The following is a 55027-nucleotide window of genomic DNA, read 5'->3' as shown; positions in this document are numbered from 1 at the left end:
CGCATTGAGATCATGTTCGGACGCCTGAAGGATTGGCGGCGCGTCGCCACCCGATATGACAGATGCCCAAAGGTATTCCTCTCGGCCATCGCTCTCGCTGCTACAGTCCTATTCTGGCTGTAAATCAATGAGTCTGGAGCCTAAGCGGTTGCGGATCTGTATGGCCTGATCACAGGCCGCGTTCTTGACAAACATGACCTGTGGGCCTTACGAGGTCCACAGGTTCGGGTCCCCTGCCGCTCGCGGCCCTTGGGCTTTGGTGAAACCCGATACGACATCATCTGTTGCCACTTTCCGGCGCAGTGACGACAGTGCGAGCCTCGTCTTTTCAGATGCGCCCGTTGCAGGAAACGAGGCAAGAAATGACTGACAACAACATCGCTTCACTTGATGAGCTGAAGGCACAGGCCAAGCGCCTGCGAGAAAGCTTGCGCGAGGCCGGGACACCCTTGTCGCATAGCCAGACACTGGAGCTTGTCGCCCGTCAACATGGCGCGCGTGATTGGAACACGCTTTGCGCGCTGGCGGGCAATCGTCTGAAATTGCGGGTCGGTGACAGGGTTCAGGGGCACTATCTGGGCCAGCCCTTCGTCGCCGAAATTCGCGGACTGACTGTTATCGGCGATGGCGGGCATCGCCGGATCACACTGCATTTCGATGAACCGGTCGACGTGGTGCGTTTTGACACCTTCTCGTCCTACAGGCAGCGTGTCAGCGGCGAAATCGGATGGGACGGGCGTTCAACCCGGCGGACCTCTGATGGCCAGCCACAACTGGTGGTGCGCCCGGCTTGAACGTCTAAGGGAAAGGCTGGCCAAGGCGGACTTAACCGCCTTGGTCGGCTTCACATGGTCATTCGGCAGTCCAGCCGCTGACTGCTTTCACCTCGAGGAAATCCTCAATCCCGAACACGCCGCCCTCGCGCCCGTTGCCTGACATCTTCATGCCGCCAAAGGGCGACCCGGCGGCGCGGGACTGGCCGTTCATCTCGACCATGCCCGAGCGCAGCAGACGCGCCATCCGGTTGGCGCGTTCCGGGTTGCTGGTTTGCACGTAGTTGGTCAGCCCATAGGGCGTGTCATTGGCAATCTCGACCGCTTCTTCTTCGGTGTCGAAGGGGATCATGGTCAGGACCGGGCCAAAGATTTCCTCGCGTGCGATAGTCATCTGGTTGTTGGCATCGGCGAACACCGTTGGTTTGACATAGAACCCCTTGTTGAACCCTTCGGGCCGCCCGGTCCCGCCCGCGACCAGCCGCGCGCCTTCGTCGATGCCGGTCTGGATCAGGTCTTGGATCTTGCTCCATTGCACCTGATTGACCACCGGCCCGATATGGCGGCCCTCGTCCGATGCGCTGCCAACGGTGACTTTCGCCGCGACCTCAACGGCTGTTTCAACCGCCTGATCATAGACACCGCGCTGCACCAGCATACGACCGGGCGCGTTACAGCTCTGGCCGGTGTTGTTCATCATATGCAGCACGCCGCGTTTGACCGCCTTTTCATCGGCATCGTCAAACACCAGATTGGCGCCTTTGCCACCCAGTTCCAGATGTACTTTCTTGAGCGTATCGGCTGCGTTTTTCGATATCGCCACACCAGCCCGTGCCGACCCGGTGAAGGACACCATATCCACATCCGGATGTCCGGAAAGCTGTGTGCCGACCCCCGGGCCATCCCCATTGACCAGATTGAACACGCCGGGTGGGAACCCGGCCTCATCCATCATCTCGGCAAAGATCATCGCGTTCAGCGGGCTTTCTTCCGAGGGTTTCAGCACCATGGTGCAGCCAGCAACCGCTGCGGCGCCAACCTTGAGCGTCACCTGGTTCATCGGCCAGTTCCAGGGCGTGATCAGGGCCGCCACGCCCACAGCCTCGCGGATAATCCGGTCATTGGGCGCGTGATCTCCCAAGGGACTGTCGAACGAGAAGGCCTTGGCCGCGTGCACGAAATTTTTCAGATGCCAGATACCGGCGCCGACCTGCTGGGTCCGCGCCATGTCGATCGGCGCACCCATCTCATGGGACATGGCCTGGGCCAGGTCTTCGCTGCGGGACTGGTAAATCTCTGCCAGTTTCTCGACCAATGCGATTCGTTCAGTGGCCGGCGTGGCCATCCAGCCCGGAAGTGCGGCCTTGGCTGCGGCAACGGCCGCATCCGTATCCGTCTGTGCGCCCAGCGAAATCACGGCGCAGGGCTCCTCGGTCGAGGGGTCGATCACGTGATGATCCTGCGGTTTGGCCGGGGCAACCCAGGCCCCGTTGATGTAAAAATCGCGCTTTTCCAGCATGTCTGTTCCTCCGAGGTGCATAACCCGACCAATCGGTCGGATATTTGTGCGCACACTGGCACGCGAACCTGCGCGGGGCAAGGCTCTTGGTAGATCGCAGGGATTTGTGCCGTTTTGCGCAATGATATGGGATGTACTCACCGCGCAGAGGGGCTAGGCTCTGCGGTGACCGCGAGTCGTCTTTTCAACCCAATGGGAGGCTAGAATGGGTTTACGCATTAACGATACCGTTCCGAATTTCACCGCCGAAACCGATCAGGGCACTGTCCAGTTCCATGATTGGATCGGCGATAGCTGGGCCATTCTGTTTTCGCATCCGAAGGATTTCACACCCGTCTGCACCACCGAATTCTCCGCAGTGGCGCAGCTGAACGACGAATGGGCGGCGCGCAATACCAAGGTGATGGGTGTCTCGGTCGACGGTGTTGAGGATCACAAGAAGTGGAAGAAGGATATCGAGGCCTATGGCAACGCCAATCCCGGCTTCCCGATCATCGCTGATGACGGTCTGGAAGTGTCGAAAGCGTTCGACATGCTGCCCGCAGAAGCCTATCTGCCCGATGGCCGCACGCCTGCTGACAGCGCCACGGTGCGCTCGGTCTTTATCATCGGGCCGGACAAGCAGTTGAAACTGTCGATGACCTATCCGATGACCGTGGGCCGCAACTTTGCCGAGATCCTGCGCGCGCTGGACGGGCTGCAAATGTCCGCCAAGGGCGTGGCAACTCCCGCGAACTGGGTGCCGGGTGAAGACGTGATCATTCCGCCGGCGGTGAGCAACGACGAAGCTAAGGAGAAGTTCGGCGAGTTCGAGACGATCTTTCCCTATCTGCGCAAGACCAAAGCGCCGCAATAAGGTGACCGGGCAGGGGGTAGTCTGCCCCCTCTTGGCCTGTAGTCTATTCACCCCGAGGATGTTTTCAGCCAGGTGAAGCGGCGGATCGCTGTGGGCGCAGGTGCAGTTTCGCGCGATAGGCAGCGCGTTTGATCTCGCGCGCGAGCTTTTCACCGGCGGGCACCTTTTTCTGAATGGTCGACCCGCCTATCTGGGCGGCGACCTCCTGATTGCCGGTACCCATCAGCGCATGCACGGGTTGGCCGGTGATCCAATGCATCTGCAGGAATGTATCAACTGGGCGGTCGATCTCCTGCGTGGCGGCCAGCAGTCGTTTGGCGGCGTTGAGGCCGACAAACTGGCACTGGCATTGCAGCGAGATCACCTTGGGCAGGATCAGGCGGAGCCCGTCGCGTTCGATCAGGGTTTCGGCAGCCACTTCGCGCTGTTTCACCGGCAGGCGAATATAGTGATCAGGCGTCGCGACCGCGTTCAGTATCTCCAGCGCGGTTGCGAATCTGTCCGGGTCGATCTGTAGATCGTCTTCGCAGGTGAGCGCTCCGTCGATCCCTTCATCCACCATCTTCTGCCAGATGCGCCGATGGCTTTCAAAGACGCCGATTTCGGTCGGCAGCAGGGAAAACGGATAATGCGGCCGGTGCAGATTGCCCTTGTGGCATGCCACATGAGCGATCTGGGCCGGGTCACGGCCCTTTACCGCCTCGATCCATTCCGCCTGCGGCAACTGGGTGCGCAGCAGTTCTGCATTGGGGCGGCGCGCTGTGCTGGAAGACATATGGATGATGAAACTGCGCATGCCTGGCGGGGTCTTTCCGGGGCGTTTGCATCGGGTCCCCTGTATTTGATTTTGGTATAGGCAGAAAGTGGGCGTGGTTCAATTCATCCACCTCTCCGGTCGAATATCGGTCGGCGCGTGGCGGGGTGTTGGCATGTCCAAGGGTGATTTTTCGCCGCTTGAGCGGGATTTTTCAGAATAAGATCGACAGGTTGCGGCGCAGATGTATCATTGCTCACGAGAACGTGTTCTCGCCCGGCGCCTTCAGAGCCGGGATTTCAGAATTAACAAATAAAGGATTCAACCGATGAAACTGAAAGCTGCTTTGATCGGCTCATTCGTTCTGGCCCTGGCCGCCTGTTCGCAGCCCGAGCCGGAACCGGTCTATGTTCAGCCCACCTTTGACAAGGCTGGGAATGCCAGTTGCCCGGGCGGCTATCAGCTTGCCACAACCGAAGCAGGCGCGACGGTCTGCTCGCCGATTACCCAGTAATCTATCCTGCGGGTGGCCGTCTCAGGCCACCTGCACCCGCGATGCGATCTGCCCCTCGCGCCTCGCGTGAGGCTGCGCTATGACAGCGCCATGTCACAGATTGAATCGCTCTTCGTCACCCGCCTGTATCGTGCCGCCCTGTCCGAATTCGCCCCTCGAATCGATGCGGGCGAGCTGGAATCCTCCTGCCTCGTCATCGCCGAGGATGACGAGGCCGGGCAGGACTGGTGTGAGGCAAACGGCTATCCCGGCTATACCTCCTACGCGTCACTGACCGATCTGCCCTGGCGGTTCCCGATCTTCGCTGATCTGGTCAAGGTGCTGGATGCCCATGTGGCGGCATTTGCGCAGGATCTGGAGTTCGACCTGGATGATCGGGCGCTGAAGCTGGAAGATCTGTGGATCAATATCCTGCCCGAGGGCGGGATGCATGCCAGCCATATTCACCCGCACAGCGTGATCTCGGGCACGACTTACGTGGCGATGCCCAAGGGTGCCAGCGCGCTTAAGCTGGAAGATCCCCGCTCGGCCCGGATGATGGCCTCCCCGGTGCGCCGCAAGGAGGCGCGGCGCGAGTTGCAGCCTTTCATCTATATGAAGCCCGACGTGGGTGACGTCCTGCTGTGGGAAAGCTGGCTGCGCCACGAAGTGCCGATGAACATGGCCGAAGAAGAGCGGATCAGCGTCAGTTTCAATTATCGCTGGGATTGAGCCAGCTTGCTGCAGCGGTTCGACTCGTACGTTTGCGGTAATGCAGCGGACTGATAGCTTCGTTCGATTGCTCTGATGAAAGCACGCGTTTTCGAATGCCCCAGACCGTGCGCAATTTCGCAAACAGAGGCGCTCAAAAGATTCAGTTTTTTCAATTCCCTGATTACGCAATTCTCTGTAAGAAGTGTTTTTGCGACGGAATATTCGAACGGATGTATTCAGTTTTTCAGCTACGGATTCGGCGATCAGATTCGACTGACTCAGCTGAAATGTAAGAATTAATTTGATCGTCTAGGTAATACTTCAAAATGCGAACGGCTGCTCGATCAAAAAGATGAGCCTTATGACGTAGCTCCGCCAAAGGCTTTGCATCCTCGCCCAGAGCGGAGAGTTGCAGGATTTCGGGACCGAAAATGATCCGGTCCACAAGAACATCCCCGCCATCAACACAGCCATCGGGATGCATGATCCAATATGTCTGCGAACAGCGTCCAAAGCGTGAGGGACAACCTGAAATGCCGCCGCAGGCCTATCTGGGTGAGAGAAATCTGGCAGTGATTGCGGGTGACATCCTGCATGAGTTCGCAAGTAGCTGAGCCCTGGCGCGCGCGTCTGCGCCCCACCTGTTCCACTCTTTTCCGCCCCGGTTTGACGCTACGGAACTCTACTGCTGACGCTATTTTTTCTTGAAATGCAAGAAAGCATGCTGGCCTAAGATCGGGATGGGCGCAATACCCGCAACACGGCGAGCCAGGCACGAAAGAACATGCTATTAACTCTAAGTGCAGACGGCGTTTGCCACCGGGTTTCCGGGCTGTCCGGCAATTCGGCATCAAAGTTTCAGCTGTCTGTGTGACCAACCCCTCGTGTTCAAAGTCACCATCCAGCAGCGCCAATAAGGAGGAGAACCGAAATGAAAAACTGGTTGAAAACATACGACCCTGGTGTACCCGCAGAAATCAACCCGGATCAGTATTCCTCAATCGTGGCGTTGTTCGAAGAGGCCGCTGAAAAATACGCTGACAATGTCGCCTTTGAGTGTTTTGGCCAGAAAATAACCTATGCGCAGGTCGAGGCAGAATCCCGTGCCATTGCCGCATATCTCCAGAACAAGCTGGGCGTGGAACGCGGTGATCGTGTTGCCTTGATGTGTCCCAACATTTTCGGTTTCCCGGTGGCGATGCTGGGTATCCTTCGCGCCGGTGCCGTGCAGGTCAATGTCAATCCGCTCTATACTCCGCGCGAGCTTGAGCATCAGTTGAACGATGCTGGTGCCAAGAAGATCTTTATCTTCGCAGGTTCGACGCAGGTGCTTGCGGAAATCGTCGATAACACACCGATCGAAACCGTAATCACCATTGATCTCGGCGATGGTGCCGGGTTGTCGATCCCAACACCGCCTGTGGATCAGCGCCTGAGCACCGCCATCAAGCTGGCTGATGTGCTGGAAGAGGGTACCCAACTGGAATATCGGACCGTTGGCCTGACCGGGGATGACAATCTGTTCTTCCAGTACACTGGCGGCACTACCGGCCCGTCCAAAGGGGCGGTTCTGACCCACCGCAACGTCGTGGCCAACCTTGAGCAATACAAAGCCTTCCTACCGGAAGCGTCCGTTCCGGAAGAAGAGGTCATGGTCGCGGCCCTGCCGCTCTACCATATCTTTGGTCTTACCATATCACTGGCCTATCTGTCCGTAGGTTGCCGGGTCATCCTGATCCCCAATCCGCGCGATATCGACGCCTTCCACGCGGCGATCAAGAATGCTGGTGTTACGGTATTCCCAGGCGTCAACACCCTGTTTGCGGGTTTGGCAATGCATCCGGGGACCAAGGAGGTCGATTTCTCGAAGCTGAAAGCGTCCATCGGTGGCGGTGCGGCAGTGATCGAGACCACATCGGATAACTGGAAAGCGCTGACCGGAACCCACATCACCGAAGGCTACGGTCTTTCCGAGACATCGCCTTTGCTGTCGGTTGTGCCAATGCGCGTCAGCACCTTTACCGGGTCCTGCGGATTGCCGGTCTCCTCGACGGATATCAAGCTGCTGGATGAAAATGATCAGGAAGCGGCCCTGGGCGAGCGCGGCGAGATTTGCGCGAAAGGCCCTCAGGTCATGTCCGGATACTGGAACAATGATGAAGCCAACAGCAACGCGTTCACCAAGGATGGGTATTTCCGTACGGGCGATATCGGGGTCTTTGACGAGGCCGGGTATCTGCGCATCGTAGACCGCAAGAAAGACATGATCATCGTGTCCGGCTTCAACGTGTTTCCCAACGAAATCGAAGCTGTCGTCACCGCCTGCGACGGTGTTGCGGAATGTGCCTGCATCGGCGAGCCCGACGAGAAAACCGGCGAGTTGGTCAGCGTCTTTGTGGTCAAGGAACCCGGCGTCGAGGTCACCGAGGAGCAGATTGTCGCGCATTGCCGCCACGAGATGACGGCCTACAAGACTCCGCGCAAGATCACGTTTCTCGATGAATTGCCGAAATCCAATGTCGGCAAAATCCTGCGTCGTGAGCTGCGCGGCTGACAGATTGCCGACCCGTCTCAAATCCAATTGGGTGCGCCCGCTTCTTCAAGGCGGCGGGCGCGACCGTGTTATCCGCATTCCGACAATCGGACGCGGCCTCTGCTCAGGATTTGCCGCCAGAGGTAAACGCGGTCATCAAGCCCCGCAGCAGGTCGGCATTTCCGGAAGCGCCGGCAATCCAGCTGTTCAGGATTTTTTCGGGCGAGAAGCTGTCGGCATCGCCGAGAATCCCGGTTTCGACCTTTTTCAGCCATTCTTCCTGGAGTTTCTGAATATTCGGCAGCCCGAGAAGTTCACGCGCTTCGGCCGGGGTAAGATCGACGGTAACATTGATCTGCATAGAGGGTCCCTGTTGCTGTTTATTCGGAATCCAAAGATCCCATTGGCCGGTTTGGCCGTGCGTTCATCATGCAATGAAATCCGTCTTATGCGAAGGCGATTTGACCTGCCGACCGGTCCAATAGCGAGGTTTCTAACGTTGTTCCGTAACGGCATTTGCAAGAATGCTCTACGTCACAATTCAACCTGCCAAACTGTTTCGCAATAGCGTTCCCATGAAGGCCGAGGTTAGATTGGTCTAGCACCCACCAACACACAAAGTCGACGCCGTACCTCAAATCGAATATTTCAGGAGTACCCCAAATGACTGCACCTGCGAACTACTCAACACAAACTCTTGCCGATGCGGTTGGGCACGACTTTGGCCTGTCCGACCCGATCGAAATCACCCAGGAGATGATCAACAGTTTTGCCGATGTCACCGGGGATCATCAGTGGATTCACGTCGATGTCGAAAAGGCAACCAAGTTCGGCCCCTTTGGCGGACCCATCGCGCACGGGTTTCTGACCCTGTCGCTTTTGGCTGCCGCTACGGAAAGTTCGGGTGTGGTACCGTCGAATGCAAAAGCCGTGCTAAATTATGGTTCGGGCAAAGTACGATTCCTGGCTCCGGTTCCTGCCGGATCGTCGGTGCAGTCGCGCTTCAAGCTGGTCGGTGTCGAGGACAAGGGCGATGGCAAGCAGCTCATGAAGATGGAAGCGACGCTGCAGGCTGTCGGATCTGACACTCCGGCTGTGGTCGCCGAACTGCTGGCCATGGTTATCGGATAGGAGACGCAAGATGCCCAAGAAAGCAATTGAAACCTCCGCTGACCTGTTCAAGGCGCTGGGGGATTTTTATAAAGCATCCCTGTCTCGTCCCGATCAGTTGATCGAAACCTATTTCGGCATGATGCAGGAAACCTTCGCCAGCGTGACAGGTGCGGCAACCATCGAGCCGGAACGTGGCGACAAGAGGTTTGCGGACCCGATCTGGTCGTCCAACCCTGCCTATAAGGCGATGATGCAGTCCTATCTGACATGGTCGCGCGGGATGACCGAATGGGTCGATGATCTGGATATGGAAGAGCGCAACAAGCTGCGCGCGAAACTGCTGATCTCGATGGTCACCGATACCCTGGCGCCGACCAATGCGCTGCTTGGCAATCCGACGGCAATGAAAACGACGCTGGAAAAAGGCGGCAAGAACCTGGTCGACGGTGCAAAGCACCTGATCGAGGATATGGTCAAGAACAATGGCCTGCCCTCGATGGTGGACACGTCGAAATTCGAGGTCGGCGGGAACCTTGGCATCAGCGAGGGTCAGGTTGTCTATCGCGAAGAGCATATGGAGCTGATCCAATACACGCCGACAACCGACAAGGTGTTCAAGCGCCCGATCTTCATCATCCCGCCGCAGATCAACAAGTTCTACGTCTGGGATCTGGCGCCGAAACGCTCGGTCATCGAATACCTGCTGGCAAAAGGCCACCAGATCTTCATCGTCAGCTGGCGCAACCCCACTGCCGAGCACGCGGAGTGGGACATGGGCAGCTATATCGAGGCGCTTGACCGTGCCTCCGAAGTGGCCTGCAAGATCAGCAAGTCAAAGGACTTGAACTTTGTTGGTGCCTGCTCGGGAGGCATTACCGCCGCGCTGCTGATGTCGCACTGGGCGACGAAAGGCGTCAAGCGGGCCAACTCGTTCACCCTGCTGGTTGCGATCCTGAAGTCGGAAGGCGCCGAGAACACGACCATGGGTCTGTTTGCAAATTTCGAGACGCTGGAACTGGCCCGCATGTTCTCGCGCTCGCAAGGTGTCCTTTCGGGCAAGGACCTGCAAAAGGCATTTGCCTGGCTGCGTCCCAACGATCTGATCTGGGCCTATTGGGTGAACAACTATCTGCTGGGCAACGAGCCGCCGGTCTTTGACGTTCTGTTCTGGAACAACGACACGACCAACCTGCCGGCAGCGCTGCACCAGGATCTGCTGGACATGCTTGCCAAGGGCGGTGCCACCCAGGATAGTGATGTCGAGGTCCTGGGCACCAAGGTCGATCTGAACGCCGTCACCTGTGACAAGTTCGTCGTTGGCGGTACCACCGACCACATCACCCCATGGGAAGGCTGCTACAGCTCGATGCAGGCGTTCGGAGGGGATAACGAGTTCGTCCTCAGCCAATCGGGTCACATTCAGGCGATCATCAACCCTCCGGGCAACCCGCGGTCGCGCTTCCTGACCAACAAGGGCAAGCACACCACCGTCGAAGAGTTCCAGGCCGGTGCCACCCTCAATGAGGGAACCTGGTGGGATTACTGGTCGGTCTGGCTGGAAGAGCGTGCCGGTAACAAGGTTAACGCGCCGAAATCCCTGGGATCGGATGACTATCCGCCGCTGGTGGCCGCACCGGGGACCTATGTCCACGAGTCGGTCTGATCAGAAACAAGAGAAGAGGGCAGTTGCATGGAAATAAAGTCGCAGATCATGACAGTGGGAGGACAGGATTGGAATGTTGCGGTTCTCGGCCCCGAGGATGCGACCCGGACCTTGTTGCTGTGCAACGGTATCGGGGCCAGTCTTGATACGATTGACCCCTTCGCCGCCCATTTCAAACGCACCAGACTGATTGCGTTTGACGTTCCGGGGGTTGGTGCGTCGCCTACCCCCTGGTCGCCCTACCGGTTCGCGAACCTGACGCGGATGCTGAATGAAATCCTCGACCGGCTGGGTGTCGGCATGGTGGATGTGTTCGGGGTATCCTGGGGCGGGGCGCTGGCGCAGCAATTTGCGCATGATTTCCAGAAGCGGTGCCACACCCTGACCCTCGCCGCGACGGCGGCGGGTCTGGTCATGGTGCCTGGCAATGTCAACGTGCTGCGCAAGATGGTGACCCACAAGCGGTACACGGACCCGGACTACATGATGAACGTCGCGACCGAGCTTTATGGTGGCGAAGTGGCCTTCAACAAGGAAATGCTGAAGAACCACACCATCGCGATGAAGGCGGGCGACAAGCGCGGCTATCTTTATCAACTGCTGGCCGGGCTGGGCTGGACCAGCTATCTGTGGCTGCCCCGCGTCAAGATCCCTGCGCTTGTTTTGATGGGTAAACAAGACCCGATCGTCCCGCCGGTCAACGGCAAGATTCTGGCGAGCCGATTGCCGAACGCAACGCTCGAACTTGTCGATTGCGGTCATATGTTTGTGCTGACACAAGCCGAGGCGGTCGCGGACCGGGTCGAGTTGTTCATCCATGAAGAGGCCATGGCGGAAACCTGATCCATTGCTATGATCGAGGCTGGCAACACGATCGATATCCAAAAAGCTGCGGCGATCCGAAAGGTTCGGCGCACGGCCACCGGTATCCTGGGTGGCCTGTCGCTGGTCTTTGCGGCCAGTTTCGCGGTATCGGAACCGCCCACATGGCTGCTGCTGATCCGCGCCATGGCCGAGGCGGGCATGGTCGGGGGTCTGGCGGATTGGTTCGCGGTCGAGGCGCTGTTCCGGCATCCGCTGGGGCTGCCGATTCCGCACACGGCCTTGCTGCCCAAGAACCAAAAGCGCGCGGCTGGCAATATCGCCCGTTTCATCGATGAGTATTTCCTGGCGCCCGAGCAGCTCTTGCGGCAATTGCAGCGAGCAAACCCGGCGCTGAAGGCCGCCAATTGGCTGGACAAATCGGAAAACGCCAAGGCGTTGAGCCGAACGTTGTCAGAGCTTCTGCATGGCATCCTGCAAAGCCAGCTGCGCAGCGGTATTGGTCCGGCCCCGACGACCTATCTGCGCACCCTGACGACAAGGCTCGTCGACTCGCCCACCCTGTCGCGGCAGATCACGGAGTTGCTGAAAGGCAGCGTGCACAGCCAGTTGCTGAACGACATCCTGCTGCAGGTGCGCGAGGTCCTGGACGAAAACCGCGACACGGTGATGGCGGTGGTGCAGGACCGAAGCCGCTGGTGGATCACCACTTCTGTCGACAAGCGCATTACCGGGGTTCTGGTCGACGGCGTCCTGTCGATCATTGACGAACTGTCAGACCCGAAATCGTCGCTGCGCAAGGACTTCGAGGCATCGATCACGATACTGATCGACCGTTTCCAGGAAACCGGGCGGATCGCGGAGAATATCGATGAAGGGTTCAAAGCCTTTACCGAGTCGGCGAAGTTTGACAAATCCCTGCAGCAGGTCATGGCGGCGGTTCTGAACGAAGTGGACAAGAGCCTGGTCGAACACCCGGACCGGGTCGCCGACCTCATGGCGCAGGCGCTGCGGGACTTTGCCCGGTCGGTCCAGAACTCCGATGATCTGCAGGAACAACTCAATGCGCGGTTCGCCAGCGGGTTTGAGGCAATACTGACCGAAATCCGACCCGCGATCGTCGACTATATCGCTCAGAGCATTGCCGACTGGGACAGCGACCAGCTTGTCGCACGCATGGAATCAGAGGTCGGGCGCGACCTTCAGTTCATTCGCATCAACGGCGCGGTCTTGGGTGCATTTGTTGGTGGCACTTTGTTTTTATTGACTCATTTTGTGTTCGGCGCCTGATCGGTAATAAAGTGACGCCGCGTTGCGGCATTAATATGTTGCACTGCAGCATTGGCGTCCCTATCTTTGTCTCATCACGATATTCTGGAGAGATACAATGGCTACCAAAGCAACTGCCGCCAAGACCAACGCTGCCGACACCGTTTCGAAAGCAACCACCTCGATCGCCAATGTTTCGAACACCGTTTCCTCGCTGTTCGGCGCTTACGTTACTTCGGGCCGCAAGGTTGTCGAAGGCGTCATCGAAGTTGACAAAACCCTGCTGGGTTATGCCAAGAACGCCGTTGACGGCTACGTTGCCCTGGGCAAAGACACCATGCAGGCAAAATGCCTGAACGACGTTATCGACCTGCAGGCCGCACACGCCCACGCGTCGATCGAAAACGGTGCAGCAAACGCACGCGAAGTGATCGAGCTGAGCCGCACCCGCGCGAAAGAAGCTTATGCACCGCTGAAAGAAATCATCGACACCTATCGTCCGGGCAACGCTGCCTGAACATCGGTATCAGATACCTGACAGTGCTGGGGCCGGCCTCACCCATTGTGGTGAGGATCGGCCCTTTCCTTTTTTAAGAGATCGGGATTTAAGGCGCCGCCATCCTGCGGCGTCTCAGCGGGCTGATCCTTTTTCGCGTATGAAGACCCCGACAAACGCGCCTGCCCGAACCAATGACCAAAAACATGAAAACCAAATCCGCAAACTCTCATTGCGGACGGGCAAGCCTTGGCAGGCAGGTCAATTGCTATGCCTTCAATGCATAACGGCCAGTCCCGATCATCGCTTGTTGACATGACCGAGGGCACCTAAATGCCCGTTATCGGTAACAGACCAGATAACTACTCAGGAAATTCGTCCTGATACACTGAAAGGAAAATGACATGACACATACACTGACACACGCATCCGCCCCTATCGGAATTTTCGCGCGCCTGAGCTCGTTTTTTCAAGAAGCGAAAGAGGCCCGCGCCCGCTACACGCTCTATGTCCAGACCGTCAAGGAACTGGAGCGGCTGACCGACCGTGAACTGGCCGATGTCGGCCTGTGCCGGAGCAACATCACCGAAACCGTGCACCGTCACGTTTACGGCAACTGATTTCGATTACACGGCCACTCGCAGGAAAGCGCCCTCGGTTCTCCGGGGGCGTTTTTCGTTTTGGCGAAGCGATTACCTCAGCCCGAGAGCAGGCGACGCTTTTCGGCCATCGCCTCGCGCTGAGAGCGTTCGATGCCGGTGCGAAACGAGTCCTCGACAAAGTCCAGATGCGCCAGCGCGGCCTTTTCGGCCCGTTCTTCATCGCCGTCGATCACGGCCTGTCCCAGGGCAAGATGCTGTTCAAGCAACCGCTTGCCGGTTCCGTCGATGGATTTGAGATATTCGCGGTTATAAAACACGCCCTGACGGGTCAGGTGATAGATCGAGGCCATGATGTGGATCAGCGTCGCGTTCTGGCTGGCATCGACAATCGCTGAATGCAGTTGGTAATCCGCCTCGCGCGAGCTGTCCTGGTCGTTTTCTTCCCAGGCGCGCTGCAGCCGGTCGAGGATTTCCGTGATCCGCTCCTTGTCAGCCGTGGTGGCGCGTTGCGCGGCCAGCCTTGCGGCAAAGCCCTCCTGTTCGCGGCGATATTCCAGATAGTCGAAGAACGCAGGTTCGTGGCGGCCGTAAAGGTCCAGCAGCGCGGGCATCATCGCCTGACCGGTCAGGGGCGCGATAAAGCTGCCCTCGCCATGGCGGGTGGTGACCAGTCCACGCTCTTCCAGCACCTGAAGCGCATCGCGCAGCTTGGGGCGCGAGACATTGAGCGTTTCGGCCAGATCCCGTTCAGAGGGCAGCTTGCGGCCCTGTTTCAGGATCCCGGCGGCGATCAGCGCCTCGATCTGAGAGATGACCGCTTCTGAAACCGATTCGTGATCAATCGGTTCAAACAGCGATGCTGGGGTCAGTTTGCTGGGCATGAGGCAGGCTCCGCGCTCCTTAGGTATGGTAAAGTATATTAACCTCATTGCTGTTCATTTCAACAAAAACCGAATTTGGCGCACAAATACATAACATTCTGATTAATAATCATTAAATTTCTTAACCCCCTAGGTTCAGTGAATCTTGGGAGAGGGAAAATTGCGCTCTTTCTGGGAGTTTTTACGAGTCCGAGGTTGTCAAGTGGTAAATAAAATTGTTGACCTAGCGCAGTGGTAAATTTAATAAACCACTACAAGGCGCAGGAGATACCGGCGTTCTGACCAAGGACGAAACCGTCCGTGACACTGTTGGAGGAGACATTATGAAAAACGTTCTGACCGGCCTGGCCTTTGCGACAAGCCTTTTGGCTGGCCCCGCCATCGCTGCCGATAAAATGCTGCTGAAAACCCCGATTGCATTCTCGACCGCGCTGCCGGGTCTGGGCTCGCCCATTCCGCGTGTGGCCGAGCAACTGGACCTGATGTCGGGCGGCACGCTGAAGATGAAGGTCTATGAGCCGGGCAAGCTGGTGCCGCCGTTTGAGATTCTCGATGCCGTGTCATCGGGCAAGATCAACTCGGGCTACACCACCGCAGGCTACTGGGCTGGCAAGATCCCGGCCGCACCGCTGTTTTCCGCCGTGCCCTTCGGTCCGGAAGCGGGCGAATACATGGCCTGGCTCTATTACGGCAATGGCATGAGCCTCTATCAGGAGATGTATGATCAGGCGGGTTTCAACGTCAAAGTCATTCCCTGCGCCGTCATCGCGCCCGAAACCTCGGGCTGGTTCGCCACCGAGATCAACTCTCCCGAGGACCTGAGCGGCCTCAAGATGCGTTTCTTCGGTCTGGGCGGAAAGGTGATGCAGAAACTCGGCGTCGCAACCTCGTTGCTGCCCGGTGGTGAGATTTTCCCGGCGCTGGAAAAGGGCGCGATCGACGCCACCGAATTCTCGATGCCCGCGATCGATGCTCGTCTCGGGTTCCACAAACTGGTCAAGTTCAATTACTTCCCCGGCTGGCACCAGCAGGCGACCGTGTTTGAACTGCTGATCAACAAGGATGCCTGGAACGAGGCCTCGGAACAGCATCAGGCCATCATCGAAAACGCCTGCAAGGCTTCGATGGCTGACAGTTTCGCCGAAGGCGAGGCGATCCAGCATGCGGCGCTGATCGACAATGTTGAAAACAACGGCGTCGAGATCAAGCAGTGGAATGACGACATGTTGGCAACCTTCCAAAGCACCTGGGAAGAGGTTGCTGCAGAAGAGGCCGCCAATGACGCCTTCTTTGCCAAGGTGCTGGGCGACATGACCGAATTCCGCGACGGCTATGCCGTCTGGAAGGAAAACGCGTTCCTCCCGCGCAAGTAATCGAACCTGCGCATACCGGGAGCGGCCGTTTCAATCCGGGCCGCTCCCACCCTGACTTTCAGAATTTTCCAGATCTGTTGGCCGCATTCCCGGTCTGATCCGTCATGTCCTGAGGAGGAGATCATGTCACAGAAACTGCACACGCCGGACGATCCGATCGAAGTCTATGAGACGCTATTGGAGCACCCGGATGTCGACAACCAGACTCTGGCAACCGGCATAGACAAGACCATCAAGGGCATCGGCAATGTGGTCATGTGGGCCAACCTGCTACTGGTGGCGGCGATCGTGTCTCAGGTGGCGATGCGCTATCTGTTGAATCAGAACTACCCCAAGCTGGACGAGATTCAGTGGCATTTCTACGGGCTGGTCACCATGATCGGCATCTCTTATGCGCTGGTCTCCGACAGCCATGTGCGCGTCGACGTGCTGCATATGCAGCTCAGCCGTCGCGCGCAGCGGATCATCGAGGTTGTGGGCATCCTGACCTTGCTGGCGCCGTTCATCTATTTGATGATCGATCAGGGCTATGACTATTTCTACGAAAGCTGGCGCGTGAATGAACGCTCCGACAGCCCAACCGGCCTGCCGGCCCGCTGGGCGCTCAAGGCGGTGATCCCGGTCAGCTTTGTCCTGTTGGCCTTTGCCGCGCTTGCACGGCTGATCCATGACGGCCATGCGCTGCTATTTGGTCCCGAGGCTGAGCGCACGGGGTCCGGCCTGCGGCTGATCTTCTGGGCGCTGTTCGGCTTCGCCGTGGCGGCAACGGCGCTGACCTTCCTGGTGGAGACCACCGAGGAAAAACTGGTCATCGTGATGTTCCTGACCTTCATCGCGCTGCTCTTCACCGGCTTCCCGGTGGCCTGGGCGCTGGCCGGGGTTGGCGTTGCCTTCTGTGGCCTCGCGTATCTGTTCGATAGCGGCATGATGAATTGGACCGGGATGGAGGAGACCCTGACCGGGCTCGACTACCTGACGCTGGGCGCGGTGGTAAACCGGGTCTATGCGACCATGTCGAACGCGGTTCTGGTGGCGCTGCCGATGTTCATCTTCATGGGGCTGATGCTGGACGAATCCGGTGTCGCCGAACGGCTGATGACCTCGATGCAGCGCCTTTTCGGGACGGTGCGCGGCGGGTTGGCGATCACGGTGACCCTGATCGGCATCATCCTCGCGGCTTCGACCGGCATCATCGGCGCTTCGGTCGTGTTGCTGGGCGTGCTGTCGCTGCCCTCGATGATGCAGCAGAAATACGCGCCGACGCTGGCGGCGGGTGTGGTCTCCGCCTCGGGCACGCTGGGCATCCTGATCCCGCCCTCGATCATGCTGGTGATCATGGCGGACCAGATGGCGCTGTCGGTAGGCGATCTGTTCATGGCCGCCGTCTTCCCCGGTGTGATCATCGGTGGCCTCTACCTGACCTATATCTTCATCATCGCCCTGATCAAACGCGACGTGGCCCCGGTGCCCGAAGGAGCAACACGCCCCGATTGGGACGCGGTCAAGGACGTGATGGTCGCGGTTCTGCCGACGCTGGCGCTGATCCTTGCGGTGCTGGGTTCCATCTTTGCCGGTCTGACCACGCCAACCGAGGCCTCGGGCATCGGCGCATTGGGCGCGACCCTACTGGCCATTGGCTATCGCAAGCTGACGTTGACGAAACTGGTCAACGTGCTCAAGGCCACTTTCAACACCACCGCCTATATCTTTGCGATCTTCCTGGGCGCGACGGTGTTCTCTTATGTGCTGCGTGAGCTGGGTGGTGACGCCCTGATCGAGGACATGATCAGCGGCACCGGCTTTGGACCCACCGGCACCGTCCTGATGATCCTCTTCATCGTGTTCCTGTTGGGCTTTGTGCTGGACTGGATCGAGATCACGCTGATCGTGCTGCCATTGATGCGTCCCATCGTGAACGGGCTGGGTATGGATATTCCGGGCTTTGATGCCATCGACGAACCGGCGCTGCTGTGGTTCGTGATCCTGGTGGCGGTGACGCTGCAGACCTCGTTCCTGACCCCGCCGGTTGGCTTTGCGCTGTTCTATCTGAAAGGCGTCTGCCCGCCCGAGATCAAGCTGTCGCATATCTACAAGGGCATCATCCCCTTCGTGTTGCTGCAATTGACCGGTCTGGCGCTCGTCTTCCTGTGGCCCGCGCTGGCGACCTGGCTGCCCTCCGTGGCCTACTGAGAAGGAGGCTGACATGGACGACGCAACCCTTATCTCTGCCTTCCGCGACATTGTCGGGCGACGCCATGTGCTGACCGATGCGCGGGCAACCGAGCGGTTCCGCAAAGGGTTCCGCTCGGGCGAGGGCGAGGCGCTCTGCGTCGTTCAGCCCGGCACCCTGCTGGAGCAATGGAAGGTCCTGCAGGACTGTGTGGCCGCCGACAAGATCGTCATCATGCAGGCGGCCAATACCGGCCTGACCGAAGGCTCCACCCCCTCGGGCAGCTATGATCGCGATGTGGTGCTGATCAACACCCGCCGCATGGACCGGATCGAGGTGCTGGGGAAGGGCGAACAGGTTGTCGGTTTTCCTGGCTCGACGCTGTTCAAGCTGGAAAAGCTGCTAGACCCGCTGGGGCGCGAGCCGCATTCGGTGATCGGGTCGTCCTGCATTGGGGCCTCGATCGTGGGCGGGGTGTGCAACAATTCCGGCGGCTCGCTGGTTGAACGTGGCCCGTCTTACACCGAAATGTCGCTCTTTGCGCAGATCGATGCGCAAGGACAGCTGAGCCTTGTGAACCATCTGGGCATCGATCTGGGTGAGACACCGGAAGAGATTCTGACAAGACTTGAAACCGGCGACTTTGACCATGACCCTGCGGCGAGCAATCGCAAAGCCTCGGCCTCGGACTATGCCGATCAGGTGCGCAAGGTAGATGCCGACACGCCTGCGCGTTTCAACGCCGACAAGCGCCGCCTCTATGAGGCATCAGGTTGCGCAGGTAAGCTGGGTGTTTTCGCCGTGCGGCTGGACACCTATGCCAAGCCCGAGCGGCAAAAGACCTTCTATATCGGCACCAATGACGTTGCCGATCTGACCGAACTGCGCCGCCACATGCTGGCTGAGTTCGACACCTTGCCCGTTTCTGCCGAATACATGGAGCGTGAGGCGTTCGACATCACCGCCCGTTACGGCAAGGACACGGTGATGATGATCGACTGGCTGGGCACCGATCTGCTGCCCACCTTCTTTGCGCTCAAAGGCGCGGTGGACGCGCGACTGCGAAATGTGCCCGGCCTGTCCAATTTCACTGACCGGTTCATGCAGTTGATGGGGCGCTTAACGCCGCAAGTGCTGCCCAAACGCATCCGGGGCTTCCGCGACCGCTATCGCCACCACCTGATCCTGAAGATGCGTGATGAGGGTATCGATGAGGCCGCAAGCTTCCTGACCTCGTTTTTTGTCGGGCGCGACGGAGGTTTCTTTGAATGCACCGATCGCGAAGCCAAGCTCGCGGCCCTGCAACGCTTCGCTGCTGCTGGGGCCGCGGTGCGGTACATGGCAATTCACAAGAATGACGTTGCTGATATCATCCCGCTCGACATCGCGCTGCGCCGCAATGACCGCGACTGGTATGAACGCCTCCCGCCAGAGATCGAAGAGCTACTGGTGGCCAAGCTCTACTATGGCCACTTCATGTGCCACGTGCTGCATCAGGATTACATCGTGCGCAAAGGGGCTGACGCCAAGGCGCTCAAGGCGCGGATGCTGGACATCCTCGATCAGCGTGGCGCGGAATACCCGGCCGAGCATAACGTGGGTCATCTCTATCCTGCCAAGCCCGACCTGGCCGAGTTCTACAAATGCTGCGACCCGACCAATTCGTTCAACCCCGGCATCGGAAAGATGTCTAAATCCCGCAACTATGCCGAAGGAGCGGTCTGAGGCGCGCGGCCTTCCCTATTGCTGATAGGGGTCCAGACTGTCCCGCAGCCCGTCGCCGAGGAAGTTGAAGGCCAGCACCACGACAATGATCGGCAGCATCGGGATGGCTGTCCAGGGATAGATCTCGATCGAGGCAAGGTTCTGCGCGTCGTTCAGCATCACACCCCAACTGACCGCCGGTGCGCGTAGCCCGAGGCCGAGGAAACTCAGCGCGGTTTCCCCAAGGATCATGGCCGGGATCGACAGCGTGGCCGAGGCGATCAGATGTGACATGAAATTGGGCAGCAGGTGCTTGCGGATCACCCGTCCAGACCCGGCACCCATCATTTCAGCCGCGCGGACATATTCCTCTTCGCGTAAGGACAGGAATTTCGCGCGCACGGCACGCGCCAGTCCGGGCCAGTCGAGAATGCCCAGAATGATCGAAATGACAAAGAACACCGCCACCGGTGACCAGTTCGACGGCACCGCTGCCGACAGCGCCAGCCACAACGGCAGTTCGGGCAGCGAACGCAAAATCTCGATCACCCGGTTGATGATCCAGTCGGTCCGGCCGCCGAAATACCCCGCGATCGACCCAAAAAGGATGCCCAGAGTAAACGACACGGTAATGCCGATCAGGCCCACGGTGAGCGACAATTGCGCGCCGTAAAGGATACGGCTGAACACGTCGCGGCCCAGCCGGTCCGAGCCCCAGAGGAACACGGTCGCGCCTTCCGGTGCGCAGAATAGGTGGGTCTCGGACGGGATGAACCCTGCCAGCTTGTAGTCATCGCCCTTGCAGAAGAACCGCAGCTTCTGCGGATTGCTGGTGTCGGGGATGAACTTCCACTGGAAGGTCTCCAGATCCGGCTCGGCCGTGATCGGATAGATGAACGGCCCCTTGAATTCCCCCTCATGGAAGAAATGCACCGCCTGTGGCGGGGCATAGAGGTGGTCGCCATTGCGCTCGTTCGGCGTATAAGGTGCGATGAAGCCCGCGAAAGGCAGCATCAGATAGCTCAGCAGCAGGAAGATGCCCGAGAACAGCCCCAGCTTATGGGTCTTGAACTTGCGCCAGACCAGCACCCAGTTCGGTGCGTCCAGATCGCGCCGCTCCAGCTGTTGCAGCGAGGCTTCGGGATCATACGGCGCGTCGTCGACATAACGACCGTCGGGCAGTTTGGTCATGTCTCGCGCCCCTCATAGCGAATACGGGGATCGAGCAGCACCAGCAGCACATCCGAGATCATCGTGCCCACCAGCGTCAGCAGCGCCACGAACATCAGGATGAAACCCGACAGGAACAGATCCTGCGTTTTCAGAGCGGTCAGCAGGCTGGGGCCGATGGTCTGTAGCCCCAGCACGACCGAGACCAGTACCGAGCCCGACACCATCGAGGGCAGCAGATTGCCGATATCGGCCACAAACGGGTTGAAGGCCACGCGCAGAGGGTATTTGGTCAGCATCCGCGTGGGCGACATCCCCTTTGCGATGGCTGTCTCGACATAAGGCTTGCCGAGCTCATCCAGCATGTTGGCGCGCAACCGCTGCATCATCGCCGAAGCGCCCGAGGTGCCGATCACGAAGGTCGGCACGATCAGGTGGATCAGGATGGATTTGGCCTTTTCCCAGCTCATCGGCAGCCCTTCAAAGCCGGGGTCCATCAGCCCGCCAATCGGTAGGTCAAACAGCTTGTGACCGTAATAGAACATGATCAGCGCCAGCAGAAAGTTCGGCGTGGCAAGGCCCAGATAACCGATGAAGGCGGAACTGTAATCGACCCAGGTGCGCGACCGCGCCGCGGCCAGAACGCCTAGTGGCAGGGCCACGAGATAGACGAACAGAACAGCGGCCAGATTAACCAGCACGGTCAGCCACAGGCTTTCGCCGACGATTTCCGAAACCGGGCGGTCGAACTCGAAGGACCAGCCGAAATTGCCCTGAATCAGCCCGGAAAACCCGTGCGGGCCGGGCAGGAACCCCATCCAGATCATGTATTGCTGCCAGAGCGGCCGGTCGAGCGCATATTCCTTGCGCAGAAACTCGGCCTTGGCCACGCCCGCCGACTGGCCCGAGGCCTGCAATTCCGCGATCTGATTGCTCAGGTAATCGCCCGGCGGCAGATTGATAATGGCGAAGACCAGCACCGACACCACAAGCAGCGTGAGCAGCATCGTGATGAAGCGATAGATCGCATAGCGCAGGATGACCATTCAAGTGTCCCCGTCACTCGGCAAAAAAGAACTCGTCCATCCGGTGCACGCCGAAATGCGCGCCAGGGTCCCAGGCCCACATCCCCTTTTCGGGCACATTGCGCAGCTTGTTCGAGACCACGACCGGCTGCGGAGCGCCTGCCAGAATACCGATGCCATAAAGCTGGTCGGCATGGATGGCCAGCATTTCCCGCCAGGCGGCTTCGCGTGCCTCAGGCGTTGCGGCCTCGTCCCAGTCATGCAGCAGCTCCATCAGGCGCTGCGCCTCGGGCAGGTCGGGGGCTTCGCCCACCTCGCCGCTGGTCTGGTAATACTGACCCCATTTCGGCCAGGCCAGGAACACCTGATCGGTGGGGGCAAGGTACGCGGGCGAGGTATATTCGCGCGGCAAGCCGTTATCCCAGCCATACCAGACCGAGGCCATGGAACTGCCCGCAAAGACCCGGTTGCGCAGGATGTCGCGATCCAGCGGGCGCATCACCAGCTTGACCCCGATTTCGCGCCAGGTATCGGTCACGATCTGCAAGGCATTCTCGACCTCCTGCCGCTCACCGGCGGTTTCGATGATGAACTCCATCGGGCGCCCGTCGGGCAGCAGCCGCGTTCCGTCCGGCGCGCGCTGGTCCAGCCCGGCCTCGTCCAGCAGGCGGTTGGCCTGTTCGGGGTCGAACTGCGACCACGCATCCCGGTTGCCTTCCTCGAAGAAAGGGCTTTCCGGCAGCACTGTCATCGAGCCGGGCTTGGCCAGCTTGAAATAAAGCGCCTGATTGATCGTGTTCCGGTCGATGCCCATCGACAGCGCGCGGCGCACCCGTGCATCGCGCAGCACCTCGCGCCAGACATCGTCCTCGTAGTTCAGGTTGGGATAGATTGCGATCTGCGAGGCGACGCCGGTGCTCCAAAGTTGTGTTTTGTATCCCCCTTCTGCCTCTCCTTTTTTGAGGATCGACGCGTCGCGGAAGTCCAACCCGCGCGCTTGCAGGTCCGACTCGCCCGCGTTCGACTTGGCGGCGACCAGACCGGGGGCCACGATCTCCATCTCGACCACGTCGATATAGGGCAGCTGCACGCCGTTGCTGTCGATGCGGTGATAGTAGGGGTTGCGCACGAAATTGTGCCGGATCTTCTTGCCCGAGCTTGCGTTCACCCAGGGCTGCAGGGTGGGCAGCTTGTGATTGTCAAACTTGTAGAGATTGTCGAGCTTGTTGTGCAGCGAGGCCCAGCTTTTGACCCGCTGATCCTCAACCTGTGCGGCCAGCTTCTCGGAATCGGCATAGTCGCCGTGATACTCTTTCAGGAACTCCGAGGGGCGATAGATGAAGGGCGGGCGGGCCTGCGCCAGCGCCTGCAGGAAATCGGGATTGGGCGTATTCCACTCATAGATGATGGTCTGCTCATCGGGAAAACTCACCTTGGGCAACTCGCCTTCGACACGCAGGAAATCAGGAGGGCCCGAGGGGCTGAGCAGTTCGTTATTGGCCACATCCTCCCACCAGTAGCGGAAATCTTCCGAGGTGAAGGGCGACCCGTTGGACCATTTATGGCCGGGGCGCAGATGCAGCGTGTATTTGCGATTGCCCTCGTTTTCGAACGAGGCCAGCAGATCGGGCTGGATCTCGTAATTCTCGTCATAGCCCACCAGCCGCGCATAGCCGTAGACAACCATCTGCCGGATATCCTTGGAGCGGGTGATCATCGTGTTCAGCGTGCCGCCCTGGGTTCCGAATTCACGTCCCTTCGCCCCCAGATCGACAACGATCGGGTCAGCGGGCAGGCGTTCGTTGATCGGTGGCAGATGGCCCGCATCCACTTCGGACTTCCAGAACGCGCCCTCCTGCAGGTCGGGCAGCGTGGTCGCGCCGACCGGCAGCAGCCCGGCAAGAACCAGCGCGGGGGCAAGCAGAAAACGGCTGTAACGAGTGTCAAACATGGCAACGTACCTTATGGCCAGGCTCCAGTTCCACAAGCGACGGTATCACCCGTTCGGTGAAACGAAAGGCGTCGTCCCACTTTTCCGGTGAGCCTGCGCCCTGAGCCACGAGTTTCAGGTTTATGGGCCGGTCTATGTCAGGTTCCGGCTGCGCTGCGATCAGCGCTTTGGTATAGGGGTGTTTGGGGTTGTAAAACAATGTGTCAGGCGGGGCCTGTTCGACGACCAGCCCCTGGCGCATCACAGCCACCTCATCGGCGATCCGCGCCACCACCGCCAGATCATGCGAGATGAACAAGTAACTAAGGCCAAGACGCTCCTGCAATTCCTCCAGCAGGGTCAGGATCTGCTCCTGTACCGACACATCCAGCGCCGATGTCGGCTCGTCGCACACGATCAGCGACGGGTCCAGCATCATCGCCCGCGCCACCGACAACCGCTGGCGCTGGCCGCCGGAAAACGCGTGTGGATAGCGTTTGAGCATATCGGGGTTCAGCCCGACCCGGCACAGCATCTCTTCGGCCTTGTCGCGCTGTTCGGCGCGGGTGCCGATGCGGTGGATTTCCAGCGGTTCGGTCATCGCATCCTGCACCCGCATGCGCGGGCTGAGCGAGCTGTAGGGGTCCTGAAACACCATCTGCGCCTGCCGCTGGAACCGGGTGCGTTCGGCGCGGGACATGTTGTGGACCGCGATGGGCTCAGCGCCCGGTTGGGCGCGAAACAGAATCTCGCTGCCCGGATCGGGCAGTTCCGCCCCAAGCGCGATCCGCGCGGCGGTGGTCTTGCCCGAGCCGCTTTCGCCAACGATGGCCAGCGTCTTGCCGCGCGCCAGCTTCAGATCGACACCGCGGCAGGCATGGATCTTGATCGCCGGTTTCCAGCCCGACCCGGCACGCATCGTGTAGGTTTTCGAGACCTTGTTCATCTCAAGGATCAGATCGTCCTGTGGCATCGGCAGGCCAACAGTGTCGCGATCGGGGATTTCCGGCGCGGCGTTGAACAGCTGTTGCGTATAGGGATGCGCGGGGGCTTTCAGGACCGCAGCGGCGCTGCCCGCCTCCATCACCCGGCCCTTGTGCATCACCACGACCTGCTCGGCCATGTTGGCCACGACACCAAGATCATGGGTGACCAGGATCAGCGCCATGCCGGTCTCGCGCTGCAATTCCTTGATCAGCCCCAGCACCTGCGCCTGCGTGGTCACGTCCAGCGCGGTTGTCGGCTCATCCGCGATCAGCAGGTCGGGTTTTGCCACCATTGCCATCGCGATCATCGCGCGCTGGCGCATGCCGCCCGACAGCTCGAACGGATAGGACCGGTAGGCGCGCTCGGGATCGGGAAAGCCGACCCGCTCGAATTGCTGCAGAACCTGGCGTCGCGCGTCGCGCTCGCTGGCACCGCTATGCAGCCACAACACCTCGCTCACCTGATTGCCGATCCGGTGCAGCGGCGACAGCGATCGCATCGGTTCCTGAAAGATCATCGAGACACGATCGCCGCGAATGTCGCGCAGCTTGCGTTCGTTGAGCTCCGACAGAACCAGCGGCGCGCCGGCACCGCCCAGCGTGACCCGGCCGGAGGTGATCTGCGCCGTGCGCGGCAGGATGCGCAGCACCGCGCGGCACGAGATCGTCTTGCCGGAACCGGACTCCCCGACGAGCGCAAGCGTCTCGCCCTGGGCGACGCTGAAACTGACATTCTTCACAACCGGCTCGGCCCCGCCGAAACCGATGCTCAGATCGTCAACTGAAAGCAAAGGGGTCATTCAGCCGGTCCTGGAACCATGGCCTCGCCGAAACATGTTGATTTTTTCATCCCCGTATACATTTTGCGCCACTTTCGCTTGCCGGTGCCCATGTAGTCAAACCCGAATTTGTGACTGGACCTCACGAAAAGCGGAGCTTGGCCCAATCCACCCTACACAATCCGCCAGCGATTTGGCATCACCTGCACAACGCCGCGCTTATGTCGCCGCGATCGCTAACGGAGTATCCCGCGTGAGCCAGACCCAGACCCGACTTGATCTTTTCATCGACCGGATGGTCTCGCAACGGGCCTGTCTCGACCACGCGATTGCCCTGACCTCCGGCATGACCGGCCCGGTGTTCGAGCTTGGTCTCGGCAATGGCCGGACTTATCACCACATGGCGCAGCGGGTCAGCGACCGCGACATATACGTATTTGAACGCAACCCAGCGGCCCATCCGGATTCGACACCGCCCGAGGACCAACTGATCCTGGGCGATGTACGCGAGACCCTTCCGGCGGCGCTGAACCGCTTTGGGGCCACCGCAAGCCTGATCCACGCCGATCTGGGCGGGCATAACCGCGAAAAGAACGACGCTTTCGCCCGCTTCGTCTCGCCGCTGATCGAACCGCTTCTGGCATCGGCTGGGCTGATGGTGTCGAGCGACCGAATGTATTTCGAGGGCTTGAGCGAAGAACCACTGCCGCTCGAGGCCGTGCCCGGGCGCTGTTTCATCTACCGCGCACCCTGAGCGCCCATAAAGACAAAGAGGAGAGCCAGTATGATCTTTTATGATTGCAAGACTGCCCCCAGCCCGCGCCGGGCGCGGATTTTCATTGCCGAAAAGGGGATCGAGGTCGAAACCCGCGACGTGGCGCTGGGCGAGGGCGCACATCTGGCGCCAGAGTTCCGGGCCATCAACCCAAACGCCACCGTGCCGGTTCTGGTCACCGATGAGGGCGCGGTCCTGACCGAAAACCTCGGCATCGCCGCCTATCTCGAAGCCAAGTTTCCTGAGCGTCCCCTGATGGGGGAAACGCCCGACGAAAAGGGCCTTGTCCTGATGTGGAACGCGATCATGGAACAGCAGGGCGGCGCGCCGGTTGCCGAAGCGCTGCGCAACTCCAGCCCGCGCATGGAGGGTCGCGCCATCGTGGGCCCGGTGAACTTCCCGCAGATTCCGGAACTGGCGGAGCGGGGCAGGGTACGGGTCGGTCTGTTCTTCGACCTGCTCGAAAACCGCCTGTCCGAGGTGCCCTACCTTGCAGGGGACCGCTTCACGCTGCCCGATATCAGCGCGTTGGTGTTTGTCGAGTTCGCCCGCGCGATCCGCATGGCGGTTCCTGACGAAAACACCGCTACGGCAGATTGGTATGCCCGCGTAAAGGAACGCCCCAGCGCCTCTCTGTGAGCTCGCCAGGGCCAGCGAGCAGCATCATGTGAGCAGACTGTACAGAAATGTCTAGACAGAGGTGAACAGTCTGGCTAGCGTCTGATCCGACAGGTCCAAGGGAGGCTCGGATGAAGTCGCATTACCGCGTTGTCGTGATCGGTGGGGGCGTTGTCGGCGCCTCGGTTCTCTATCATCTGGCCAAGCTGGGCTGGTCTGACGTTTGCCTGATCGAACGCTCGGTCCTGACTGCCGGGTCAAGCTGGCATGCCGCGGGCGGCATCCACGCGCTGAACGCCGATCCCAATATCGCCTCCCTACAGGCCTATACGATCGACCTGCTGCCCGAGATCGAAAAGGAAAGCGGCCAGAATATCGGCCTGCATATGACCGGTGGGCTGACCATGGCCGGAACGCCTGACCGTTGGGAATGGCTGCAATCTGCCTATCGCGTGTTCCAATCCATCGGTATCGAGGATTGTCGCCTCGTCACCCCGGAAGAGGCGGGCGAGTTGAACCCGATCATGTCCACCGAGGGGCTGCTGGGCGGCATGTGGGCCGACCGCGAGGGCTATGTGGATACCACCGGCACCGTCCACGCCTATGCCGTCGCCGCCAAGAAACGCGGTGCCGAGGTGATCGAGCATAACCGGGTCATCGAACTGAACCAGACCGCCGATGGCTGGCAGGTGGTGACCGAGAAAGGCACCGTCACCTGCGAGCATGTGGTGAACGCGGGCGGCCTCTGGGCCAAGCAACTGGGCCGTATGGCAGGGATCGAACTACCGGTTGCGCCGCTCAAGCACCATTACCTGATCTCCGATACGATCCCGACGCTGGAAAAGCTGGATTTCGAAGTGCCGATGACAGTCGACCTCGAAGGGTTCACCTATCTGCGCCAGGACCAGAAAGGCGTGCTGCTGGGCATCTACGAGATCGACCACGAACACTGGGCCATGGATGGCGCGCCGTGGGAATACGGGATGGAGTTGTTCAATGAACAGACCGACCGGATCGAGAACGAGCTGATCCTCGGCTTCGAACGCTACCCCGATTTGCAGAATGTGGGCGTCAAGACATGGGTGAACGGCGCGTTTACTTTCTCGCCCGATGGTAACCCGCTGGTCGGCCCGGTGCCGGGCAAGCGCGGCTATTGGTGCGCCTGCGCCGTGATGGCCGGGTTCCTGCAAGGTGGCGGCGTCGGCAAGTCACTGGCCGAATGGATCATTCATGGCGAGCCCGAGGCCGATGTCTATGGCATGGATGTGGCCCGCTATGGCGATTTTGCCCAGAACAAACGCTATATTCGCGAAACCACGGGGCAGTTCTATTCCCGCCGCTTCGTGATGACCTATCCCAACGAACAGCTCCCCGCCGGACGGCCTTTGAAAACCTCGCCCGCCTATGACGCGATGACGCAGGCGGGGTGCAAATGGGGCGTCAGCTGGGATCTGGAAGTGCCGCTTTATTTTGCCCCCCAAGGGTTTGAAGAGACCCCGACGCTGAAGCGCTCGAACGCTTTCGACATCGTGGCCGAAGAATGTCGGGTGCTTCGCGACGGCGTGGGCCTGCTGGATATCACCGGATTTTCCCGGTTCGAGGTGACCGGGCCACGGGCCGAGGCTTGGCTTGATTCGCTGATGGCTTCGAAACTGCCCGCGCCGGGCCGCGCGAAACTGGCCCCGATGCTGAGCGAGACCGGCAAGCTCAAGGGCGATCTGACGGTGCTGAACTGGGGCGACGGCACCTGGTGGATCATGGGCAGCTACTACCTGCGCGCCTGGCATATGCGCTGGTTCAACGATCATATGGAAGATGGCGTCGCGGTCCGCGATCTGGGCGAAGACATCTGCGGCTTTGCGCTGGTCGGCCCGAAATCGCAGGCGGTGATCGAGCGGGTCGCCGAGCAGGACATCTCCGGGCTCAAATTCATGGGCTGCGGCAGCTATGATATCGGGATGCTGCGCACACGCGTGGCGCGCATGTCCGTGACCGGCGAGAAAGGCTATGAGATCAACTGCCGCTATGGCGATCATATCACCCTGCGCCAGATCCTGCTGGAAGCCGGAGCAGAGGAGGGCATCCGCGAGTGCGGCTTCAACGCGATGTCGTCGATGCGGCTGGAAAAGAGCTTTGGCATCTGGTCGGCGGAGTTCACCCAAGGGTATACGCCCGGTATGACCGGCATGGATCGCTGGATCGACTGGTCCAAGGACTTCGTCGGCAAGGCTGCGGCCGAAGCCGAGCGTGACGGCAATGGTCCGGCGCAGCTTCTGGTAACGCTGGAGATTGACGCGCAGGATGCCGATGCCAGCGGCTATGAGCCGATCTGGGCCGGTGGAGAGAAGGTCGGGTTTGTCACTTCGGGCGGCTATGGCCACACGATCGGCAAATCGCTGGCCATGGCGCTGGTGAACCGGGATCAGGCGGCGGTTGGCACAGATCTGTCGGTGCATGTGGTGGGTGTCGAACGCGCGGCGAAAGTTATCGCGCCCTCACCCTATGATCCCGATGGCAAGGCGATGCGATTATGATCCGGCGCGGGCGGCGGGCGCGGGCGAGCGAGACCCCGAAACGCAAGGTAGACTACCACAACCTGCGCAACCCGTTTCCACCGATGAACGCCTTCAGCGAGGACCGGATCGAGGCGCTGCATCAGGCCTCGCTGACGGTGCTGGAAGATATCGGCATCAAGGTTCTCCTGCCCGAAGCACGCAAGATCTTTGCCCAAGGCGGTGCGCGGGTCGAGGATGAGATGGTCTTCATAGGGCGCGACGTCGTCGAGGCGGCCATCGCCTCCGCCCCCAAATCGATCCTGATGAAGGGGGCAGTGCCGGAACGCGATATCACGCTGGAACTGGGACGGCTGGTCTTCCAGCCCGGCGCGGGCGCGCCCCATGCCACCGATCTGGTCCGGGGCCGCCGCCCCGGCACGATCCGCGACTTCCGCGAGTTGGTGCAGATCACGCAAAGATTCGACGTGCTGCATATGGTACCGCCGCTGGTCGAGGCGCAGGATGTGCCGGTCGAACTGCGCCACTACGCCATGACCGAGGCGGAACTGACGCTTAGCGACAAGGTGCCGTTTCTCTATTCCCGCGGCACACCGCAGGTGATGGACGGGTTCCAGATGATCCGTGACTTTCGCGGGCTCTCGGATGGCGAGTTTCAGGCGCAGCCCTGGTGTTATACGATCATCAACACCAACTCGCCGCGCGTGATCGACATGCCCATGGCGCAGGGGCTGATCGATTTTGCCCGCGCCGGGCAGATGTCCATCGTCACCCCCTTTACGCTGATGGGGGCGATGGCGCCGGTCACCGTGGCGGGCGCAATGACCCTCAGCCATGCCGAGGCGATGGCGGCGATCACGCTCGCGCAACTGGCCAAACCCGGCGCGCCGATCTGCTACGGCACGTTCACCAGCAACGTAGACATGAAATCCGGCGCGCCCGCCTTTGGCACGCCGGAACATTTCACCGCCTCGCTGGTGGCAGGTCAACTCGCCCGCAAGCTGGGCCTGCCCTGGCGCTGCGCGGGCGGCAGTGCCGCCAATACCAATGACGCGCAGGCCGCCAATGAAACGCAGTTTGCGCTGTGGGGCTGCCTGATGGCCGGTGCGACCGTGGTGATCCACTCTGCCGGCTGGCTGGAGGGCGGGCTGAGCGTGTCTTTCGAAAAGATCATCACCGATCTGGAAGTGCTGCAGATGGTGGCCGAACTCTGCGCCGGAACCCCCGCCAGTGATGCCGATATCGCGCTGGATGCGCTGCGCGAGGTTCAGCCCTCGGGCCATTTCTTTGGCGCCACGCACACGATGGAGCGCTACCAGACCCAGTTCTATGAGCCGCTGGTGGGCGACTGGTCGAATTTCGGCACCTGGACCGAGCGTGGCGAGGTCGATGCCAACAACCGCGCCACCGGTATCTGGCAGGGCATTGTCGAAAACAGTACCGCTCCGGCGCATGACCCCGACCGCATCGCGGGCCTGACCGAATTCATCGCGCGCCGCACCCAAGAGGGCGGTGCGGTACCGGAAAGCTGAGCGCCTGGCATGAATACGAAACCGATCCTGCACCGCGATGACCCCGAGGCCGAGCCTCTGGTCGGCAATATCAAGGTTACCCGAGACGACTGGCTGAACGTGGCCATGGATGTGCTGATCTCGGACGGTGTCGAACAGGTCAAGGTGATGAATCTGGCAGAACGGATGGGGGTCTCGCGTTCGTCCTTCTACTGGTACTTCAAATCCCGGCAGGACCTGCTGGACGCGCTGCTGGCGAAATGGCAGGCGACCAACACCGTCGCCCTGATCGCGCAGGCCGAGGCCCCGGCCAACACCATCACCGCCGCAGTCTGCAACGTGCATCGCTGCGTGGTGAATGCCGAGCTTTTCGATACCGCGCTGGATTTTGCCGTGCGCGACTGGGCCCGGCGCGAGGGCAAGGTGCGCCGCATGTTGGACCAGTCCGATGCCAGGCGCCTGGAAGCACTGCGCGCGATGTTCGCGCGGTTCGGCTATCAGGAACTGGAATCCGAGACCCGCGCGCGTGTCCTTTATTATATGCAGATCGGCTATGATCTGGCCCAGCTCAATGAACCGCAGGACATCCGGCTGTCGCTGGTGCCGCATTACCTTTTCGTCTTCACCGGCGTCGAACCTCAGCCCGAGGAAATTGAGGAATTCGCCGCCTATGCCCGCAGCTTCTGGAAGGAAGATCAGCCATGAGTAACCCTGACGCAATCATCATCGGAACCGGTGTCATCGGAGCGGCCATTGCCTTTGAGATGGCCAAGGCCGGGCGGAAGACGCTGTCATTGGACCGCAACGCACAGGTAGGCCATGGTTCGACCGCCGGGTCCTGCGCGATCATCCGGATGCACTATTCGACCTTCGACGGCACCGCTTTCGCTTGGGAAGGGTATCACTATTGGCGCGACTGGGCCGAGTATCTGGGCCTGCCCGCAGACGCCGAGCTGGCGCAATTCCGCGAAACCGGTTGCCTGGTGATGAAGACCGAAGCCAATGAGTTTCTGACCAAGCACATGAAGAACTCCACCGCGCTGAACTGCCCGTTCGAGGAACTGACGCCGGAGCAGATTGCCGACAAACTGCCCGTCTATGCGCTGGACAGCTATGCCCCCGCCAAACGCATGGACGATCCGAAATTTGGGCAACCCAACGGCGGGCACCTGAATGGCGGCGTGCTTTGGCCCAATGGCGGTTATGTCACCGACCCGGCGTTGTCGGCGCAAAACCTGATGCAGGCGGCGCGCCAGCACGGGGCCGAAGTCAGGACGGGTGCCGAGGTGGTCGAAATCCTGCAAGCAGGTGGCCGTGTGCAGGGCGTGAAACTGGCCAGCGGCGAAGAAATCCACGCGCCTGTTGTGATAAATGTGGCCGGGCCGGGGTCGGCGCTGATCAACGGCATGGCCGGGGTGCTGGATGACATGACCATCCAAACCCGTCCGCTGCGCCAAGAGGTGGTGCATGTGCCCAGCCCCGAAGGCTTCGATTTCGAGAATGACGGCCTGATCGTTTCGGATAGCGACATCTCCTGTTATTGCCGCCCCGAACACGGCAATCACATCCTGATCGGCTCGGAAGATCCCGAATGCGACCCGCATCAATGGTGCGAGGATGATACCCATTACGACACCAACTTCACCGATCAGTGGACCACCCAGGCGATGCGCTATGCGCAGCGCGTGCCCAGCCTTGGTATCCCTTCGCGGATGCGGGGGGTCGTGGACCTTTATGATGCCTCGACTGACTGGATTCCGATCTATGACCGGTCCAGCCTGCCGGGGTTCTACATGGCCTGCGGCAGCAGCGGCAATCAGTACAAGAACGCGCCGATTGCGGGCAAGATGATGACCGCGCTGATCGACTATTGCGAGGGCGGTGGGGATCATGATGCCAACCCGCTGCAATTCGAACTGCCTTATCTGGGCAAGCAGATCGACGTCGGCTTCTATTCCCGCAAGCGTCCCATCAACGAGGAAAGCAGCTTCTCGGTGCTGGGCTAGGCGGGGTCGGCCGGAACACGCCATTTCGGGCATTGAACGCAGCGGCATCGGTGATGCCGCTGGACCTCCTGCGGGTTCCGCCTATTTTCTGCGGTCAGGACATGACCCGGAGGGTGCCCCGTGCCAGAACCAGAGACCCGAGTGCTGATCCTGGGCAGCGCGCCCGATGCGGTTGCGGCGCGCAACTGGCCGAAAGCACCATTCACCCATATCGTGGCGATCAACAACGCCTGGCGGGTGCGGCCCGACTGGGACATCCTGATTCACCCCGAGGATTTTCCGCCAGCCAACCTGCCACCCGAGCACGCGCGCGGCCAGCAGATCGTGACCGCCGCCGATTACGTGCCCGCGCAGAACAGTTTTGGCGGGTTTGTCTTTGCAGGCGGCACCATGGCCTTCACGGCGGGATATTGGGCGCTGGCGGCGCTTCAGCCGTCGGTGATTGCCTATTTCGGCTGCGACATGGTCTATCCGGTCAGTGGCAAAACGCATTTCTACGGCACGGGCGCGCCCGATCCGCTGCGCGCGGACGTAACCCTGCGCTCGCTTGAGGCGAAATCGGCCCGCCTTGCGCTGTTTGCCGCGCGGCAATCCTGTCGGATGGTGCGTCTGTCGCAGGGGGAAAGCCGTCTGGTCGTGCCCTCGGTGCCGCGCTCCGGTCTGGATCGCGCTGCATTGCCCGACGCCGCGCAGATGTCAGGGGCATTGGCTGCCGAACACGCGCTGGGCTATGTCGTGCCTTCAGGCCGCTACTGGGAGAGCGAGCAGACCTTCGACCCTGCCGCCATAGATGCGGTTGACCGTCTGTGGCTTGAGGCTTATGCGCGCGCCACCTCAGCGCCAAGCGCTGACAGCTCTGCCGCCACCGACGCCCGGACCTCTGACGCGGCCTCGGCGCGTACCGGACCATAGCCGCGAATGTCATCGGGGGCGGCGAGTATCCGGCCCCAGCTTTCGCTGTGTTCCGGGTTGGGGTCCGCCATGGCCCGTTCGATCAACGCGTCATACCAGTCCAGCAGATCCCGATGCATCCGCGCTTCGTGATGGTAGCGGAACGGATTGAAAACCGACCCACGCAAACCCCGCGCCGCCGCCAGCCCGCGCAGCACCGGGCGCAGCCAGCGCCCGAAGGCCCTCTTCACCGGTCGCCCGCGCGCATCCTTTCGAAAACCCAGCAGAGGTGGGGCCATGTGATAGGTGATGCGATACTCGCCCTCAAACTGCCCGGCCAGCTCTGCGGAAAAGCGCGTGTCACTCATCAATCGCGCCACCTCGAATTCGTCCTTATAGGCCATCAGTTTGAAGAGGTTGCGGATCACGGCGCGATGCGTTGCCTCGGGCGCATCCGGCAGCGCCGCGCGAAACGCCGCGATCCGGGTGGAGTAACGCTGCGCATATCCCGCATCCTGATAATCGGTGAGGAAGCCCGCCCGACGCGCGATCATCTGCTCGATGGTTTCGTTGTCTGGCTGCGGGTCGTGATAGCCGTCCAGTCGTGATGGATCAGCGGCCATGCAGCGTCCGATGGCGAACGCCAGACGGTTGCGCTCAACCGCCACCCCGTTGAGCAGGATCGCCTGCGCCAGCGCGATACCCGAGACCGGCACCAGCCCGCGCTGCCAGGCAAAGCCCAGCAGGATCACATTGGCAAAGACCGTATCACCCAGCAGCGCTTCACTGGCCGCGTTAGCGTCGAACCCGGCCACATGTTCAGCGCCAACCGCCGCACGGATCGCCTCTTCCCGGGCATCGACCTTCAGGTGCGCATCGCGGCGCAGCACGATGTCGCCGGTGGGCATCTCGGCGCGGTTCAGTACCACCCGCGTCCCCGCGCGATAATGCGCCGAGGCTTTGGGCGCTGAACTCACCACGATGTCACAGCCGATCACCGCATCCGCCGCACCCTGATCAATGCGCACCTGATTCAGGTCATCGGGGCGGTCGGACAGCCGGATATAGCTGAGCACCGTGCCGAATTTCTGCGCAAACCCGGTGAAATCCAGCACCGAGGCAGCCTTGCCCTCCAGATGCGCGGCCATGGTGATCAGCGCGCCGACCGTCACCACACCGGTGCCGCCCACACCGGTGACCAGCAGATCATAGGGCCGGTCCAACGCGGGCAAATCCGGCACAGGCAGGCCCTGTTCCAGCCTGTTGAGGTCCAGCGTCACCGCGCGCTTGCGCCGTGTCGCGCCCTCGACCGTGACAAAGCTGGGGCAGAACCCGTTCAGGCAGGAGCAATCCTTGTTGCAGGAACTCAGATTGATCCGCCGCTTGCGCCCGAACGGCGTCTCTTTCGGCTCCACGCTCAGACAGTTGGATTCGACCGAACAATCGCCGCAGCCCTCGCAGACAAGATCGTTGATCCAGACGAAACGCTTGGGGTCCTCCATCTGGCCGCGCTTGCGGCGGCGGCGCTTCTCAGTGGCGCAGGTCTGTTCATAGATCAGGACCGTCACACCGGGAATGTCTCTTAATTCCCGCTGCACGCTGTCCAGCGCGCCGCGATCATGGAAGCTGGTGCCCGCCGGAAAATCGGCGCGGTTGAATTTCGCGATATCGTCCGAGGCGACGGCGATCCGCTCCACCCCTTCGGCGCGGCAGGTCTGGGCAATGCCTGCGACGCTGATCGGGCCATCCACCGGCTGCCCGCCAGTCATCGCCACCGCGTCATTGTAGAGGATTTTGTAGGTGATGTTGGTGCCCGTAGCGACCGCCTGCCGGATCGCGAGCGACCCGGAATGATACCATGTCCCCTCACCGAGATTTTGAAAGATATGCTTGCCGCCATTGAACTTTGACGCGCCCACATGGGGCACGCCCTCACCGCCCATCTGCGCATAGCCTGCCGTCTGCCGGTCCATCCAGCTTGCCATCACGTGACAACCGATGCCGCTGGCCGCCCTCGATCCTTCGGGGATCTTGGTCGAGCTGTTATGCGGGCAGCCGGAACAGAAATAGGGCGTGCGGGTCGCGCCCTCGACCTGGATCAGGGGCGGCGGTGTGGCGGTTAGGGCGCGGGCCTTGGCAGGCAGGTGCTCGTCTGGGAAAAACCGGTCCAGTCGCGCGGCTACGATGGGCACCAACATCAACGGGCTCAATTCTCCGGTCCAGGGGATCAGTGGTTCGCCGTGACTGTCATATTTGCCGACCATCTTTTGCGGCTTGTCGCCCGGCCAGTCATAGAAATACTCCTTGAACTGGCTCTCAATGATGCCGCGCTTTTCCTCGACCACCAGCACCTCGGCCTTGCCCCGCACAAAGCGCAGCGCGTTGCGGCGCGCCAGTGGCCAGACCATGCCGACCTTGTAGATATCGATACCCAGCCGGCGGCAGGCCGCCTCATCCAGCCCCAGAAGACGCAGCGCCTCCATCAGGTCCAGATGGCCCTTGCCGGTGGTGACAAACCCGAACCGCGCCTTCTCGATATCATAGATCCGCCGGTCAATCGGGTTGGCCTCGGCAAAGGCGCGCACGGCGCGCAGCTTGTGGCGGATGCGGATCTCGATCTCGGGCGAGGGCAGGTCGGCAAGGCGGATATGCAGCCCGCCTGCGGGCAGGTCGATCTGCGGCAGGGTGAAGCGCCGGTCGGGGTGCAGTGTGATCGAGCGCGCGCTTTCGACCGTTTCCGAGACCGCCTTGAACCCCACCCACGTCCCGGAAAACCGCGACAGGGTCAGGCCATATTCGCCAAACTCCAGGTATTCCGCGACCGAGGCCGGGTTCAGCACCGGCATGAACCAGCTCAGAAAGGCGGCATCCGATTGATGCGGCATCGAGGAACTGACGCAGCCATGATCATCCCCCGCCACCACCAGCACACCACCCTTGGGGGCCGACCCGTAAGCGTTGCCATGTTTCAGCGCGTCGCCCGACCGGTCCAGGCCCGGCCCTTTGCCGTACCACATGGAAAACACGCCCTCGACCTCGCAGGCCGGGTCCAGAACGGCCTGTTGCGCGCCCAGCACCGCCGTTGCGCCCAGATCCTCGTTCACGGCGGGCATGAAGGTGATGCGATCAGCCTCCAGTCGGGTTTGCACGCGCCAGAATTCCAGATCAAGCGCGCCCAGCGGCGAGCCGCGATAGCCCGAGACAAACCCGGCCGTGTTCAGCCCGGCAGCCCTGTCGCGGCGGGCCTGATCCATCATGACCCGCACCAGCGCCTGGGTTCCGGTCAGAAACACGCGACCCTCCGTCAGATCATAGCGATCCTGCAGGCGATAGGTTTGAAACTGCGTCTCGTGACGGGTCATTGGAAAGCCCTGCGGTCTGGTTGGGGTTGTTGAAAGGATAATCCGGCAGGGGCGGAAAGGGATTTCTGGCTGTGTTGAATTTTGCGGAGAATTGGGTAAGTTGACCAATAATTATGAATTTTTAGAAGAGATTGACCAAAGACAAGATGATCGATGACCGCGACCGCCAGATACTGACCCTGTTGCAGCAGGATTGCCGCATCTCGAATGCGGAGCTGGCCGAGGCGGTGGGCATGTCGGCCTCAGCCCTCTGGCGGCGGGTGCGGGCGCTGGAGGAGACCGGCGTGATCGATCGCTATGGCGCTGTGGTGAACCCCGAGGCGATGGGGCTGGGCTTTGAGGCGATCGTGCATGTACACCTGACGCGGCACGATCCGGAAAAGATCATCGAATTCATCCGCGCCGTCGAAACCAGCGCAGCAGTGCAGGAATGTTATGCCACAACCGGGCAGGCGGACTATCACCTGCGCGTGCTGACACGCGATCTGGCCGCCTATAACCGCTTTCTGGATGAATTCCTGTTCCGCCTTCCCGCAGTCTCCAGCGCGCAAACCAATGTGGTGCTGCGGACGATCAAGCGGGATAGGCCGATCACGGCGTGACCGTCAGGTGGCGAAGGTCAGCCAGGCCCAGACCATGGCCACATAGGTCATCTGGTGCAGGAACTGGTCGAACCCCACCGCATGCCAATAGCGCGCCTGATTGGGCTGCAACTCCATCTTGTCGGAATAATGCGCCTTGCCGTAATCGATGTTGAAATGGATGAACCATTCCAGCGCGATCAGCAGCAACAGAAATCCGATGGGAGTTCCCACAATCAGCAGCACGATGGCCGAACCAACCGCATGCACACCGGCATGAAGGGCGCGTCCCATGTGCCAATACTCTCCGCGTCCGGAGAGCATCATGGGTGTTTGCAGGAAGTAGTCGGCGAACATGTGTTTGATCTGAAACAGAAAAAACAGCAAGATCACCGTGCCGACAGTGACGGACAAAAATGCCTCCCAGACTTACGCTTATCGCAGATTACGGGTAAATTTCAGCGGCTGTAAGTGAACTTCTTCACATTAATAGCAGAAAAATCCGTGCTATTCCATTTGCCTGTGACAATCCGCGCGGGCTACGCTGTTGCTGTGGTAGCATGGTTAAGACGCTATATTTCAGCGGCATAGCTCGAATAAATCGGGGCGGGGAACATCGAACGGACGCTTTTTCAGTTCATCTGGAAATACTCAAAGCGCGACCAGCTTATTCTGCTGGCGGTGACCTCGACGCTGTTCCCGGTGCTTTATCTGACACTGGAATTGCCAAAACGGATCATCAACGACGCCATCGGCGCCGCCAACCCGGTGATCCAGGTCTGGGGCATGACATTCGAGCAGGTGACCTATCTGGGCATCTTATGCGTCGCGTTCCTGCTGGCGGTTCTGGGGCACGGGTTGCTCAAGATGCGCATCAACACCATGAAAGGTGTGCTGAGCGAGCGGATGTTGCGCCGCTTCCGGTATCAGCTGATCGCGCGCGTGCTGCGCTTTCCGCAGCCCTATTTCGAACGTGTCAGCCAGGGTGAACTGGTCTCGATGGTCACCGCCGAAAGCGAGCCGATGGGCGGGCTGATGGGCGATGCGATCAGCCAGCCGGTGTTGCAGGCGGGGCAGATGCTGACGATCCTGTCATTCCTGTTTCTGCAAAGCGTCTGGTTCGGGCTGGCGGCGGTTGCGTTGATCCCGCTGCAGGCCTGGTTGATCCCCAAGCTGCAGCGCCAGGTCAACCTGCTGAACAAGACCCGGATTCAAGAGGTGCGCGTACTGGCCGCCCAGATCGGCGAAAGCGCCGCGGGCGCCTCGACCCTGCGGGCCAATGGTGGCTGGCGTCACCGCATGGCGCTGGTGACCCAGCAGCTGGGTCGCCTATTCGAAATCCGCTTCCAGATCTACCAGAAAAAGTTCTTCATGAAGTTCCTCAACAACTTCATTTCGCAACTGACGCCGTTTCTGTTCTATTCCGTCGGGGGCTATCTGGTGCTGCAGGGCGCGGTCTCGCTCGGGGCGCTGGTGGCGGCGCTGGCGGCCTACAAGGACCTGTCGAGCCCGTGGAAAGAACTGCTGGCCTATTACAACCAGACGCAGGACATGTCGCTGCGCTGGGACGTGATCCTGGAACGTTTCGCTCCCGCCGGGATGGTCGATGAAAAGCTGTTTGACGGCGACCCCGAGGAGCGTCCGCACCTGAGCGGCGATATCGTTCTGGATCATGTCTCGGTCCGGGACGCGGATGGCAATCTGGTGCTGGATGATCTGGACGTTACCCTGCAGGCGGGGGGCGTGATCGGCATCGCCGTGCCCAGCGAAGAGGATCGCCGCGCGCTTTCGGCTTTGCTGACCCGCGAGCTGCTGCCCGCCAGCGGCAAGGTCATCGTTTCGGGTCATGACCTGTCCTCGCTGCATCAGGCAGTGCTGGCGGCCCGGATCGGCCATGCCACGTCGCGCCCGGTGATGTTTCAGGGCACCTTCGGCGACAACGTGATGATGCCGATGCGGTTTCGCCCCAATGGCACGCCCGGCGACGATGCCGAACGCAAAGAGGCGATCCGCGCTGGTAACAGTGCCGATTCCTATTCTGCCGACTGGCTTGATCCGGGGTTGGCGGGGCTGGAGGACGCCAAGGCGCTGCGGGCCTGGTGGTTGCGGTTGATCGAAGGGCTGGGCTCTGGAGCGGCGTTGTTTCGGCGCGGAACCGAACAGCGGTTCGAGCCCCTGCTGCATCCGGAACTTGCGACACGGCTGGTTGCGTTGCGCCCGAAAGTGCAAGAGGCGGTGCAGGCGGCGGGCTTGGCAGAGCAGGCCTATCTGATCAATCCCGACCTCTATAACCCGGCGCTTCCCGTTGCTGAAAACCTGTTATTTGCGACTGCGCGGGTTCCTGTCACCCGCGATCTTCTCGCCGGTCAGGCCGAGTTTCTGGGCCAGCTGCGGCAGTTGGGGCTGGACAAGACGCTGGTCAATCTGACCCAGGATGTGATCGACATGCTGCGCCAGATCTTTGGCCTGGACGGCACTGATCACCCGCTGTTCCGCAAGCTCGGTCTGGACCCCAAGACCTACGAGTCGGCCATCGAGCTGATCGAAAAGACCCGCGAGAACGGCCACGCGCTAAGCGATGCCGAACTGGCCAACCTGCTGGCGGTGCCCTTTGCGATCTCGGCCGATCAGATCGGCCCGGCCTTTTCCGAAGAGCTCAAGGCGCGCATTCTGGAACTGCGCCACTCTCATTCCCAGGAGCTGATGCGCTGTATCGGCGATGTCTTCACCCCGCTTGATCCGGCGACCTTTGCGCCCGGCCTGACGGTTCTGGAAAACGCGCTGTTCGGCAAGGTCAGCCAGATGGGCGGCACCAAGGCGGATGAGCTGCGCAAGCTGGTGGCCGGTGTGCTGATCGACAGTGACGTGCAGCCTCTGGTGGTCGAGCTGATCTATGACATGCCGGTCACGCTTGGCGGGCAGAACCTCTCGGCCACCTATGCCGAGCCGCTGGCCTTCACCCGCGCCACCATCAAGAAACCCGATATCCTGATCCTGGATCAGGCGCTGGCCAGCTACGACATGACCACCCAGATCGCGGTCTACCAGAACCTGCGCGCGCTGCTGCCCGATACCACGGTCATCTATATCAATGACGGGTTCGAGACGCCGGATGTCTTTGACCAGTATATCGAGGTGAAGCAGGGCCGCATCGTCAGCGAAGAGGCCGATGATCTGATTGCCGAAGACGGCGTGTCCTCGGCCGACCTGACCCGCAAGCTGCGGGCGCTGGAACAGACGCCGCTGTTCTCGGGGCTGGACCGCAGCCAACTGCGCCTGCTGGCCTTTGGCGCGCGCTGGTACAATGCGGGGGCCGGGGATGTGGTGTTCCTCAAGGATGATGAACCGACCGACGGCGCCTATGTGATGATCGAGGGCGATGCCGGGCTCTACCTGCCCAAACCCGGTGACGAAGCGGACGAGTTGATCCTCACCGTCGGCCCCGGCGCGCTGGTGGGCGAGCTGGGCCTGATCCGCAAGGAACCACGCGCGCTGAGCATGGTGGCCGAAAGTGACATCACCTGCCTGCGCATCGGCGAAGAGGAATTCCTGGCCGTGGTCGAACACGACGCCGCCGTGGCCTATAAGCTGCTTCAGGTGGTTGCGGGGTACGTATCGAACTAGGCATCTTGGCGAGCGGCCCTGGTGTCGCGATCTTAGGTTCAGGATCGGCATACGCCTACGGCAGATCAGGGCTTTGGCGGCGATGAGCTCAATTTGCCTCCCCTTCTTGATTGTTGAATTGCTCTTGCGTTGATGGAGTTAATGAATGCTTGAAGATCAAAAATCTGAGAAGTTAATCCAGCTCATCTCTGACTGTACAGGGATTGAATCCGCCCTTTTGGTCGATAACTGCTCTGTTTGCCACGATTTTGGAGTGGCGGGAGACGATGGCTTTGAACTTCTGGAAGCCATTTCGAATGAATTCGAAATCGACATGAGCCACGTGGATAGTTGGCGATACTTTGGCCCGGAAGGAGCTTACAATCCGTTTTATCACCTGTACTGCTTTGTTAGAGGTAAAAAACTGGACCACAACATAGTCCGCTTGGAAATCTCCGACCTAAAAAGCACCGTCGAGGCTGGAATCTGGCAAGAACCCAACGGCTAGACGAGAGACTTGCCAACGGCAGCATTGTCGGCAGCGACGACATTTTCTATTCGCAACTCGCCCGTCTAGCGGCAACCTAGCTGTTAAGTGTCTTGGCCCGAGAATTGCAGACCAGGACACTCCATGCTTCCGCGCCCGTGACAAAGTCACCTCGTCTTGGGTGGCGCGCCGCCCATGAACGCGTTTGCCCCGGTATAATCGCAGGGCGCTTCCTGCATCTGCAGATGCAGCCCGTCGCCTTCGTATGGATGCGCGCGGGCCAGTGCCTCGTCGACCTCGATGCCGAGGCCGGGCGCATCTGGTGGGGTCACGAAACCGCTTTCGACCTTCAGCGAGCCTTTGATCAGGTCGGAATGGAACCGGGTGTCGATGCTCTCGATCATCAGCAGGTTGGGGATCGAGGCGGCAAGCTGGATGTTGGCGGCCCATTCCACCGGACCGGCATAAAGATGCGGGGCCATCTGGGCGTTATAGGCCTCGGCCATGGCGGCGACCTTTTTCATCTCCCATATGCCGCCCGCGCGCCCCAGTGCCGGTTGCAGGATCGTGGCGGCGCCCGCGCGCAGCACCGGGGCGAATTCACCCTTGGTGCAAAGCCGCTCGCCGGTGGCGACAGGGATCGAGGTGGCGTGCGCGACCTTCGCCATTTCGTCCAGGTTATCGGGCGGGATCGGCTCCTCGAACCAGAGCGGGCCATAGGGCTCGATGGCCTTGGCCAGCCGGATCGCGCCGCCGGTCGAGAACTGGCCATGGGTGCCGAAGAGCAGATCGGCCCGGTCACCCACCGCGTCGCGGATGGCCTCGCAGAACGCCACCGACAGGGTGATGTCACGCATCGCGGGCATATGGCCGCCCCGGATCGTATACGGCCCGGCGGGGTCGAATTTCACCGCCGTGTAGCCCTGCTGCACCATCTCGGCGGCGCTTTCGGCGGCCATCTGCGGCGAGGTCCAGAAGTCCTCCAAGGGGTGATGGGGCAGGGGGTAGAGATAGGTATAGGCGCGCAGCCGGTCATTCATTCGCCCGCCCAGCAGCGCATGGACCGGGCGGTTGCGGTCTTTGCCGAGGATGTCCCAGCAGGCGATCTCCAACCCCGAAAACGCGCCGATCACCGTCAGATCGGGCCGCTGGGTGAAGCCGCTGGAATAGGCCCGGCGGAACATAAGCTCGATGTTTTCGGGGTTTTCGCCCAGCATATGCCGTTCGAACACGTCGCGGATCACATGGGTCATCGCATCCGGCCCGACCGAGGAAGCATAACATTCGCCCCAGCCTATGATCCCGGTATCGGTGGTCAGTTTGACCAGTATCCAGTAGCGCCCGCCCCAGCCGGGAGCGGGCGGGGCGGTGACGATCACGTCGAGGTCCTGCAGTTTCATCGCTCTACCTCCCTGCGGCGGATCAGCCCGCCGCCCCATCCCGGTCAAACAGGATCACGTTGCGCTTGGCGCTGCCGGTCTTGGTGTCGGCAATCGCCTCGTTGATCTTATCCAGCCGCCAGCGGCCCGAGACCAGTTCGTCCAGTTTCAGTCGCCCCTGCTGGTAGAGGTCGATCATCCACGGAATATCCCGTTGGATCACCACATCGCCCATTTTCGACCCGATCATGCCTTGCCCGATGGCGGCGAGGATCACCGGCTCGTAACTGGCCAGCGCGCCGGAATGCGGCATGCCGATCATCACGACCCGCCCGCCGCGCCCCAGATAGCGTGGCGCCTGTTCATAGGCCGGAATCGCGCCAACCGTGACCAGCACCGCATCGGCGCCGCGCCCGCCTAGCGCCTTGTAGGCCGCCTTCCAAGGGGATTTCTGGGTGCCCAGAACACCATGCGTGGCCCCGAACTCCTTGGCGATCTCCAGCTTTTCCTCGCTCATGTCGACTGCCACGATCCGACGTGCCCCGGCAATGCGCGCGCCCTGAATGGCGTTGAGGCCGACGCCGCCCGCACCGATCACCACCACGTCCTGCCCGGCGCGCAGCTTGGCGGCGTTGACAGCAGCGCCCACGCCAGTGATCACGCCACAGGACAGCAGGCAGGCCGCATCACGCGCCATATCCGCAGGGATTTTCACGATCTGGCGGTGGCTGACCACAACCTTTTCCGCAAACGCCCCGCAGGCCATCGCCTGATCCACCGGTGCGCCATTTGTATCCGTCAAGGGCCCTGCCATCGTGTCATGTGGCGTTTCGCAGAGCGTGGGCGCGCCGCCCGCGCAGCTGGGGCAATCGCCGCAGGCCCGGATCAAGGTGACGACGACCGTGTCGCCCAGTTGGAAATCGCCGCAGGCATCGCCCGTTGCGGTGATGACACCGGCGGCCTCGTGCCCATAGATGGCGGGCAGGTTGCCGCCCCAGGCGCCCTCGGCATAGGTGATGTCGGAATGACAGATGGCGACCGCGTCCAGCGTCACCTCGACCTCTCCCAGACCGGGCGGGGCCAGCGTCACGTCTTCGATGATAAGCGGTTCCCCGAATGCGCGGCAGACCGCGGCCTTGATTGTTGCCATGAAACTCTCCCCTGTTTCGGGCCAACGGTGGACCGGAGGGGGCCTCTCCGCAAGACGGAAATCGTCAAAACCGGGTCGCTGCTAGGCCTCGCGCCGGGGAACCCGCACAAAAACGACCAGGCCAACCGCCATCAGACCTAGCGCCAGCAGGAACGGTGCACCCGGCAGGAAGACGGGCGTCCCCTCGCTGGTGAAGGCGGCAAACACGCTGGTCATCATGAGCGGCGACAGGATCATAGACAGGGCATGTACCGCTGACATCACGCCCTGCAGCTCTCCCTGCTGGTCGTCGCCCACACGTTTCGACATCATGGCCTGCAAGGTAGGCGCAACAACCGCCCCCAGCGCGGTGACCGGTGTGAACAGCAATGCGACCAGACCGCTGGTGACAAAGGCCAGCACGCCAAAACCCAGAAATTCGCACAGGTGGCCATAGATCACAGTGCGCCGCTCGCCGAACCAGCGGGTGAAATAGCGCAGCAAGCCGCCCTGAACCAGCACCAGCGCCGTGCCATAGACCCCTAGGGACAGCCCGATCATCTGCGGTGACCAGTCGAACCGCGCAAGGGTGAAATAGGCCCAGATCGCCGGGTAGACATAGATCGCAATCGAATAGAGCAGATAGACCCAGAGCAGCCCGGTGATCCCCGGTATCTGCATCATTGCCCGGAATGCGCCCAGCGGGTTGGCGCGCTGCCAGGTAAAGGCGCGGCGGGTGGCATCGGTCACCGTTTCGGGCATCACGAACCAGCCCAGCACAAAGTTCAGCCCGGCCAGCACCGCGGCAGCATAAAACGGCGCGCGGGTGCCCATCTCGGCCAGCAGCCCGCCGATCATCGGCCCGATCACAAAACCCACACCAAAGGCGGCGCTGAGCAGGCCGAAATTAGTGGCCTTTTCTTCGGGTTTCGATTGATCGGCGATAAAGGCCGCTGCCGTGGCATGGGTGGCCGCCGTGATGCCGCCCACGATTCGCCCGATCAGCAACAGCCAGATCGAGCCCGCCACCGCCATCACCAGATAGTCCAGCGCCATCACAAACAGCGACACCAGCAGCACCGGGCGGCGGCCATAGGCGTCCGAGAGGTTGCCCAGCACCGGCCCGAACAGGAACTGCATCACCGCAAAGACGCTGCTGAGCACGCCACCCCAGAGCGCGGCATCACCCAGCGAGCCGCCTTCGACCTCCAAGATAAGCGTCGGCATGATCGGAAAGATCAGCCCGATCCCCATCGCATCAATGACCACCGTGGTCAGGATGAACACCAAAGGCAGACGCATCAGCGAGCCAGATGCCCGATTTGTGTCAGAAAGGCCGTCAGCAGGGCGGCATACTCGTCGGGCCGTTCAACGCAGGGCAGGTGGCCCGCGCGGCGGATCAGCTTGAACGCCGACCCCGGTATCAGCTCGACGGTCTCGCGCACCAGATCGGGCGGGGTAGAGCCATCCTCGGACCCGGCGATGCCCAGCGTGGGCAGGCGCAAGCCGCTGGTGGGCGTATAGAAATCGGTGCCCGAGATGGCGGCGGAACAGCCCAGAAACCCCTCCAGCGGCTGCCGGGTCAGCATGTTGCGCCAGAGCGTCAGCTCGGGCGTGGCGCGGAAGGCGCGCGAGAACCAGCGCTCCATCGTGGCATCGGCCAGCGCCTCGATCCCGCCCTTGCGCGCGGCGGCGATCCGCTCGTCCCACATGGCGGGCGTTCCGATCTTGGCCGCGGTATTCGACAACACCATCCCGCGCACCAGATCCAGCCGTTTCACCGCCAGCCCCTGCGCGATCATCCCCCCGATGGAAAGACCCACGAACACACAATCACGCACGCCCAGATGGTCCAGCAATTGCTCGGTATCGCGCACCAGCGCACCCATCGCATAAGGCCCGTCCGGCACCGACGACAGGCCATGACCGCGCTTGTCATAGCGGATGATCTTCAGCCCCGCAGGCAGATGCGGCAACAACGGGTCCCAGAGCCGCAGATCGGTGCCCAGCGAATTGGCAAAAACCACCGGCGCGCCGTCCGGGTCGCCATCGACGCGGTAGTGCAACTGCGCCGCGCCCAGATCGGCCATCCGCATCCGGTTCACGCCCCGCGCTCGCTGTCCAGCCGGACATGGGCCATGATCTGCCCGTGATCCGAAGCCAGCTTGTTATAGGGCGCCTCGGGGTGGCTGCCATCGGTCAGGTGGTCGTTGAAGACGCTGAAATACTCCATCTCGCCGATCGCCTTGCCATAGGCGTTGTCGAAATGGCGCGACATGAAGATCTGGTCGATGCTTTCATAAACGCCGCCAAAGGCCGAGGTATAGACCATGTCGCGCAGCGATTTGCGGATGAACATCTTTTCCGCCGAGCGCAGGCGCACGCGGTCGACGGCCTCGGTGATCTCGCGGTTTTCCTTCGGGGTGTAGCGCTGATTGGGGTGCTTGGCGTCATGGCGCAGCATCCAGGAATAGTTCTTGAACGGCACCTCGCCCGCGATGATCTCGGAACTGACCGCATGTTCGCCATCGTTGAAATCGCCCAGCACCATTACCGGATGGCCTTTGTCCAGTTCGGCCACGATCTCGCGCCGCAGCACCCAGGCCTCGGCCATGCGCCGCAGCGCGGCCCGCAACGACCCCATGGCGCGGCCCACCGGATCGTAAGAGGTCAGTACCGCCTCGGGCGCAAATTCGGCACCTTCGGGGCGCGGGTATTCGCCCAGCTTGGATTTCAGGTGGCAGTTGAAGACCGTGATGACCGTACCGTCCACTGGAATCCGCACCTTGAGGATCGGGCGCGACAGCTTTTCCAGCCGGAAATGGCCCGCATCGCCGCCGCCCAAGGCGGCCATCGGGATCTCCAGCGGTTCCTCCAGCAATTGGATCACCTCGGGGTCATCGGCAAAGCCCATGCGCGACAGCAATGCCAGACCGGGGCGCCGCTCGCCGGGCGCGCCGTCATTGATGTTGGGGGCAAAGGCCAGCATTGCCTGTTCATAGCCGCCAAAGGCCAGTTTCCGGAAAATCGCCTTGCGGTGATAGCGCTTCGAGGCATCGGGGATGGTCGCCTCATTGGCCGCCGTGCCGCGCTGGTCGGTCTCTTCGATCACCTCGCGCAGGGTCTCGTCGTCAAAAACCTCCTGAAAGCCGACGATATCGGCATCCATGGTCAGCAACTGATCGGCCAGCCAGTCTTTCTTCCAGGCGTATTCGTCCTCGGTATAGCGCTGGAACCGGTAATACTCCTGATCCGCGCCGATCAGGTTCTTGACGTTGAACGAAGCAATGGTGAACCGGGTCATGATCTACTCCGCATAGCGTTCAAGAGCGTGGCGAAACTGGGTGGCATCCACGTTGCCGCCCGAGGCCACGACGATCACCGCCTCGCCGTCGATCTCGCCCCGGCGCAGCAGGGCTGCGGCCAGCGCCACGGCGCCACCCGGTTCCAGCACCAGTTTCAACCGGGCAAAGGCCAGCGCCATCGCATGCAGCGCCTCATCCTCGGACACGGCCAGTCCCGGCCCGCAGAGGCGTTTGATGATCGGAAAGGTGATCTGTCCCGGCTGCGGCGTCAGGATCGCGTCGCAGATATTGCCGCCCTCGCGCGGGTTGCGTTCGATCTGGCCCGAGGCGAGTGAACGGCGCATATCGTCAAAGCCTTCCGGCTCGCAGGGGCGCGCGCGCAGGCCCGGCGCGTGGCCTTCCAGCGCCAGCGCGATGCCCGAGGTCAGCCCGCCGCCGCCACAGCAGACCAGCACGTCCGCTTCACTCACGCCTGCCGCCTTGGCCTGCCGCGCAATCTCCAGCCCGGCTGTGCCCTGACCGGCGATCACCTGTGGCTCGTCATAAGGTTTGATCAGGGTCAGCCCGCGCGTTTCGGCCAGTTCCGCGCCAATCTCTTCACGGCTCTCGCGCTCGCGGTCATAAAGCACCACCTCGCCGCCAAGCGCACGGGTGTTGTCGATCTTCATGCGCGGCGCGTCAGAGGGCATCACGATGGTTGCGGGCACGCCATGCAACGCGGCGGCATGGGCCACACCCTGGGCGTGGTTGCCTGAGGAAAAGGCGATCACGCCGCGCGCGCGGGTCTCGGGCGTCAGCGCCGAGATGGCAGACCACGCGCCGCGAAACTTGAAACTGCCCGTATGCTGCAGGCATTCCGGCTTGATCAGAACCCGCCGCCCGGCAAGCTCGTCCAGAAAGGGCGAGGACAGCAGCGGCGTCTCGCGGGCATGGCCCTTGAGCCGATCTGCGGCAGCTTCGATAAGGTTGAGATCGGTCATATCTGCTTCACCACGCGATGAATGACGTCGAGCGCTTCGGGTTCATCCAGAAACGGCACATGGCCGCGATCAGGCACTTCGGCAGAGATGAGGTCGGGACGGCTGTCATGCATTTTCTGCAGCGTTGCACCGGTGAAGAGGTCGGAATTTGCCCCACGTATCACACCGGTCGGAATGCCACCCAGCGCCTCAAACAGGGGCCAGAGGTCGGGCGGCGGACCGGCCTGCGCCTGTTCCAGCAGCGTATCGCGCAGCTTGGCGTCATAGCGCAGCGTCAGCCCGTCCTTGGTTTCGTCATACTGAAAGGCGGCCTGCGCGCGCCAGCGTTCCAGCGGAACGCCCGGAAATTCGGGGTCCATGAATTTTTTCAGGCCCACCGCCGCCTGATCCAGTGTCTTGGAATTGGGCGTCATGCCGACATAGCCCATGATCCGTTCCAGTCCTGCGGCGGCGACCTCGGGGCCGATATCGTTCAGGATGACCGCCGCCAGACGGTCCGGATGGGTCGCCGCCAGAACCATCGACACCAGTCCGCCGCGCGAGGTGCCCAGTAGCGCCGCCTTGTCCAGGCCCAGATGGTCGAGCAGCTCGATCACGTCCTGTGCCTCGCGCCCGATATTGTAGTTCATATGGTCGGGGTCGTGATCCGAGCCGCCACGGCCGCGAAAGTCCAGCGTCAGCAGGCGCAGGTGGTCCAGATGCGGTTTGACGAAGTTGAAATCATCGCCATTGCGGGTCAGGCCCGGCAGGCAGAGCAGCGGGGTGCCCGCGCCCTCATCACTGAACTGCAGCTTTAGGCCGTCGGTGGTGGTGAAATGCGGCATCAGGCCCTCGCAAGATCAGGGATGGAGGTCAGGTCGGACAGGATATGCGCTGGCCGCCAGGGCAGGCGGTCGACGGGTTCGCCCGCGCGGTTCACCCAGGCGGTGACAAAGCCATAGCCGCTGGCCCCGGCAGCGTCCCAGCCGTTGGAACTGACGAACAGCACCGCGTCGCGCGAGCCGCCAAAGCGGTTCTGCACAAGGTCATAGACCTGTGCGTCGGGCTTGAAGATGCCGACGCTTTCCACCGAAAGGACATCATCCAGCACGTCACCGATCCCGGCCGATTGCACTGCCCCATCCAGCATTTGTGGCGAGCCGTTTGACAGGATGGCGGTCTGCAACCCGGCGGATTTCAACGCGGCCAGCATCTGGGGCACTTCCGGATAGGCCTGCAATTCCCAATAAAGATCCAGCAGGCGCTGGCGCAGTGCGGGCTGCCCATTGAGCGCGCAGGCCTCAAGCGCCCAGTCCAGCCCCTCCTGCGTGACGGTCCAGAAATCGGTATGGGCCCCGGTGATGGCGCGCAGCCAAGTATATTGCAGTTGTTTCAACCGCCAGTGATTGGCCACCTCACCCCATTTGTCTGACAAGGCGGGAAATTCCGGCTCTGTGGCGGCCTGCCGCGCGGCGGCGGCCACATCGAACAGGGTGCCATAGGCGTCGAAAACGCAGGTTGTGATTGCCATGATGCTGCCTCCCCTTTCGGGGCACAGTGGCACAGGTTTTGGTCGGGTGAAAGATGCCAGAAGTTAGGTGTGATCAGGCGCGGCCTGACGCTCAGTCGGTGCTACTGCCATAACCAAGGAAGCCGCCCGTCATATCGATCACCACAGCCAATCGCGAGCTGTGCGCGCCCCTTTCTTCCGGTTGGGTCGCGGTCGGATATTGCGCGATTTGCGACATATCGGACTGAACCACGGACATGACGAGGATCAACGCCACCGCTCCGCCTGCGCCATACGTGGCGAGACGGATGGTGCGCAGCAGCTTGCTGAGCAGCGAGGGTGCGTGTGAGGGCGCGGGTTTGGTGAAATCGAGAGTGGTCATGAACTCAGGGTGATTTACACTTGCGACAAAAAAACGGCATCGCAATGACGATGCCGTGGTTTTTGTCGCTTTGTTGAATCAGTGGAAACGATACTTACATCGCCTCCGGCTGCGGCATGCCCAGAACATGGAACCCGCCATCGACGCGGATGATCTCGCCCGAGGTGCAGGCCCCCGCATCCGAAGTCAGGTAGACCGCCGTGCCGCCCACGGCCTCCAGCGTGGCATTGCTGCGCAGGGGCGCGTTCTGGTCGCAGAACTTCAGCGTCTTGCGGGCACCGCCAATGGCCGCACCGGCCAGTGTCTTCATCGGGCCGGGAGAGATGGCGTTCACGCGGATGCCATCGGGGCCGAGGTCATTGGCCAGATAGCGCGTCGCCGATTCCAGCGCCGCCTTGGCCACACCCATAACGTTGTAATTGGGCACAACCCGGTTGGATCCCTGATAGGTCAGGGTCAGGATGGTGCCGCCATTGTCCTTCATCATCGGATAGGCGCGGCGCGACACCTCGATCAGCGAATAGGCCGAGATATCCATCGAGTTCTTGAAATTGGCCCGCGTGGTGTCCAGAAACCGGCCGGTCAGTTCGGACTTGTCCGAATAGGCGATGGCATGGACCAGAAAGTCGATTGTCGGCCAACGCGCCGCCAGTTGTTCGAACGCGGCATCCAGCGAGGCATCGTCGGTCACATCCACATCGACCATGAAATCCGACCCGACGCTTTGCGCCAGCGGTTCCAGCCGCTTTCCAAAGGCTTCGCCCTGATGGGTAAAGGCCAGCTCGGCCCCGGCCTCATGCATGGCCCTGGCGATGCCCCAGGCGATGGACCGGTCATTGGCCACGCCCATGACGAGGCCCCGTTTTCCGTGCAGTACTTGCGACATCATCTGTTACCCGTTGTATTTCGACAGGATCATCGATCCGTTGGTTCCGCCAAAGCCGAAGCTGTTTGTCATCACGCTGTCGAGCCCGGCATTCAGCACGGTCTCGGTGGCGATTTCCTCGGGCTTCAGGTCGGGATCGAGCGTCTCGACATTGATCGATCTGGTGATGAAGTCATGCTCCAGCATTAGCAGCGAAAAGATCGCTTCAAGCGCACCGGCGGCGCCCTGCGCATGGCCGGTCATGGATTTGGTCGAGCTGATCAGCGGCTGCTTGCGGTTGGCAAAGACCCGGCGCACCGCCTCGACCTCGCCCACATCGCCGACCGGGGTCGAGGTGCCATGCGCGTTGATATAGCCCACCTCGCGCCCCTCGGGCAGGGTCGAGAGCGCAAGTTCCATCGCCCGTGCGCCGCCTTCGCCCGACGGGGCGACCATGTCATGACCGTCCGAGGTGGCGGCATAGCCTGTGACCTCGGCATAGATCTTGGCGCCGCGCGCCTTGGCGTGCTCCAGCTCTTCCAGCACAACGATGCCGCCGCCGCCCGAAATCACGAACCCGTCGCGATTGGCGTCGAATGCGCGCGAGGCCTTGTCGGGCGTGTCGTTATATTTGGACGACATCGCGCCCATCGCGTCGAACAGGCAGGACAGCGTCCAGTCCAGCTCCTCGCCGCCGCCCGCGAACATCACGTCCTGCTTGCCCAGCATGATCTGTTCGGCGGCGTTGCCGATGCAATGCAGCGAGGTCGTGCAGGCCGAGGTGATCGAATAGTTGATGCCCTTGATCTTGAACGCCGTTGCCAGGTTGGCCGAGATGGTCGAGCACATGCATTTAGGCACCGCGAACGGCCCGATCCGCTTGGTCGCGCCGGTTTTCAACACGGTCTGATGCGCGGTCAGCATAGCGCTGGTCGACGGGCCGCCCGATCCGGCGACCAGACCGGTGCGCGGGTTCACGACCTGATCTTCGGTCAAGCCGGCATCCTCGATGGCCTGGCTCATCGCGATATAGGCATAGGCCGCGCCCGGGCCCATGAAGCGCAGTGTGCGTTTGTCCACGTGTTCTTTGACGTCGATCTTGAGTGTGCCCGCGATCTGGCTGCGAAAGCCGTGTTCGGCCATCTCGCCGCTGGCCTCGATGCCGGACTTACCCGCCTTAAGCGAGGCTGTGACCTCTGCGGCATTATTCCCGATGGCGGACACAACCCCCAGGCCGGTGACAACTACTCGACGCATAAGCGTTCTCCTTGAAATCTGGCGTGGGTTAGCTGTCGGTGGCCAGGCCCACTTTCATATCTTTCACAAGATAAATCTCTTCCCCGTCCGCCATCACGCGGCCATTGGCCACGCCCAGCTTGAGCTTGCGGTCGATGATCCGGGTGAAATCGACATAATAGGTCAGCATCTTGCGGTCAGGCTTGACCATGCCCTTGAGCTTGACCTCGCCCACACCCATCGCCATGCCGCGCCCAAGCATCCCGCGCCAGCCCAGGTTGAAGCCGGTCAGCTGCCACAGACCATCGAGGCCCAGACAGCCGGGCATGATCGGGTTGCCGGGGAAATGGCAGGTAAAGAACCACAGGTCGGGCGTGATATCGAACTCGGCCACCACATGGCCCTTGCCGAACTCACCACCATCGGCCGAGACCTCGGTGATCCGGTCCATCATCAGCATCGGCGGTTCAGGCAATTGCGCGTTACCGGGGCCGAACAGCTCGCCACGGGCGCATTTCAGCAGGTCTTCCTTGTCAAAGCTGCTCGGGTATTGGGCCATGCCTCGGCGTCTCCTGCAAATGATCTCAAGCTTAGTATCAGGCCCCCGTCTAACACCGGCGCGCGCCCTCCTGCAAGAGCAGCGCAGCGACACAAATCCGGGCCGCAAGGCATTGCGAATGAATTTCATTTGAAACTTTGCCCTACAGAGCCCTATATAATATAGCGACTGTGTTCAGGTAAGCGATGATGAAGCCAGATAGCCAAGAAATAGCCACCAACTGGCTCGTTGATGCCGGGTTGCGGCCCACGCGGCAGCGCGTCGCGCTTGCCGAATTGCTGGTGGGTGACGGAAATCACCGTCATGTCACCGCCGAAAGCCTGTTCGAATCCTGCAAGGATACCGGGTCATCGGTGTCGCTGGCCACGGTCTACAACACGCTGCGCGCCTTCTGCGAGGCCGGGGTGCTGCAGGAAATTACCGTGGACGGGTCGAAAAGCTATTTCGACACCAACACCCATGATCACCCGCATTTCTTCTGGGAAGACGAAAGCCGGCTGTCGGACGCCCCCTCCGAACAACTGGTGATCCAGCGCCTGCCCGATGCGCCTGCGGGTGCCGAGATCGCCTCGGTCGATGTGGTGATCCGGCTGCGCCGCAAATCCTCCTGATCCTGTATTGAGGTCTTGCGCCGTTGGCGGCAGGGTATTGGCCTGACCGACGACAGGTGATCCATGACTCATGCGCTTCTGACCCCATCCGATATCGAGACCTATCAGCGCGATGGCGTGGTGGTGATCCGGGGGCTGTTTGACGGCTATGTGGATCTGCTGCGCGCGGGCGTTGCGGCCAATATGGAGGCGCCGGGGCCTTATGCCTCGGAAAACAAGAAGGCGGGCGAGACCGGGCGGTTCTTTGACGATTACTGCAACTGGACCCGCATTGATCCATTCCGACAAGTGATCGAGGCTTCCCCTGTCGCTGAGGTGGCCGCCGACCTGATGGGCTCGGACCGGGTGCAGATGTTTCATGATCATGTGCTGGTCAAGGAACCCGGCACCTCGATGGCGACGCCCTGGCATCAGGACGGGCCTTATTACTTTGTCCAGGGCCAGCAGACGGTCAGCTTCTGGGCGCCGCTTGATCCGGTGCGCGAGGCGACGCTGCGCTGCGTGATCGGCTCGCATCGCTGGGAAAAAGAGGTGCTGCCGACCCGCTGGGTGGCGCAGGAGGGGTTTTTCCCCGACGAAGGCCAGTATCTGCCGGTGCCCGACCCCGATGCCGAAGCGATGCCCATTGCCGAATTTGCGATGGAGCCGGGTGATGCCGTCGCCTTCAATTTCCGCACCCTGCATGGCGCGCGAGGCAATACCAGTACCAGTCGGCGGCGCGCCTTTTCGCTGCGGCTGGTGGGGGATGATGCGCGCTATGTCGAACGCCCGGGCCCCACCTCGCCCCCCTTTCCGGGTCACGGGATGCAGGCGGGCGAGCGGCTGCGCGAGGATTGGTTTCCGGTTCTCTTTTGCAGGGGTCAGACGGATTTGACCGTTGCGCCAAAAAATTGACCCTACCGACCCCGGTCGCACTCTCCAATCCGCTATCAAACGTCAGACCTCATTGGCTGAATGACGCGCTGCACCGCCGCAAGGCCGCTCTGATGCAGGTTTCTCGGACGCCGCATGCTGGCGGGGGAGTTGCGCGATGGGTTTCCCGGCGTCAGAGAAGCGCTCAGGCGGGAAATCGCGGGGTTAGTTCTTTTGGGTCGGCTGTGCTATGGGGATTTGTACGAAG

At 61.2% G+C, this 55027-nt stretch carries 50 protein-coding genes; 27 read left to right on the top strand and 23 right to left on the bottom strand.

The window, feature by feature from the left end; all coding sequences use genetic code 11:
• Window positions 1-123: transposase (locus tag AB1E34_RS23415; RefSeq protein ID WP_372570752.1), on the top strand; the 123-nt coding region annotated here is incomplete at its 5' end.
• Window positions 124-362: 239 nt separating this feature from the next.
• On the top strand, window positions 363-794 hold the full coding sequence (locus AB1E34_RS23410) for a glyoxalase superfamily protein (protein ID WP_372574721.1): 432 nt from the start codon (window positions 363-365) through the stop codon (window positions 792-794).
• A 58-nt stretch (window positions 795-852) separates the two neighbouring features.
• Here AB1E34_RS23410 and AB1E34_RS23405 read toward each other — a convergent pair whose 3' ends face one another.
• The gene (locus AB1E34_RS23405) at window positions 853-2292 is read right to left on the bottom strand and encodes an aldehyde dehydrogenase family protein (protein WP_372574720.1); all 1440 of its coding nucleotides are present in this window, start codon (window positions 2290-2292) and stop codon (window positions 853-855) included.
• Window positions 2293-2497: 205 nt separating this feature from the next.
• Here AB1E34_RS23405 and AB1E34_RS23400 point away from each other — a divergent pair, with 205 nt between their 5' ends.
• A complete protein-coding gene (locus AB1E34_RS23400) occupies window positions 2498-3148 on the top strand; it encodes a peroxiredoxin (RefSeq protein WP_306197060.1) in 651 nt (216 codons plus the stop codon).
• A gap of 64 nt (window positions 3149-3212) precedes the next feature.
• Here the strand turns inward: AB1E34_RS23400 and AB1E34_RS23395 are convergent, their stop codons facing one another.
• Window positions 3213-3944: a glycosyltransferase family 25 protein gene (locus AB1E34_RS23395; protein ID WP_372574719.1), complete on the bottom strand. Its 732-nt coding sequence runs from the start codon at window positions 3942-3944 to the stop codon at window positions 3213-3215.
• Window positions 3945-4230: 286 nt separating this feature from the next.
• Here AB1E34_RS23395 and AB1E34_RS23390 point away from each other — a divergent pair, with 286 nt between their 5' ends.
• The 3 genes from AB1E34_RS23390 to AB1E34_RS23380 all read left to right on the top strand — a co-directional run bounded on the left by AB1E34_RS23390 (window position 4231) and on the right by AB1E34_RS23380 (window position 7663).
• Window positions 4231-4416: a hypothetical protein gene (locus tag AB1E34_RS23390; RefSeq protein WP_306197055.1), complete on the top strand. Its 186-nt coding sequence runs from the start codon at window positions 4231-4233 to the stop codon at window positions 4414-4416.
• A gap of 90 nt (window positions 4417-4506) precedes the next feature.
• Window positions 4507-5127, top strand: coding sequence for a 2OG-Fe(II) oxygenase family protein (locus tag AB1E34_RS23385; RefSeq protein WP_372574718.1), 621 nt, complete (start codon window positions 4507-4509; stop codon window positions 5125-5127).
• Window positions 5128-6040: 913 nt separating this feature from the next.
• Window positions 6041-7663, top strand: a complete 1623-nt coding sequence (locus AB1E34_RS23380) for an AMP-binding protein (protein WP_372574717.1) — start codon at window positions 6041-6043, stop codon at window positions 7661-7663.
• 103 nt (window positions 7664-7766) lie between these two features.
• On the opposite strand, the gene AB1E34_RS23375 is transcribed toward AB1E34_RS23380, so the two are convergent.
• The gene (locus AB1E34_RS23375; protein WP_372574716.1) at window positions 7767-8003 is read right to left on the bottom strand and encodes a DUF6489 family protein; all 237 of its coding nucleotides are present in this window, start codon (window positions 8001-8003) and stop codon (window positions 7767-7769) included.
• Between the two features lie 302 nt (window positions 8004-8305).
• Here AB1E34_RS23375 and AB1E34_RS23370 point away from each other — a divergent pair, with 302 nt between their 5' ends.
• The 5 genes from AB1E34_RS23370 to AB1E34_RS23350 all read left to right on the top strand — a co-directional run bounded on the left by AB1E34_RS23370 (window position 8306) and on the right by AB1E34_RS23350 (window position 13026).
• Window positions 8306-8773 carry a MaoC family dehydratase gene (locus AB1E34_RS23370; RefSeq protein WP_372574715.1) on the top strand — a complete coding sequence of 156 codons (468 nt, stop codon included), beginning with the start codon at window positions 8306-8308 and terminating at the stop codon, window positions 8771-8773.
• A gap of 10 nt (window positions 8774-8783) precedes the next feature.
• Window positions 8784-10418, top strand: coding sequence for an alpha/beta fold hydrolase (locus tag AB1E34_RS23365; protein ID WP_372574714.1), 1635 nt, complete (start codon window positions 8784-8786; stop codon window positions 10416-10418).
• A 27-nt stretch (window positions 10419-10445) separates the two neighbouring features.
• Complete coding sequence (phaZ, locus tag AB1E34_RS23360) at window positions 10446-11261, top strand: poly(3-hydroxyalkanoate) depolymerase (protein WP_372574713.1); 816 nt, start codon at window positions 10446-10448, stop codon at window positions 11259-11261.
• A 9-nt stretch (window positions 11262-11270) separates the two neighbouring features.
• Window positions 11271-12530, top strand: coding sequence for a DUF445 domain-containing protein (locus AB1E34_RS23355; RefSeq protein ID WP_372574712.1), 1260 nt, complete (start codon window positions 11271-11273; stop codon window positions 12528-12530).
• A gap of 97 nt (window positions 12531-12627) precedes the next feature.
• Window positions 12628-13026: a phasin family protein gene (locus tag AB1E34_RS23350; protein ID WP_372574711.1), complete on the top strand. Its 399-nt coding sequence runs from the start codon at window positions 12628-12630 to the stop codon at window positions 13024-13026.
• Between the two features lie 38 nt (window positions 13027-13064).
• Here AB1E34_RS23350 and AB1E34_RS23345 read toward each other — a convergent pair whose 3' ends face one another.
• Complete coding sequence (locus tag AB1E34_RS23345) at window positions 13065-13322, bottom strand: hypothetical protein (protein WP_372574710.1); 258 nt, start codon at window positions 13320-13322, stop codon at window positions 13065-13067.
• Window positions 13323-13409: 87 nt separating this feature from the next.
• On the opposite strand from AB1E34_RS23345, the gene AB1E34_RS23340 reads away from it, so the two are divergent.
• The gene (locus tag AB1E34_RS23340) at window positions 13410-13625 is read left to right on the top strand and encodes a DUF1127 domain-containing protein (protein WP_372574709.1); all 216 of its coding nucleotides are present in this window, start codon (window positions 13410-13412) and stop codon (window positions 13623-13625) included.
• A 77-nt stretch (window positions 13626-13702) separates the two neighbouring features.
• Here AB1E34_RS23340 and AB1E34_RS23335 read toward each other — a convergent pair whose 3' ends face one another.
• Window positions 13703-14488 carry a FadR/GntR family transcriptional regulator gene (locus tag AB1E34_RS23335; RefSeq protein WP_372574708.1) on the bottom strand — a complete coding sequence of 262 codons (786 nt, stop codon included), beginning with the start codon at window positions 14486-14488 and terminating at the stop codon, window positions 13703-13705.
• Window positions 14489-14811: 323 nt separating this feature from the next.
• Here AB1E34_RS23335 and AB1E34_RS23330 point away from each other — a divergent pair, with 323 nt between their 5' ends.
• The 3 genes from AB1E34_RS23330 to dld all read left to right on the top strand — a co-directional run bounded on the left by AB1E34_RS23330 (window position 14812) and on the right by dld (window position 19756).
• On the top strand, window positions 14812-15861 hold the full coding sequence (locus tag AB1E34_RS23330; RefSeq protein WP_372574707.1) for a TRAP transporter substrate-binding protein: 1050 nt from the start codon (window positions 14812-14814) through the stop codon (window positions 15859-15861).
• A gap of 123 nt (window positions 15862-15984) precedes the next feature.
• Window positions 15985-18051: a TRAP transporter large permease subunit gene (locus tag AB1E34_RS23325; protein WP_372574706.1), complete on the top strand. Its 2067-nt coding sequence runs from the start codon at window positions 15985-15987 to the stop codon at window positions 18049-18051.
• Window positions 18052-18064: 13 nt separating this feature from the next.
• The gene (gene dld, locus AB1E34_RS23320) at window positions 18065-19756 is read left to right on the top strand and encodes a D-lactate dehydrogenase (RefSeq protein WP_372574705.1); all 1692 of its coding nucleotides are present in this window, start codon (window positions 18065-18067) and stop codon (window positions 19754-19756) included.
• Between the two features lie 15 nt (window positions 19757-19771).
• On the opposite strand, the gene AB1E34_RS23315 is transcribed toward dld, so the two are convergent.
• From AB1E34_RS23315 to AB1E34_RS23300, 4 genes are read right to left on the bottom strand one after another with little or no spacing between them, the layout of a single operon-like run.
• Window positions 19772-20926: an ABC transporter permease gene (locus AB1E34_RS23315; RefSeq protein ID WP_372574704.1), complete on the bottom strand. Its 1155-nt coding sequence runs from the start codon at window positions 20924-20926 to the stop codon at window positions 19772-19774.
• Entirely contained in the window at window positions 20923-21951 is a 1029-nt protein-coding gene (locus AB1E34_RS23310; RefSeq protein WP_372574703.1) for an ABC transporter permease, read from the bottom strand. The genes AB1E34_RS23315 and AB1E34_RS23310 overlap by 4 nt, the downstream gene beginning before the upstream one ends.
• Window positions 21952-21964: 13 nt before the next feature.
• Window positions 21965-23881 (bottom strand): ABC transporter substrate-binding protein, encoded by a 1917-nt coding sequence (locus AB1E34_RS23305; protein ID WP_372574702.1) that lies wholly within the window; start codon window positions 23879-23881, stop codon window positions 21965-21967.
• The gene (locus AB1E34_RS23300) at window positions 23874-25646 is read right to left on the bottom strand and encodes an ABC transporter ATP-binding protein (RefSeq protein WP_372574701.1); all 1773 of its coding nucleotides are present in this window, start codon (window positions 25644-25646) and stop codon (window positions 23874-23876) included. The genes AB1E34_RS23305 and AB1E34_RS23300 overlap by 8 nt, the downstream gene beginning before the upstream one ends.
• 232 nt (window positions 25647-25878) lie before the next feature.
• Between AB1E34_RS23300 and AB1E34_RS23295 the strand changes: the two genes are divergently transcribed.
• The 7 genes from AB1E34_RS23295 (at window position 25879) to AB1E34_RS23265 (ending at window position 33960) form a co-directional block, all read left to right on the top strand.
• The gene (locus AB1E34_RS23295; protein WP_372574700.1) at window positions 25879-26379 is read left to right on the top strand and encodes a class I SAM-dependent methyltransferase; all 501 of its coding nucleotides are present in this window, start codon (window positions 25879-25881) and stop codon (window positions 26377-26379) included.
• A gap of 30 nt (window positions 26380-26409) precedes the next feature.
• On the top strand, window positions 26410-27039 hold the full coding sequence (locus tag AB1E34_RS23290; RefSeq protein WP_372574699.1) for a glutathione S-transferase family protein: 630 nt from the start codon (window positions 26410-26412) through the stop codon (window positions 27037-27039).
• Between the two features lie 110 nt (window positions 27040-27149).
• Window positions 27150-29552 carry a GcvT family protein gene (locus tag AB1E34_RS23285; RefSeq protein ID WP_372574698.1) on the top strand — a complete coding sequence of 801 codons (2403 nt, stop codon included), beginning with the start codon at window positions 27150-27152 and terminating at the stop codon, window positions 29550-29552.
• A complete protein-coding gene (locus AB1E34_RS23280) occupies window positions 29549-31063 on the top strand; it encodes a trimethylamine methyltransferase family protein (protein ID WP_372574697.1) in 1515 nt (504 codons plus the stop codon). The genes AB1E34_RS23285 and AB1E34_RS23280 overlap by 4 nt, the downstream gene beginning before the upstream one ends.
• Before the next feature lie 9 nt (window positions 31064-31072).
• A complete protein-coding gene (locus AB1E34_RS23275; RefSeq protein WP_372574696.1) occupies window positions 31073-31747 on the top strand; it encodes a TetR/AcrR family transcriptional regulator in 675 nt (224 codons plus the stop codon).
• On the top strand, window positions 31744-33048 hold the full coding sequence (locus AB1E34_RS23270) for an NAD(P)/FAD-dependent oxidoreductase (RefSeq protein ID WP_372574695.1): 1305 nt from the start codon (window positions 31744-31746) through the stop codon (window positions 33046-33048). Before AB1E34_RS23275 ends, AB1E34_RS23270 begins: the two co-directional genes overlap by 4 nt.
• 120 nt (window positions 33049-33168) lie before the next feature.
• Window positions 33169-33960, top strand: coding sequence for a hypothetical protein (locus AB1E34_RS23265; RefSeq protein WP_372574694.1), 792 nt, complete (start codon window positions 33169-33171; stop codon window positions 33958-33960).
• Here the strand turns inward: AB1E34_RS23265 and AB1E34_RS23260 are convergent.
• On the bottom strand, window positions 33867-37301 hold the full coding sequence (locus tag AB1E34_RS23260; RefSeq protein WP_372574693.1) for an indolepyruvate ferredoxin oxidoreductase family protein: 3435 nt from the start codon (window positions 37299-37301) through the stop codon (window positions 33867-33869). The genes AB1E34_RS23265 and AB1E34_RS23260 overlap by 94 nt on opposite strands.
• Before the next feature lie 146 nt (window positions 37302-37447).
• Here AB1E34_RS23260 and AB1E34_RS23255 point away from each other — a divergent pair, with 146 nt between their 5' ends.
• Window positions 37448-37903, top strand: coding sequence for an Lrp/AsnC family transcriptional regulator (locus AB1E34_RS23255; RefSeq protein WP_372574724.1), 456 nt, complete (start codon window positions 37448-37450; stop codon window positions 37901-37903).
• Between the two features lie 3 nt (window positions 37904-37906).
• Here the strand turns inward: AB1E34_RS23255 and AB1E34_RS23250 are convergent, their stop codons facing one another.
• Window positions 37907-38296, bottom strand: a complete 390-nt coding sequence (locus tag AB1E34_RS23250; RefSeq protein WP_372574692.1) for a DUF3307 domain-containing protein — start codon at window positions 38294-38296, stop codon at window positions 37907-37909.
• 225 nt (window positions 38297-38521) lie between these two features.
• Here AB1E34_RS23250 and AB1E34_RS23245 point away from each other — a divergent pair, with 225 nt between their 5' ends.
• A complete protein-coding gene (locus AB1E34_RS23245) occupies window positions 38522-41506 on the top strand; it encodes an ABC transporter transmembrane domain-containing protein (protein WP_372574723.1) in 2985 nt (994 codons plus the stop codon).
• Between the two features lie 145 nt (window positions 41507-41651).
• The gene (locus AB1E34_RS23240; RefSeq protein ID WP_372574691.1) at window positions 41652-41993 is read left to right on the top strand and encodes a hypothetical protein; all 342 of its coding nucleotides are present in this window, start codon (window positions 41652-41654) and stop codon (window positions 41991-41993) included.
• Between the two features lie 146 nt (window positions 41994-42139).
• Here the strand turns inward: AB1E34_RS23240 and AB1E34_RS23235 are convergent, their stop codons facing one another.
• The 12 genes from AB1E34_RS23235 to fabA all read right to left on the bottom strand — a co-directional run bounded on the left by AB1E34_RS23235 (window position 42140) and on the right by fabA (window position 53296).
• The gene (locus AB1E34_RS23235; protein ID WP_372574690.1) at window positions 42140-43372 is read right to left on the bottom strand and encodes a mandelate racemase/muconate lactonizing enzyme family protein; all 1233 of its coding nucleotides are present in this window, start codon (window positions 43370-43372) and stop codon (window positions 42140-42142) included.
• Window positions 43373-43394: 22 nt separating this feature from the next.
• A complete protein-coding gene (locus AB1E34_RS23230) occupies window positions 43395-44501 on the bottom strand; it encodes a zinc-binding dehydrogenase (RefSeq protein WP_372574689.1) in 1107 nt (368 codons plus the stop codon).
• A gap of 81 nt (window positions 44502-44582) precedes the next feature.
• Window positions 44583-45782: a TCR/Tet family MFS transporter gene (locus tag AB1E34_RS23225; RefSeq protein ID WP_372574688.1), complete on the bottom strand. Its 1200-nt coding sequence runs from the start codon at window positions 45780-45782 to the stop codon at window positions 44583-44585.
• Window positions 45782-46576, bottom strand: coding sequence for a 3-oxoadipate enol-lactonase (gene pcaD, locus AB1E34_RS23220; protein WP_372574722.1), 795 nt, complete (start codon window positions 46574-46576; stop codon window positions 45782-45784). Before pcaD ends, AB1E34_RS23225 begins: the two co-directional genes overlap by 1 nt.
• Before the next feature lie 5 nt (window positions 46577-46581).
• Window positions 46582-47784: an endonuclease/exonuclease/phosphatase family protein gene (locus tag AB1E34_RS23215; RefSeq protein ID WP_372574687.1), complete on the bottom strand. Its 1203-nt coding sequence runs from the start codon at window positions 47782-47784 to the stop codon at window positions 46582-46584.
• Window positions 47785-47787: 3 nt separating this feature from the next.
• Window positions 47788-48765 carry a threonine ammonia-lyase gene (locus tag AB1E34_RS23210; protein WP_372574686.1) on the bottom strand — a complete coding sequence of 326 codons (978 nt, stop codon included), beginning with the start codon at window positions 48763-48765 and terminating at the stop codon, window positions 47788-47790.
• On the bottom strand, window positions 48762-49589 hold the full coding sequence (locus AB1E34_RS23205) for an alpha/beta fold hydrolase (protein ID WP_372574685.1): 828 nt from the start codon (window positions 49587-49589) through the stop codon (window positions 48762-48764). Before AB1E34_RS23205 ends, AB1E34_RS23210 begins: the two co-directional genes overlap by 4 nt.
• Entirely contained in the window at window positions 49589-50275 is a 687-nt protein-coding gene (locus tag AB1E34_RS23200) for a haloacid dehalogenase type II (protein ID WP_372574684.1), read from the bottom strand. The genes AB1E34_RS23205 and AB1E34_RS23200 overlap by 1 nt, the downstream gene beginning before the upstream one ends.
• 91 nt (window positions 50276-50366) lie before the next feature.
• Window positions 50367-50636, bottom strand: coding sequence for a hypothetical protein (locus tag AB1E34_RS23195; protein WP_372574683.1), 270 nt, complete (start codon window positions 50634-50636; stop codon window positions 50367-50369).
• A 94-nt stretch (window positions 50637-50730) separates the two neighbouring features.
• Complete coding sequence (locus AB1E34_RS23190) at window positions 50731-51522, bottom strand: enoyl-ACP reductase FabI (RefSeq protein ID WP_372574682.1); 792 nt, start codon at window positions 51520-51522, stop codon at window positions 50731-50733.
• A 6-nt stretch (window positions 51523-51528) separates the two neighbouring features.
• On the bottom strand, window positions 51529-52758 hold the full coding sequence (gene fabB, locus AB1E34_RS23185) for a beta-ketoacyl-ACP synthase I (protein WP_372574681.1): 1230 nt from the start codon (window positions 52756-52758) through the stop codon (window positions 51529-51531).
• Between the two features lie 28 nt (window positions 52759-52786).
• On the bottom strand, window positions 52787-53296 hold the full coding sequence (gene fabA / locus AB1E34_RS23180) for a bifunctional 3-hydroxydecanoyl-ACP dehydratase/trans-2-decenoyl-ACP isomerase (RefSeq protein ID WP_372574680.1): 510 nt from the start codon (window positions 53294-53296) through the stop codon (window positions 52787-52789).
• Window positions 53297-53484: 188 nt separating this feature from the next.
• Here fabA and irrA point away from each other — a divergent pair, with 188 nt between their 5' ends.
• Window positions 53485-53907 (top strand): iron response transcriptional regulator IrrA, encoded by a 423-nt coding sequence (gene irrA, locus AB1E34_RS23175; protein WP_372574679.1) that lies wholly within the window; start codon window positions 53485-53487, stop codon window positions 53905-53907.
• A 63-nt stretch (window positions 53908-53970) separates the two neighbouring features.
• A complete protein-coding gene (locus tag AB1E34_RS23170; protein ID WP_372574678.1) occupies window positions 53971-54801 on the top strand; it encodes a phytanoyl-CoA dioxygenase family protein in 831 nt (276 codons plus the stop codon).
• The last annotated feature ends 226 nt before the right edge of the window (window positions 54802-55027 follow it).

The organism is Ruegeria jejuensis, assembly GCF_041537905.1.
Taxonomy (GTDB): Bacteria; Pseudomonadota; Alphaproteobacteria; order Rhodobacterales; family Rhodobacteraceae; genus Ruegeria_C.
This window is presented reverse-complemented; position numbering and strand designations above follow the sequence as displayed.

What these genes read in the sequence shown, in the direction of transcription:
- AB1E34_RS23410 (WP_372574721.1), top strand. Translation starts at nt 363, where the DNA reads ATGACTGACAACAACATCGCTTCACTTGATGAGCTGAAGGCACAGGCC.
- AB1E34_RS23405 (WP_372574720.1), bottom strand. Translation starts at nt 2,292, where the DNA reads ATGCTGGAAAAGCGCGATTTTTACATCAACGGGGCCTGGGTTGCCCCG.
- AB1E34_RS23400 (WP_306197060.1), top strand. Translation starts at nt 2,498, where the DNA reads ATGGGTTTACGCATTAACGATACCGTTCCGAATTTCACCGCCGAAACC.
- AB1E34_RS23395 (WP_372574719.1), bottom strand. Translation starts at nt 3,944, where the DNA reads ATGCGCAGTTTCATCATCCATATGTCTTCCAGCACAGCGCGCCGCCCC.
- AB1E34_RS23390 (WP_306197055.1), top strand. Translation starts at nt 4,231, where the DNA reads ATGAAACTGAAAGCTGCTTTGATCGGCTCATTCGTTCTGGCCCTGGCC.
- AB1E34_RS23385 (WP_372574718.1), top strand. Translation starts at nt 4,507, where the DNA reads ATGTCACAGATTGAATCGCTCTTCGTCACCCGCCTGTATCGTGCCGCC.
- AB1E34_RS23380 (WP_372574717.1), top strand. Translation starts at nt 6,041, where the DNA reads ATGAAAAACTGGTTGAAAACATACGACCCTGGTGTACCCGCAGAAATC.
- AB1E34_RS23375 (WP_372574716.1), bottom strand. Translation starts at nt 8,003, where the DNA reads ATGCAGATCAATGTTACCGTCGATCTTACCCCGGCCGAAGCGCGTGAA.
- AB1E34_RS23370 (WP_372574715.1), top strand. Translation starts at nt 8,306, where the DNA reads ATGACTGCACCTGCGAACTACTCAACACAAACTCTTGCCGATGCGGTT.
- AB1E34_RS23365 (WP_372574714.1), top strand. Translation starts at nt 8,784, where the DNA reads ATGCCCAAGAAAGCAATTGAAACCTCCGCTGACCTGTTCAAGGCGCTG.
- phaZ (WP_372574713.1), top strand. Translation starts at nt 10,446, where the DNA reads ATGGAAATAAAGTCGCAGATCATGACAGTGGGAGGACAGGATTGGAAT.
- AB1E34_RS23355 (WP_372574712.1), top strand. Translation starts at nt 11,271, where the DNA reads ATGATCGAGGCTGGCAACACGATCGATATCCAAAAAGCTGCGGCGATC.
- AB1E34_RS23350 (WP_372574711.1), top strand. Translation starts at nt 12,628, where the DNA reads ATGGCTACCAAAGCAACTGCCGCCAAGACCAACGCTGCCGACACCGTT.
- AB1E34_RS23345 (WP_372574710.1), bottom strand. Translation starts at nt 13,322, where the DNA reads ATGTCAACAAGCGATGATCGGGACTGGCCGTTATGCATTGAAGGCATA.
- AB1E34_RS23340 (WP_372574709.1), top strand. Translation starts at nt 13,410, where the DNA reads ATGACACATACACTGACACACGCATCCGCCCCTATCGGAATTTTCGCG.
- AB1E34_RS23335 (WP_372574708.1), bottom strand. Translation starts at nt 14,488, where the DNA reads ATGCCCAGCAAACTGACCCCAGCATCGCTGTTTGAACCGATTGATCAC.
- AB1E34_RS23330 (WP_372574707.1), top strand. Translation starts at nt 14,812, where the DNA reads ATGAAAAACGTTCTGACCGGCCTGGCCTTTGCGACAAGCCTTTTGGCT.
- AB1E34_RS23325 (WP_372574706.1), top strand. Translation starts at nt 15,985, where the DNA reads ATGTCACAGAAACTGCACACGCCGGACGATCCGATCGAAGTCTATGAG.
- dld (WP_372574705.1), top strand. Translation starts at nt 18,065, where the DNA reads ATGGACGACGCAACCCTTATCTCTGCCTTCCGCGACATTGTCGGGCGA.
- AB1E34_RS23315 (WP_372574704.1), bottom strand. Translation starts at nt 20,926, where the DNA reads ATGACCAAACTGCCCGACGGTCGTTATGTCGACGACGCGCCGTATGAT.
- AB1E34_RS23310 (WP_372574703.1), bottom strand. Translation starts at nt 21,951, where the DNA reads ATGGTCATCCTGCGCTATGCGATCTATCGCTTCATCACGATGCTGCTC.
- AB1E34_RS23305 (WP_372574702.1), bottom strand. Translation starts at nt 23,881, where the DNA reads ATGTTTGACACTCGTTACAGCCGTTTTCTGCTTGCCCCCGCGCTGGTT.
- AB1E34_RS23300 (WP_372574701.1), bottom strand. Translation starts at nt 25,646, where the DNA reads ATGACCCCTTTGCTTTCAGTTGACGATCTGAGCATCGGTTTCGGCGGG.
- AB1E34_RS23290 (WP_372574699.1), top strand. Translation starts at nt 26,410, where the DNA reads ATGATCTTTTATGATTGCAAGACTGCCCCCAGCCCGCGCCGGGCGCGG.
- AB1E34_RS23285 (WP_372574698.1), top strand. Translation starts at nt 27,150, where the DNA reads ATGAAGTCGCATTACCGCGTTGTCGTGATCGGTGGGGGCGTTGTCGGC.
- AB1E34_RS23280 (WP_372574697.1), top strand. Translation starts at nt 29,549, where the DNA reads ATGATCCGGCGCGGGCGGCGGGCGCGGGCGAGCGAGACCCCGAAACGC.
- AB1E34_RS23275 (WP_372574696.1), top strand. Translation starts at nt 31,073, where the DNA reads ATGAATACGAAACCGATCCTGCACCGCGATGACCCCGAGGCCGAGCCT.
- AB1E34_RS23270 (WP_372574695.1), top strand. Translation starts at nt 31,744, where the DNA reads ATGAGTAACCCTGACGCAATCATCATCGGAACCGGTGTCATCGGAGCG.
- AB1E34_RS23260 (WP_372574693.1), bottom strand. Translation starts at nt 37,301, where the DNA reads ATGACCCGTCACGAGACGCAGTTTCAAACCTATCGCCTGCAGGATCGC.
- AB1E34_RS23255 (WP_372574724.1), top strand. Translation starts at nt 37,448, where the DNA reads ATGATCGATGACCGCGACCGCCAGATACTGACCCTGTTGCAGCAGGAT.
- AB1E34_RS23240 (WP_372574691.1), top strand. Translation starts at nt 41,652, where the DNA reads ATGCTTGAAGATCAAAAATCTGAGAAGTTAATCCAGCTCATCTCTGAC.
- AB1E34_RS23235 (WP_372574690.1), bottom strand. Translation starts at nt 43,372, where the DNA reads ATGAAACTGCAGGACCTCGACGTGATCGTCACCGCCCCGCCCGCTCCC.
- AB1E34_RS23230 (WP_372574689.1), bottom strand. Translation starts at nt 44,501, where the DNA reads ATGGCAACAATCAAGGCCGCGGTCTGCCGCGCATTCGGGGAACCGCTT.
- AB1E34_RS23225 (WP_372574688.1), bottom strand. Translation starts at nt 45,782, where the DNA reads ATGCGTCTGCCTTTGGTGTTCATCCTGACCACGGTGGTCATTGATGCG.
- pcaD (WP_372574722.1), bottom strand. Translation starts at nt 46,576, where the DNA reads ATGCGGATGGCCGATCTGGGCGCGGCGCAGTTGCACTACCGCGTCGAT.
- AB1E34_RS23215 (WP_372574687.1), bottom strand. Translation starts at nt 47,784, where the DNA reads ATGACCCGGTTCACCATTGCTTCGTTCAACGTCAAGAACCTGATCGGC.
- AB1E34_RS23210 (WP_372574686.1), bottom strand. Translation starts at nt 48,765, where the DNA reads ATGACCGATCTCAACCTTATCGAAGCTGCCGCAGATCGGCTCAAGGGC.
- AB1E34_RS23205 (WP_372574685.1), bottom strand. Translation starts at nt 49,589, where the DNA reads ATGCCGCATTTCACCACCACCGACGGCCTAAAGCTGCAGTTCAGTGAT.
- AB1E34_RS23200 (WP_372574684.1), bottom strand. Translation starts at nt 50,275, where the DNA reads ATGGCAATCACAACCTGCGTTTTCGACGCCTATGGCACCCTGTTCGAT.
- AB1E34_RS23195 (WP_372574683.1), bottom strand. Translation starts at nt 50,636, where the DNA reads ATGACCACTCTCGATTTCACCAAACCCGCGCCCTCACACGCACCCTCG.
- AB1E34_RS23190 (WP_372574682.1), bottom strand. Translation starts at nt 51,522, where the DNA reads ATGTCGCAAGTACTGCACGGAAAACGGGGCCTCGTCATGGGCGTGGCC.
- fabB (WP_372574681.1), bottom strand. Translation starts at nt 52,758, where the DNA reads ATGCGTCGAGTAGTTGTCACCGGCCTGGGGGTTGTGTCCGCCATCGGG.
- fabA (WP_372574680.1), bottom strand. Translation starts at nt 53,296, where the DNA reads ATGGCCCAATACCCGAGCAGCTTTGACAAGGAAGACCTGCTGAAATGC.
- irrA (WP_372574679.1), top strand. Translation starts at nt 53,485, where the DNA reads ATGAAGCCAGATAGCCAAGAAATAGCCACCAACTGGCTCGTTGATGCC.
- AB1E34_RS23170 (WP_372574678.1), top strand. Translation starts at nt 53,971, where the DNA reads ATGACTCATGCGCTTCTGACCCCATCCGATATCGAGACCTATCAGCGC.